The 56784-nt window shown below is 73.0% G+C and carries 51 protein-coding genes; 15 read left to right on the top strand and 36 right to left on the bottom strand.

What is annotated here, in order from left to right; translation table 11 throughout:
• Nucleotides 1-61: 61 nt before the first annotated feature.
• From ACFVFR_RS12635 to ACFVFR_RS12645, 3 genes are all read right to left on the bottom strand, one after another.
• Nucleotides 62-1123 (bottom strand): aminotransferase class V-fold PLP-dependent enzyme, encoded by a 1062-nt coding sequence (locus ACFVFR_RS12635; RefSeq protein ID WP_383700390.1) that lies wholly within the window; start codon nucleotides 1121-1123, stop codon nucleotides 62-64.
• 120 nt (nucleotides 1124-1243) lie between these two features.
• Nucleotides 1244-2872: an aldehyde dehydrogenase (NADP(+)) gene (locus ACFVFR_RS12640; RefSeq protein ID WP_383700692.1), complete on the bottom strand. Its 1629-nt coding sequence runs from the start codon at nucleotides 2870-2872 to the stop codon at nucleotides 1244-1246.
• Between the two features lie 209 nt (nucleotides 2873-3081).
• Entirely contained in the window at nucleotides 3082-3708 is a 627-nt protein-coding gene (locus ACFVFR_RS12645; RefSeq protein WP_383700393.1) for a TetR/AcrR family transcriptional regulator, read from the bottom strand.
• A 198-nt stretch (nucleotides 3709-3906) separates the two neighbouring features.
• Between ACFVFR_RS12645 and ACFVFR_RS12650 the strand changes: the two genes are divergently transcribed.
• Entirely contained in the window at nucleotides 3907-4941 is a 1035-nt protein-coding gene (locus ACFVFR_RS12650; RefSeq protein ID WP_383700396.1) for a DMT family transporter, read from the top strand.
• Here ACFVFR_RS12650 and ACFVFR_RS12655 read toward each other — a convergent pair.
• Nucleotides 4889-5308 (bottom strand): pyridoxamine 5'-phosphate oxidase family protein, encoded by a 420-nt coding sequence (locus ACFVFR_RS12655; RefSeq protein WP_383700399.1) that lies wholly within the window; start codon nucleotides 5306-5308, stop codon nucleotides 4889-4891. The two genes, ACFVFR_RS12650 and ACFVFR_RS12655, sit on opposite strands and share 53 nt — an antisense overlap.
• 464 nt (nucleotides 5309-5772) lie before the next feature.
• Here ACFVFR_RS12655 and ACFVFR_RS12660 point away from each other — a divergent pair, with 464 nt between their 5' ends.
• Together ACFVFR_RS12660 and ACFVFR_RS12665 are read left to right on the top strand one after the other, a co-directional pair.
• The gene (locus ACFVFR_RS12660; protein ID WP_383700694.1) at nucleotides 5773-7011 is read left to right on the top strand and encodes a TerD family protein; all 1239 of its coding nucleotides are present in this window, start codon (nucleotides 5773-5775) and stop codon (nucleotides 7009-7011) included.
• 179 nt (nucleotides 7012-7190) lie between these two features.
• A complete protein-coding gene (locus ACFVFR_RS12665; RefSeq protein ID WP_383700402.1) occupies nucleotides 7191-7370 on the top strand; it encodes a hypothetical protein in 180 nt (59 codons plus the stop codon).
• A gap of 119 nt (nucleotides 7371-7489) precedes the next feature.
• Here the strand turns inward: ACFVFR_RS12665 and ACFVFR_RS12670 are convergent, their stop codons facing one another.
• The 3 genes from ACFVFR_RS12670 to ACFVFR_RS12680 form a co-directional block, all read right to left on the bottom strand.
• Nucleotides 7490-8554, bottom strand: a complete 1065-nt coding sequence (locus tag ACFVFR_RS12670) for an MsnO8 family LLM class oxidoreductase (protein WP_383700405.1) — start codon at nucleotides 8552-8554, stop codon at nucleotides 7490-7492.
• A 474-nt stretch (nucleotides 8555-9028) separates the two neighbouring features.
• Nucleotides 9029-10534, bottom strand: coding sequence for an alkaline phosphatase PhoX (locus ACFVFR_RS12675; protein ID WP_383700408.1), 1506 nt, complete (start codon nucleotides 10532-10534; stop codon nucleotides 9029-9031).
• Nucleotides 10535-10830: 296 nt separating this feature from the next.
• A complete protein-coding gene (locus tag ACFVFR_RS12680; RefSeq protein ID WP_383700696.1) occupies nucleotides 10831-12345 on the bottom strand; it encodes a hypothetical protein in 1515 nt (504 codons plus the stop codon).
• 411 nt (nucleotides 12346-12756) lie between these two features.
• Between ACFVFR_RS12680 and ACFVFR_RS12685 the strand changes: the two genes are divergently transcribed.
• Entirely contained in the window at nucleotides 12757-14622 is a 1866-nt protein-coding gene (locus ACFVFR_RS12685) for an endonuclease/exonuclease/phosphatase family protein (protein ID WP_383700411.1), read from the top strand.
• Nucleotides 14623-14720: 98 nt separating this feature from the next.
• On the opposite strand, the gene dapD is transcribed toward ACFVFR_RS12685, so the two are convergent.
• From dapD to ACFVFR_RS12700, 3 genes are all read right to left on the bottom strand, one after another.
• On the bottom strand, nucleotides 14721-15713 hold the full coding sequence (gene dapD, locus ACFVFR_RS12690; protein WP_383700414.1) for a 2,3,4,5-tetrahydropyridine-2,6-dicarboxylate N-succinyltransferase: 993 nt from the start codon (nucleotides 15711-15713) through the stop codon (nucleotides 14721-14723).
• A gap of 67 nt (nucleotides 15714-15780) precedes the next feature.
• On the bottom strand, nucleotides 15781-16320 hold the full coding sequence (locus tag ACFVFR_RS12695; protein ID WP_383700417.1) for a TetR/AcrR family transcriptional regulator: 540 nt from the start codon (nucleotides 16318-16320) through the stop codon (nucleotides 15781-15783).
• A complete protein-coding gene (locus ACFVFR_RS12700; protein ID WP_383700419.1) occupies nucleotides 16320-16640 on the bottom strand; it encodes a DMT family transporter in 321 nt (106 codons plus the stop codon). Before ACFVFR_RS12700 ends, ACFVFR_RS12695 begins: the two co-directional genes overlap by 1 nt.
• 180 nt (nucleotides 16641-16820) lie before the next feature.
• On the opposite strand from ACFVFR_RS12700, the gene ACFVFR_RS12705 reads away from it, so the two are divergent.
• Nucleotides 16821-17504: an ArsR/SmtB family transcription factor gene (locus tag ACFVFR_RS12705; protein ID WP_383700421.1), complete on the top strand. Its 684-nt coding sequence runs from the start codon at nucleotides 16821-16823 to the stop codon at nucleotides 17502-17504.
• Nucleotides 17501-18862, top strand: coding sequence for an MFS transporter (locus ACFVFR_RS12710; RefSeq protein WP_383700423.1), 1362 nt, complete (start codon nucleotides 17501-17503; stop codon nucleotides 18860-18862). The genes ACFVFR_RS12705 and ACFVFR_RS12710 overlap by 4 nt, the downstream gene beginning before the upstream one ends.
• A gap of 169 nt (nucleotides 18863-19031) precedes the next feature.
• Here the strand turns inward: ACFVFR_RS12710 and ACFVFR_RS12715 are convergent, their stop codons facing one another.
• The 11 genes from ACFVFR_RS12715 to ACFVFR_RS12765 all read right to left on the bottom strand — a co-directional run bounded on the left by ACFVFR_RS12715 (nucleotide 19032) and on the right by ACFVFR_RS12765 (nucleotide 28551).
• Entirely contained in the window at nucleotides 19032-19952 is a 921-nt protein-coding gene (locus ACFVFR_RS12715) for an RNA polymerase sigma-70 factor (protein WP_383700425.1), read from the bottom strand.
• Entirely contained in the window at nucleotides 19949-21157 is a 1209-nt protein-coding gene (locus ACFVFR_RS12720; RefSeq protein ID WP_383700427.1) for an NAD(P)/FAD-dependent oxidoreductase, read from the bottom strand. The genes ACFVFR_RS12715 and ACFVFR_RS12720 overlap by 4 nt, the downstream gene beginning before the upstream one ends.
• Before the next feature lie 198 nt (nucleotides 21158-21355).
• Complete coding sequence (locus ACFVFR_RS12725) at nucleotides 21356-21724, bottom strand: VOC family protein (RefSeq protein WP_383700429.1); 369 nt, start codon at nucleotides 21722-21724, stop codon at nucleotides 21356-21358.
• A 148-nt stretch (nucleotides 21725-21872) separates the two neighbouring features.
• Nucleotides 21873-22208 carry a metal-sulfur cluster assembly factor gene (locus ACFVFR_RS12730; RefSeq protein ID WP_383700431.1) on the bottom strand — a complete coding sequence of 112 codons (336 nt, stop codon included), beginning with the start codon at nucleotides 22206-22208 and terminating at the stop codon, nucleotides 21873-21875.
• Entirely contained in the window at nucleotides 22205-22669 is a 465-nt protein-coding gene (gene sufU, locus ACFVFR_RS12735; protein WP_383700433.1) for a Fe-S cluster assembly sulfur transfer protein SufU, read from the bottom strand. Before sufU ends, ACFVFR_RS12730 begins: the two co-directional genes overlap by 4 nt.
• Nucleotides 22670-22682: 13 nt before the next feature.
• Nucleotides 22683-23939: a cysteine desulfurase gene (locus tag ACFVFR_RS12740; protein WP_383700435.1), complete on the bottom strand. Its 1257-nt coding sequence runs from the start codon at nucleotides 23937-23939 to the stop codon at nucleotides 22683-22685.
• 115 nt (nucleotides 23940-24054) lie between these two features.
• Nucleotides 24055-24819, bottom strand: a complete 765-nt coding sequence (gene sufC, locus ACFVFR_RS12745; RefSeq protein ID WP_383700436.1) for a Fe-S cluster assembly ATPase SufC — start codon at nucleotides 24817-24819, stop codon at nucleotides 24055-24057.
• A 7-nt stretch (nucleotides 24820-24826) separates the two neighbouring features.
• A complete protein-coding gene (locus ACFVFR_RS12750) occupies nucleotides 24827-25162 on the bottom strand; it encodes a non-heme iron oxygenase ferredoxin subunit (protein WP_383700437.1) in 336 nt (111 codons plus the stop codon).
• Entirely contained in the window at nucleotides 25159-26337 is a 1179-nt protein-coding gene (sufD, locus tag ACFVFR_RS12755) for a Fe-S cluster assembly protein SufD (protein ID WP_383700439.1), read from the bottom strand. Before sufD ends, ACFVFR_RS12750 begins: the two co-directional genes overlap by 4 nt.
• Nucleotides 26338-26404: 67 nt before the next feature.
• Nucleotides 26405-27826: a Fe-S cluster assembly protein SufB gene (sufB, locus tag ACFVFR_RS12760; protein WP_383700441.1), complete on the bottom strand. Its 1422-nt coding sequence runs from the start codon at nucleotides 27824-27826 to the stop codon at nucleotides 26405-26407.
• The gene (locus ACFVFR_RS12765) at nucleotides 27823-28551 is read right to left on the bottom strand and encodes a helix-turn-helix transcriptional regulator (protein ID WP_383700699.1); all 729 of its coding nucleotides are present in this window, start codon (nucleotides 28549-28551) and stop codon (nucleotides 27823-27825) included. The genes sufB and ACFVFR_RS12765 overlap by 4 nt, the downstream gene beginning before the upstream one ends.
• A 747-nt stretch (nucleotides 28552-29298) precedes the next feature.
• On the opposite strand from ACFVFR_RS12765, the gene ACFVFR_RS12770 reads away from it, so the two are divergent.
• The 3 genes from ACFVFR_RS12770 to ACFVFR_RS12780 all read left to right on the top strand — a co-directional run bounded on the left by ACFVFR_RS12770 (nucleotide 29299) and on the right by ACFVFR_RS12780 (nucleotide 32196).
• Nucleotides 29299-30276: an ABC transporter ATP-binding protein gene (locus tag ACFVFR_RS12770; protein ID WP_383700443.1), complete on the top strand. Its 978-nt coding sequence runs from the start codon at nucleotides 29299-29301 to the stop codon at nucleotides 30274-30276.
• Between the two features lie 80 nt (nucleotides 30277-30356).
• Nucleotides 30357-31073: an ABC transporter permease gene (locus tag ACFVFR_RS12775; RefSeq protein ID WP_383700701.1), complete on the top strand. Its 717-nt coding sequence runs from the start codon at nucleotides 30357-30359 to the stop codon at nucleotides 31071-31073.
• A 127-nt stretch (nucleotides 31074-31200) separates the two neighbouring features.
• Nucleotides 31201-32196 carry a heme A synthase gene (locus ACFVFR_RS12780; protein ID WP_383700444.1) on the top strand — a complete coding sequence of 332 codons (996 nt, stop codon included), beginning with the start codon at nucleotides 31201-31203 and terminating at the stop codon, nucleotides 32194-32196.
• On the opposite strand, the gene ACFVFR_RS12785 is transcribed toward ACFVFR_RS12780, so the two are convergent.
• The 3 genes from ACFVFR_RS12785 to ACFVFR_RS12795 form a co-directional block, all read right to left on the bottom strand.
• On the bottom strand, nucleotides 32160-33344 hold the full coding sequence (locus ACFVFR_RS12785; RefSeq protein WP_383700446.1) for an amidohydrolase: 1185 nt from the start codon (nucleotides 33342-33344) through the stop codon (nucleotides 32160-32162). The two genes, ACFVFR_RS12780 and ACFVFR_RS12785, sit on opposite strands and share 37 nt — an antisense overlap.
• A 75-nt stretch (nucleotides 33345-33419) precedes the next feature.
• Nucleotides 33420-33803 (bottom strand): hypothetical protein, encoded by a 384-nt coding sequence (locus ACFVFR_RS12790; protein WP_383700447.1) that lies wholly within the window; start codon nucleotides 33801-33803, stop codon nucleotides 33420-33422.
• Between the two features lie 127 nt (nucleotides 33804-33930).
• Entirely contained in the window at nucleotides 33931-34875 is a 945-nt protein-coding gene (locus ACFVFR_RS12795; RefSeq protein WP_383700449.1) for a heme o synthase, read from the bottom strand.
• Between the two features lie 430 nt (nucleotides 34876-35305).
• On the opposite strand from ACFVFR_RS12795, the gene tkt reads away from it, so the two are divergent.
• The 5 genes from tkt to pgl are packed head-to-tail and all read left to right on the top strand — an operon-like array spanning nucleotide 35306 to nucleotide 41996.
• Nucleotides 35306-37384 carry a transketolase gene (gene tkt, locus ACFVFR_RS12800; protein ID WP_383700451.1) on the top strand — a complete coding sequence of 693 codons (2079 nt, stop codon included), beginning with the start codon at nucleotides 35306-35308 and terminating at the stop codon, nucleotides 37382-37384.
• 34 nt (nucleotides 37385-37418) lie between these two features.
• Nucleotides 37419-38561 (top strand): transaldolase, encoded by a 1143-nt coding sequence (gene tal / locus ACFVFR_RS12805; RefSeq protein WP_383700453.1) that lies wholly within the window; start codon nucleotides 37419-37421, stop codon nucleotides 38559-38561.
• Nucleotides 38562-38563: 2 nt separating this feature from the next.
• Entirely contained in the window at nucleotides 38564-40099 is a 1536-nt protein-coding gene (gene zwf / locus ACFVFR_RS12810; protein ID WP_383700455.1) for a glucose-6-phosphate dehydrogenase, read from the top strand.
• A complete protein-coding gene (gene opcA / locus ACFVFR_RS12815; RefSeq protein WP_383700457.1) occupies nucleotides 40096-41193 on the top strand; it encodes a glucose-6-phosphate dehydrogenase assembly protein OpcA in 1098 nt (365 codons plus the stop codon). Before zwf ends, opcA begins: the two co-directional genes overlap by 4 nt.
• Nucleotides 41190-41996 (top strand): 6-phosphogluconolactonase, encoded by an 807-nt coding sequence (gene pgl, locus ACFVFR_RS12820; RefSeq protein ID WP_383700459.1) that lies wholly within the window; start codon nucleotides 41190-41192, stop codon nucleotides 41994-41996. The genes opcA and pgl overlap by 4 nt, the downstream gene beginning before the upstream one ends.
• A gap of 130 nt (nucleotides 41997-42126) precedes the next feature.
• Here the strand turns inward: pgl and pgi are convergent, their stop codons facing one another.
• The 12 genes from pgi to ACFVFR_RS12880 form a co-directional block, all read right to left on the bottom strand.
• On the bottom strand, nucleotides 42127-43779 hold the full coding sequence (pgi, locus tag ACFVFR_RS12825) for a glucose-6-phosphate isomerase (protein WP_383700703.1): 1653 nt from the start codon (nucleotides 43777-43779) through the stop codon (nucleotides 42127-42129).
• Between the two features lie 244 nt (nucleotides 43780-44023).
• Nucleotides 44024-44359: an RNA polymerase-binding protein RbpA gene (locus ACFVFR_RS12830; RefSeq protein WP_162465822.1), complete on the bottom strand. Its 336-nt coding sequence runs from the start codon at nucleotides 44357-44359 to the stop codon at nucleotides 44024-44026.
• 164 nt (nucleotides 44360-44523) lie between these two features.
• Nucleotides 44524-44757 carry a preprotein translocase subunit SecG gene (secG, locus tag ACFVFR_RS12835; RefSeq protein WP_383700462.1) on the bottom strand — a complete coding sequence of 78 codons (234 nt, stop codon included), beginning with the start codon at nucleotides 44755-44757 and terminating at the stop codon, nucleotides 44524-44526.
• Nucleotides 44758-44905: 148 nt separating this feature from the next.
• On the bottom strand, nucleotides 44906-45682 hold the full coding sequence (tpiA, locus tag ACFVFR_RS12840) for a triose-phosphate isomerase (RefSeq protein ID WP_383700464.1): 777 nt from the start codon (nucleotides 45680-45682) through the stop codon (nucleotides 44906-44908).
• 5 nt (nucleotides 45683-45687) lie between these two features.
• Nucleotides 45688-46899, bottom strand: coding sequence for a phosphoglycerate kinase (locus tag ACFVFR_RS12845; protein WP_383700466.1), 1212 nt, complete (start codon nucleotides 46897-46899; stop codon nucleotides 45688-45690).
• Nucleotides 46900-47099: 200 nt separating this feature from the next.
• The gene (gene gap / locus ACFVFR_RS12850) at nucleotides 47100-48104 is read right to left on the bottom strand and encodes a type I glyceraldehyde-3-phosphate dehydrogenase (protein WP_383700468.1); all 1005 of its coding nucleotides are present in this window, start codon (nucleotides 48102-48104) and stop codon (nucleotides 47100-47102) included.
• A gap of 327 nt (nucleotides 48105-48431) precedes the next feature.
• The gene (whiA, locus tag ACFVFR_RS12855) at nucleotides 48432-49430 is read right to left on the bottom strand and encodes a DNA-binding protein WhiA (protein WP_383700470.1); all 999 of its coding nucleotides are present in this window, start codon (nucleotides 49428-49430) and stop codon (nucleotides 48432-48434) included.
• Nucleotides 49421-50467, bottom strand: coding sequence for a uridine diphosphate-N-acetylglucosamine-binding protein YvcK (gene yvcK / locus ACFVFR_RS12860; protein WP_383700472.1), 1047 nt, complete (start codon nucleotides 50465-50467; stop codon nucleotides 49421-49423). Before yvcK ends, whiA begins: the two co-directional genes overlap by 10 nt.
• Nucleotides 50464-51393, bottom strand: a complete 930-nt coding sequence (gene rapZ, locus ACFVFR_RS12865) for an RNase adapter RapZ (protein WP_383700474.1) — start codon at nucleotides 51391-51393, stop codon at nucleotides 50464-50466. The genes yvcK and rapZ overlap by 4 nt, the downstream gene beginning before the upstream one ends.
• A complete protein-coding gene (gene uvrC / locus ACFVFR_RS12870) occupies nucleotides 51390-53525 on the bottom strand; it encodes an excinuclease ABC subunit UvrC (protein WP_383700476.1) in 2136 nt (711 codons plus the stop codon). Before uvrC ends, rapZ begins: the two co-directional genes overlap by 4 nt.
• A gap of 245 nt (nucleotides 53526-53770) precedes the next feature.
• Nucleotides 53771-54697 carry a hypothetical protein gene (locus tag ACFVFR_RS12875; RefSeq protein WP_383700478.1) on the bottom strand — a complete coding sequence of 309 codons (927 nt, stop codon included), beginning with the start codon at nucleotides 54695-54697 and terminating at the stop codon, nucleotides 53771-53773.
• 4 nt (nucleotides 54698-54701) lie between these two features.
• Nucleotides 54702-55322: a papain-like cysteine protease family protein gene (locus ACFVFR_RS12880; RefSeq protein ID WP_383700480.1), complete on the bottom strand. Its 621-nt coding sequence runs from the start codon at nucleotides 55320-55322 to the stop codon at nucleotides 54702-54704.
• A gap of 271 nt (nucleotides 55323-55593) precedes the next feature.
• On the opposite strand from ACFVFR_RS12880, the gene ACFVFR_RS12885 reads away from it, so the two are divergent.
• The gene (locus ACFVFR_RS12885) at nucleotides 55594-56538 is read left to right on the top strand and encodes a hypothetical protein (protein ID WP_383700482.1); all 945 of its coding nucleotides are present in this window, start codon (nucleotides 55594-55596) and stop codon (nucleotides 56536-56538) included.
• Nucleotides 56539-56784: the final 246 nt, after the last annotated feature.

Below are 56784 nucleotides of genomic sequence, written 5' to 3' on the forward strand. Positions count from 1 at the left end.
GCGGTGGCCTGGGCCACCGCCGCCCCGCGGCGCGTCTCGCGCCCTTCCCGGCCGGGCGCGCTCAGCCGGCCAGCACCGCCAGCGCCCGGTCCACGTCCGCCTCGGTGTTGTACAGGTGGAACGCGGCCCGCAGATAGCCGGCCCGGCTGGAGACCAGCACGTCCGCCGAGGCCAGCCGCTCCGCCGCGTGCCCCAGCCCCGCCACGGCCACGATCGCCGAACCCGGGGCCGCGACCGGCTCGTGCCCGAGGGCCGCGAGCCCGGTGCGGAAGCGGTCGGCCAGGGCCGCGTTGTGCACACCGATCCGCTCCGGCCCGATCCGCTCGATCAGCGCCAACGAGTGCCGGGCCGCGCTGTACGCCAGGAGGCCGGGGCTCTCGTCGAAGCGCCGCGCCGAGTCGGCGAGTTGGCCGATGGGCCCGTAGCACGAGTCGTACGGCACCTCGCCCGCGACCCAGCCGGCGAAGATCGGCGTCAGGTGCGTCCGGTCGCGCGGGGTGACCAGGAACGTCGCGCCGCGCGGGGTGAGCAGCCACTTGTAGCTCACCGTGGCCAGGTAGTCGAAGTCGTCCGCGCGCAGCGGCAGCCAGCCCACGGCCTGACTGGCGTCGACGAAGGTGCGGGCGCCGTGCGCGCGGGCCGCGTCCCGGATCGCGGCCAGGTCGGCGATCCGCCCGTCGGCCGACTGCACGGCGCTGACGGCCACCAGATCGGTACCGGGCCGCACCGCGTCGGCCAGCTCGGTCAGCGCGACGACGCGCAGCTTCAGATCGGCCCGCACGGCGAACGGGTTGACCAGCGAGCTGAAGTCGCCGTCCGCGACGAGCACTTCCGCGCCCGCCGGCAGCGAGGTGGCAACCAGTCCCGCGTACACCGCGACCGAGGCGCCGGCCGCCACCCGGTCGACGCCGACACCGACCAGCCGGGCGAAGAGTTCGCGGGCCTCCTGGACGGCCTCGAAACCCTCCCGCACGTACGGTCGCCCGACGCTGTACTCGTCGATGGCGGTGCGTACGGCGTCGGCGGCGTCCCGGGGCAGGACGCCGAGGGAGGCGGTGTTGAGATAGGTGGTCTCCGCCGCGAACTGCTCGCGGACCGTGGGCTGCGTCGCCAGGCTCTCCATGACCTCACTATGCGGGGCGCACGCCCGGCGCGTCCATGCCGCATCCGCCCTCCCGTACGCCGCGTGACCTGGCGTGACCGGCCATCGCGCGTCCCGCGCGGCGGTGCGGGCGGGCGGTGGTCAGCCGCGCGGGGCGACGTGTCCGTCCACGCGCCGGGGCAGGCCGAGCGGGTTGTGCGGGCGCAGTTCGGGCGGGAGCAGGGCGGGCGGGGTGTCCTGGTAGACGACCGGGCGCAGCCAGCGGTCGATGGCCGCGCTGCCCACCGAGGTGGTGGTGGAGGTCGTCGCCGGGTAGGGGCCGCCGTGGTGCTGGGCCGGGGCGACGGCCACGCCGGTGGGCCAGCCGTTGACCAGCAGCCGCCCGGCCAACGGAGTGAGCTGTTCCAGGAGTCGGGCGGCGCGGCGCTGGGCGGCGGACACCGCACGGTCAGTCCCGGCGTCCGGCGTCCCGGCCTCGGGGGCCACCGCCTCGGCCGGCGGCGGGAGCGTTCCGCACTCGGCGGCGCTGAGCTGCGCGGTGGCGGTGAGGTAGCCGGGCAGGCGGGCCAGCACCGCGCTGATCTCGTCCTCCTCCGCGTACCGGGCCACCACGGTGAGGGGGCCGAAGCACTCCTCGAGGAGCAGGTCGTGCGGGCCCTCGGCGGCCAGTCGGGCGGCGGGCACGGTGAGCACCCCGGCCCGCACCGTGCCGTCGGCCGAGCTCGGCCCGGCCCCGGCGGCGGGCGCCGGCGCACCCTCGTCGGCCGCGCCCCGCACCTCGGCCAGCGCGGCGCGCTCACGCACCCCCGCCAGGAAGGCGTCCCGCATCCGGGCGTCGAGCAGGACGCCGGGCGGGGTGGCCCCGACCGCCTCGGCCAGGCTGGCCAACACCCGGTCGCCGGCCTCGCTCGCGGGTGCGAGCACCAGGCCGGGTTTGACGCAGAACTGGCCGACGCCGAGCGTCATCGAGCCCGCGAGCCCCTTGCCGATGTCCTCCGCCCGCTCCACCGCCGCCGCCTCGGTGATCACGACGGGGTTGAGGCTGCCGAGCTCACCGTAGAAGGGGATCGGGTGCGGGCGGGCGGCGGCGGCGTCGTACAGCGCTCGGCCGCCCCGCACGGAGCCGGTGAACCCGGCGGCCCGCACCAGCGGGTGGTTGATCAGGGCGACCCCGGCGTCGAAGCCGTGCACCAGACCGACCACCTCGGCGGGCAGCCCGGTGCGCTCGGCGGCGCGGCGCAGCAGCGCGGCGCACAGCTCGGAGGTGGCGGGGTGGTCCGGATGGGCCTTGACGACGACGGGGCAGCCGGCGGCCAGCGCGCTGGCGGTGTCGCCGCCCGGCACGGAGAAGGCCAGCGGGAAGTTGCTGGCGCTGTAGACGGCGACGACGCCGAGCGGCAGCTTGTAGCGGCGCAGGTCGGGGCGGGGCGGGGTGAGCGCGGCGTCGGCGTGGTCGATGGTCACGTCGAGGTAGCCGCCCTCGTCCACGACGTCGGCGAAGGCACGCAACTGGTAGGCGGTACGAGCCAGCTCGCCGGTCAGTCGCGCGGTGCCGAGCGCGGTCTCCGCGTCGGCGACGGCCACCACGGCCGTGCCCTGCGCGGTCAGCAGGTCGGCGGCGGCGCGCAGGAACGCGGCCCTGGTCTTTCGGTCGGCGAGCGCTGCGCGGGCCGCGTGCGCGGCGGCGACCGCCCGGTCCACGGCGGCGGCGTCCGCCTCGTCGGCCACCCGCTCCCGCCGCTGCCCGGTGCGCGGGTCGACGCTCCACACTGCTGGCACGGCAGGCCCTCCCTCGCGCGTACACGCCTGGTCCCGGGTGTCCCGCCCGGCCGAACGCGCACCGTGACAGTGCGTCTGCGGGGACTCTAGGACCGCCGATTCGAGGGGGTCAAGGGTGCGGGAGGCGGGGCCCTCGCGGGCCGGGCGGCGGCTGCCGGCGGGCCGGGACGCCGCCCGGGGCGAGCCCGCGCCGGTGCGGCCTAGGTCGCCGTCAGACCGCGCTGCGCCAGGGCACGGACAGCCAGCTCGCGCGCCAGCCGTACCGGCTCGTCCACCACGGCCAGCCCGCCGAGCACCATGGCCCCCTCGTACAACAACACCAGTTCGTCGGCCAGCCGCTCCGGGTCCGCCGCCGGCGTCGCGCGACACAGTGCGCGCAGGTAGTCGCGGAGCCAGCGCTTCTGCTCGATGACGGCCAGGTGTCCCGGGTGGGTGGGGTCGGGCAGTTCGGCCGCCGCGTTGACGAAGGCGCAGCCGCGCGGGTTCTCACGGCGCGTCCACACCTCCAGCGCGTCGAAGGTGGCCACCACCCGCGCGGTGCCCGCGGCCTCCCCGGCGGAGCGCCCCGCCTCCTCGACGCGGGCCGTCAGCCAGCCGCGCCAGCGCTCGTCTCGTTCCCGCAGGTACGCCGCGACCAGGGCGTCCTTCGAGCCGAACCGGTCGTAGAGCGTCTTCTTGGTGACCCCCGCGCGCTGGGCGATGAGATCGACGCCGACCGCGTTGATGCCCTGCCCGTAGAACAGTTCGGCCGCCGCGTCGAGCACCCGCCGCGCACCGGGCGTCAGCGCCCGCCGCGCCGGTGCCCCCGTCGCCTCGCCGTCTCCCATGCCACTCGCCTCCCGCTCACGCACCACAGCTGGTCGCCGGCCCGGCCCCGCTCCGGATCGTGGGTCGCGATCACGCCCCACGACTTGACGGTAAACCGATCTGTTTAGTGTAGTGGGGGCGGCAGGTAAACAGATCGGTTTACTTCCGGGTGCCGGGCGTCCTCCCGCGCGCCCACGACCCGAAGGAGCGGACACCCCATGCCCATGCCCAGCGCGATCGGCTCGGCGGCACTGGCCAGTGGCCTGGTGGTGATGTGGAGCTCGGGCTTCGTCGGCGCCGAGCTCGGCACCCGCCACGCCCCCGCGGACACCCTGCTGATGTGGCGGTTCGTCGCCGCCGCCGCGCTCCTCGGCGTGGCCTGGCTGGTCGTACGCCGCCGTCGGCTGCCCGCCCGCGCGCTGGCCGAGCAGGCGCTGATCGGACTGCTCTCCCAGGGCTGCTACGTCGGCCCCGTCGTGTGGGCCGTCGGACTCGGCGTGCCGACGGGCACCTGCGCGCTCATCGCGGCCCTCCAGCCGCTCGCCGCCGGGGCGCTGGCCGGCCGGCTGCTCGGCGAGCGGGTGCGCGGGCGACAGTGGGCGGGGCTCGGCGTGGGGCTGGTCGGCGTCGCGCTGGTCGTGCGCGGCGACCTCGCCGGCGCGACGGCCCCCGGCTGGGCGTACGCCCTGCCGTTCGCGGGCATGGCGGCGCTGCTGGCCGCCAGCTTCCTCGAACGCCGGGCCCACGCGCCGCTCTCGCCCACCGACGCGCTGCCCGTGCACTGCCTGACCAGCGCGCTGCTCTTCTCCGCCGTCGCCGGGACCACCGGGCACGCCGACGCGCCCGCCACGGGCGCCTTCTGGCTGGCCGTCGGCTGGGTCGTGCTGCTGTCCACCGTCGGCGGCTACGGCTTCTACTGGCTGAGCCTGCGCCGTGACGGCGTCACCCGTACCAGCGCGCTCATCTACCTCACCCCGCCGACGACGGCGGTGTGGGCGTACGTGATGTGGGGCACCCGGGTCGGCACGCTGGGCCTGCTGGGCATGGCGGTCTGCGTGGCCGGGGTGGCGGCGGCCACGATCGGCCGCCGGCCCCGGCCCATCGCCGCCCGGCCCCTGGACGCGGGGGCCGACGCCCACGCGGCGGACCCGGACGCGGGCCCCGGGCCAGGTGTCGGCCCCGGTGGCGCGGCGGACCCGGTCAGGTTCCCGGGTCGGCCGAGCGCCACCGCTCGGTGCGGAGCCGGAAGGTGACGAGATCCGACGCGTGGGCCAGCATCCGCGCCACGTACTCCGCGACCCGCTCCGGCGGCAGGTACCGGGCCGTGATCGCGGACAGTTCCTCTTCCGTGGCCGGCTCCACGGCGACCACCGGCCCCTCGACGGTGACGTACCGGTACGTCGGCTCGGTGCGCTGCACCAGCAGCGAGAAGCGGCCCGCCGTCGTGATCAGTCGGGCCTTGCGCGAGCCGCGCTCGGTCATCACCCGTACGTCGCCTCCGGGTTCGTACGCGTACCAGACCGGCACGTTCAACGGCGCGCGGTCGACCTCGGCGACGGCCAGGGCCGCCACGTGCGGTTCGGCGAGAAAGCTCTGGCGCTCTGCCACGGACAGGGGCATCCGCGTCCTCCTTACCTGGGTGTGGGGGCGCGCCCCCACGTCACCGCGCTCGCGTGGGGGCGCGCTCTCACACGGGTGCGTGATCGCGTGGGCGGGGCCCGCGCCGCCGACCGGTCGGTGGGCCGTGCGGGACGGGGCGTGCCGGCGGGTCGGCTGACGGTGTGTTCGCCCCGGTGCGCGGCGGGCCGAGGCGAACACCGAGGCCAGCGCGCTACCCGGGGCGACTATTTCCACCGCCGACCACCGAGGGCGAGATCGAGCCACCACCGGACCCGCCGGGGCGGGCGGGAGCCGGACCGCGCGCGGCGGGTCCCGCCCGCGCGCCGGGCGGGGTCTGGCGGCGACCGTGCGGCGGGGCGGACCACGTCCGGGCGGTGCGGGCGGACCACGCCCGTGGGGTGGGCCGGACGCGCTGGTCAAGGAACCGTAAAGCGCGCCCGGTCGTTACCCGGGACATGACCGCTATGACACCCGGCTCGAACCTCCCTCTCCCCGTCCCCCGCGTGACGGTGGACGTCACCGCCCCGGTGCGGCTCGACGTCTCGGGCCTGCTGCTCACCGCCAACGGCAAGGTGCGCTCCGACGACGACTTCGTCTTCTACAACCAGCCCACCGGGCCCGGAGTGAGCCACCGCGCGGCGGCCGGCGGCGCCGGCGACTCGATCACCGTGGACACCGCGGCCGTGCCCGCCGACATCGAGAAGATCGTGGTGACGGCGAGCCTGGACGCGCCGGGTGCCACCTTCGCCGGCACCGAGCCGACCGCCACCGTGCGCGGCGCCGACGGCGGTGCGGTCATCGCGACCTTCACCCCGCCCCAGCTCGGCGCGGAGACGGCGCTGGTCGTCGTCGAGGTCTACCGACGGGCGGGCGCGTGGAAGGTCCGCGCGGTCGGCCAGGGGTACGCGAACGGCCTGGCCGGCATCGCCACCGACTTCGGCGTCAGCGTCGAGGAGCCCACGGCCCCCGCGCCCCAGCCCGTCGCGCCCCCGGCCCCCGCCGCGCCCGCGCCGGTCGCCGGGTTCCCGGCGGCCCCGCCCGTACCGCCGGCCCCGCCGACCCACGCGCCGCCGCCCGCGCCGCACACCGCCCCGACCGCTCCCCCGCCGCCCCCGGCCGGCGGCGGGAAGATCAACCTCGACAAGGGCCGCGTCAGCCTCCAGAAGAACCAGACGGTCTCCCTGGTCAAGGGCGGTCGCCCGCTACTGACCTCGGTGAAGATGGGGCTTGGCTGGGAGCCCGCGTTCCGCGGCAAGGACATCGACCTGGACGCGTCCGTCATCGCGTACGGTGCCAACCGCAAGAAGATCGACGCCTGCTTCTTCGGCAAGCTCTCCATTCTGAGCGGCGTGATCCAGCACTCGGGCGACAACCTCACCGGCGAGGGAGGCGGCGACGACGAGGTCATCACGGTGCACCTGGGCGGGCTGCCGCCCGAGGTGACCGGCCTGATGTTCACGGTCAACTCCTTCTCCGGCCAGAAGTTCACCGACGTCGCCAAGGCGTACTGCCGGCTGGTGGACGCCGGTACCGGGGAGGAGCTGGTCCGCTTCGACCTCACACACGCCGAGCCGCGCACGGGCGTGCTGATGGCGAAGATGATCCGCCAGTTCAGCGGCGAGTGGGAGATGACGGCGCTCGGCGACTACGTGGACGCGCGCACCGTTCGCGGCATGGTCAAGCCCGGCGGCGCCGCGCTCTGACGCCCCGCGCCGTCGCCCCCCGCCGTCGCCCCCGCCGCCGGACGGAGCGGCGGGGGCGGCCTGGAGTCAGACCGTCCCCGGGGCGGGCGCGGCGCGCGGGGCGATCAGCTCACCGGGCCGTCGCCCGCGCGACATCCGCCGTGACCCCGATGTCAGTCCCCGGCTCTAAGGTGTTGAGCATGGTTCCCACCCATCCCCCGACCCCTGGCCCCCGTTCACCCGCCGCGCTCGCCAACGAGGCGATCCGGACGTACGTCGCCGAGCGGCGCTCCTGGTCGCCCGCGGAGCTCCAGGAGCTGGACCGGCTGCGCGCGGCGTGGTGGAAGGCGATACGCGACGAGGTCGTCGCGGCGGCCTGAGCCGTCGTTTTCCCGGCCCCCGCTCCCGACCGTCGCCCCTCCGGCCCGGTCTTTTGCCCCGCCCCCGGACAAGCCCGCGCCGTCGGCCGACCGGTGCCGGCTCACCCGGCGTAGGTCGCTCAGCGCGCGGCGGCCAGCGGGAGGGGGCCGTGTGGCCCGGGCGTGGCGCTCGTCGGCCGCTCGCGCGCGTCGGGCAGGTGGGCGAGACGGGCCAGGCGGCGGTAGGAGTCGAGCATGCCCTCGCGGTCGTAGCTGCTGGTGGTCACGAGGACCTCGTCCGCGTCGGTCCGGGTGATGAGGCCCTCCAGCGCCGTGGCCACCTCGTCCTCGGTGCCGTGGACGTGGCCGAGCATCGCCTCCTCGAACCGCTCGCGCTCGCGCTCCGTCATCGACCGGGCCTCCGTCTCCTCGGCCGGCTCCAGCGGCGGGAACACCCCGTGGGTACGCGAGTAGGCGAGCGACCACGCCTCGGGCACCAGCAGCCGCCGAGCCCGCTCGGTGGTCTCCGCGACCGCGACGGTGCCGGCCACCACCACATGGGGGCGCTCGGCCTGGGCGGAGGGACGGAAGGCGGCCCGATAGCGCTCGACGGCCGCCAGCATCCGCTCCTCACCGACCACGGCCGCGATCACCAGCGGCAGCCCCGCCTCGGCGGCCACGTCCGCGCCGGCCCCGGTGGCCAGCACGAACGCGGGCACCCGCAGCCCCTCGGCCGGTCGCGCGTGCACCTGGGGGTGCGCCCGCTGCCGCCCGGTGAAGTACCCGAGCAGCTCCGTGAGCTGGGCGCCGAAGGCGGCGGCGGCGTCCTTGTCCCGGCCCAGCGCGCGCCGGACACCGTTGGTGAAGCCCACGGACCGGCCGAGACCCATGTCGATCCGGTCCGGATACAGCGCGGCGAGCACTCCGAACTGCTCCGCGACGACCAGCGGCTGGTGGTTGGGCAGCATCACCCCGCCGGTGCCCACCCGGATGCGCTCGGTGGCCGCCGCCACCGCCGCGGCCAGCACGGTCGGGGCCGAGCCGGCGACGCCGGGCACGCTGTGGTGCTCGGAGACCCAGAACCGGTGGTAGCCCAGCTCCTCGGCCAGCTGGGCGAAGGCGACGGTGTCGCGCAGCGCCTCGCCCTCCGCGTGCCCCCGCCGGGTACGGGAGCGGTCGAGGACGGAGAACGGGGTGCTTGTCACGCGTGAGGTCACACGGGATTCAACGTCCTGCGCCGGCCAGGATTCCCGGTCCGCCCTCCGGCCCGTCACGCGGGCCGCCCCTCTCCCCCCGGGGCCTGCCGTGACCCGCGCACGGGCCGGCCCCCGCTCGTACGGCCGACCCCCGCTCGTACGGCCGACCCCCGCTCGTACGGGGAGCGCCCCGGAGCCGGCCACCCGGCACCCTCGCGAACGCGGCCCCGCACGGACCGGCGCCCACCCGGTTGAGGCCCCGTACGGACCGGTGCCGACCCGGACGAGGCCCCGTACGGCCGGGGCCTTCCGCGGGCGAGAGGGCTCGGGAACGGGGTCGCTCGGGGACCAGATAGCTCACGGGCCAGCCCCTGCGCACCGGAGAACCGCCGCGCGGAGACGGCGCCCGTCCCGCCCGGCACGCCGGGGCGACGCCGGGCGGGCGGGGGACGAAGCGAGCCGGACGGGCCGAGGCCCGGGGGGTCAGTCGCGGTCGTGGCCGTGCCCGTGGCCGCGCGGTCGGTGGGGCTGGCGGCGCCACGGGCCGGTGATCGCGAGCATGATGCCCGGCACCTGGATGTTCGCGTACAGGGTGTCGCCGTCGGGCGAGAAGACGACCCCGGTGAACTCGCTGAACGAGGGCTTCTCGGCGGTGCCGATGTTCAGCTCGTTACGGGCGATCGGGTAGGTCTCGCCCTTGTCCGTCGCCCCGAACAGGTGCTGGATGCCGTCGCCGTCCTCGGCGATGACCAGACCGCCGTACGGGGAGACGGTGATGTTGTCCGGGCCGTCGAAGGCGCCGTCCTTGTCCGGGTCCTGGTTGACGCCGAGCAGCACCTTGAGGGTGAGCGTGCGCCGGCGCGGGTTGTAGAACCACACCTGGCCGTCGTGGGCGACGGGGCTCTCACCACGGGCGAAGGAGGCCACGATGTACGCGCCGCCGTCGGCCCACCACATGCCCTCCAGCTTCCGCGCCCGGGTGACCTGGTCGTCCCGGAACTGCTTGCGCACCGAGACCTTCCTCGCGTCCCGGTCGGGCACGTCGATCCAGTCCACGCCGTAGACCGTGCCGACCTTGCGCGCCCGCGAGAGGTCGTCCACGAACCGGCCGCCCGAGTCGTAGCACTGCGGCGCCTGCAGGACGCCCGCGTCGTCGGCGAGCCGGCGCAGGGCGCGGCGGCCGGCCGAGAAGCCGTGCGGCGGGACCCAGCGGTAGAACAGGCCGTTGGGCTTGTCCGCGTCCTCGGTCAGGTAGAAGTGACCGCGCCGCGGGTCGACCACCACGGCCTCGTGGGCGTACCGACCCAGGGCCTTGATCGGCTTGGGGTCCCGGTTGGCGCGGACGCTGGCCGGCTCCGTGGCGGCGTGGTGGCCGCGCGGGTGGTCGAGCGGGTCGACCTCGAAGACGTAGCCGTGGTCCTTGGTCATGCCGTTCTGGCCGGCCTTGTCCTCGGTCTCCTCACAGGTGAGCCAGGTGCCCCAAGGGGTCCGGCCACCCGCGCAGTTGGTCGCGGTGCCCGCGATGCCCACCCACTCGCTGACGTGGTCGCCGTGGCGCGAGACCTCCACGACGGTGCAGCCGCCGGAGGCCGCCGGGTCGTAGACCAGGCCCTCGACCAGCGGCACCGGGTGCGGCCACTTGGACCGGGGGCCACTGAGCTCGTGGTTGTTGACCAGCAACGTCGCCCCGCGCGGGCCGGCGAAGGTGGCGGTGCCGTCGTGGTTGGACGGGGTGGACTCGCCCGTCTCCAGCGTGGTCTCGCCGGTGCGGGTGATGACGCGGTACGAGAAGCCGGCGGGCAGCGCGAGCAGGCCCTTGGGGTCGGGAACGAGCGGCCCGTAGCCGAGTTGGGGCCGGTGCCCGCGCTCGCCGCCGTCCGCAGCGATCGCGCCGGGGGCGGTGGCGAGCACGTCAACCGTGCCGACGAGGGCGACACCGGCACCGGTGTACGCGGTCTGCTTCGCGAAGTCCCTGCGGGTAAGCGGCATCTTCATCTCCTGGTGGCCGGATCTGTCCGCCTGACATGCCGCGGCCAGGTTTCCGCCCGCGACCGAACACCAGTTGAACGGGGCGCGACATCGGCGGGGCCGGTTGGCCGTACCGTTCCCCCGGAGGGCTCCGACCACCGCCCGGACCCGCCACTCCCCCGCGCCGTGACGGGGCGGAGGACCACCGAGCGGGCCGCGATCCCCACCGTCGGGACGACATCCGGCCACCCGTCGGCCGGGGCCCGGGCACCCGGCCCGGGGCCCGAACGGTCAGCCGGCCCGCCGGGCGGCCGGACTCAGTGCCGCGAACGGGCCTTGAAGGCGGCCTTGCGCGCGTCCTTGGCGGCCTTCTTGTCCGGGTGCAGCCGCCCCATCGCCTCCAGCACCTCCACCGTCGCCGGGTGCTCGACGCGCCAGACGGAGTCGAAGAAGCCACTGCTGCGGTCCACCAGGCCGCGCACCAGGTCGCGCAGCTCCGCCGAGTCGCCGCCCGCCGCGAGCTGGGCCGCGATGGTGTCCACGGTCAGCCAGAAGACCATCTCCTCCGACGGCTCGGGCACCTCGGACGCCCCGTGCTCGGCCAGCCACACCCGGGCCAGCCCGCCCAGGTGCGGGTCCGCGAGCACCGCGCGCAGCGCCGGTTCCGCCTCCGGGCCGACCAGGGTGAGGGTCTGCTGGCAGGTGAGGCGGCGCAGCGGGGCCTCGGGGTCGTTGCCTCGGGCCGCCGCGAGGAGCTCGCTGGCGGCGGGCTGCGCGGCCCGACCGGTCAGCCACCGCTCGGCCTCGGCGCGGGCCGCCGCGTCCGGGAAGTAGGGGAGGGCGGCGAGCAGCGCCTCGGCGTCGGCCTCGGCCAGTTCGCCGACGAGCGGGGCGTGTACGCCGGCCTCCAGCATGCGCGAGCGCACGGCGTACACGCCGAGCGGGGTGAGTCTGACCATGCCGTAGCGGGCGACGTCCTCGTCGTCCACCTCGGCCTCGCCGATGCCGCGCCGTGGCTCGGCGACCTGGCCTTCGCCGTCCACCTCCTCGATGAGCTCCTCGTCGAGGGGGCGGTAGTCGACCAGGCCGGTGGGGGCGAGCATGCGGAACTGCTCGTCCAGCCGCATCATCGCGTCGGAGACCTCTTCGAGGACGGCGTCGGTCGGCTCGTCCATGTCGTCGGGGACGATCATGGAGGCGGCGAGTGCGGGCAGCGGTACCGCGCGGTCGGCGGCCCCCTCCTCCAGCGCGGTCAGCAGGTAGAGGTTGCCGAGCACGCCGTCGAGGAAGTCGGCCTCCTCCTCGGGGCTCCAGTCGAGCGCGTCCAGGTCGAGTTCGCCGCCGCCGTCGAGCTGGTCGACGAGGTCGGCCAGGTCGGGAGCCGCCGCGTCCGCCAGGACGGTCTCCAGGCCGTCCAGCCACAGCTCCAGCACCTCGCGCGGGGCGCCGCCGACGAAGCGGGACAACTCCTCGCCGGGGCGCGCGGTGCCGGCCGGCTCCGACGCCTCGGCATCCGGGGTGGCGCCGTCCGCGTCCGGCGAGGCGTCCTCCTCGGCGCCGTCCACCTCGACCAGCCCGATGTCCAGGGCGAGCTGCCAGGCCTCGGCGGCGTAGCCGGGGCCGTCCTCGTCGTCGTCCAGGCCCAGCTCCTTGACCGCCGCCCGCAACTCGTCGACCAGGAGCTCACCGCCCGCTCCCACGGGCCGGTGCGGGGCGGCCCAGCGAGCGAGCCGCACCGCCTTGACGAACAGCGGCGCGCTCAGCGCGTCCCGCGCGAGCTCTGCCTCGGTGTGCAGCATGACCGGCGGCATGGTGGGGCGGTCTTCGGGCATCTGCTGGGTCATCTCCTTGGGGGGTCCCTGCCGTACGGGTCGCGTCACGGCACGGTGTCCCAGCGTAGACGGATTCCCCCGGAGCCATCCGGTTCACCTGTCCGACGGCCACCGGCCACCCGGCGAGCCTTGACAACACCCTGACGCGCGCACGAGATTGACGCGCGTAGACCTACGGGTTCACGACCCGCCCACGCCCCGGAGGCCGTCCCCCTGGCCGGGCGCCTCGCCGACCGCTCCGGCGGGGCGCCCCCGTACGCCCGTCCCACCGTCCCCGCCCGCCCGCTCCGCCGCCTTCACACCGTGCGCACACCTCGCGCACCGCGTACACCTCGTTCGCCGGCACGCCACCGTGCCACGCGGCGCACAGCGACCGCTGTCGCCGCCCCCTCCCCGGAAAGGCTCCCCGCCATGTCGCCGCTGCCCCTCGCCGCACCCCGCCCGGGCTCGCCCCGCGCCTCCCGCACCCGCCGCTCCGTCACGGTCACGGCCGTCGTCGCGGCGGCCCTGGCCGCCGGGCTCCTGGCGGTGCCGCAGTCCGCGTCGGCCGCCGGGATACGCGTGCACGACATCCAGGGCGACACCCGCCTGTCGCCGCTGGCCGGCAAGGACGTCAGCGACGTGCCCGGCATCGTCACGGCCGTCCGCGCCTTCGGCTCGGCGCGCGGCTTCTGGCTCCAGGACCCCAGGCCCGACCGCGACCCGGCCACCAGCGAGGCCGTCTTCGTCTTCACCGGCTCCAGCACGCCGAAGGTGGCCGTCGGCGACGCCGTCGAGGTCTCCGGCACGGTCAGCGAGTACTATCCCGGCGGCGCCGACGCCGGTCTCCAGTCGGTCACCCAGCTCGGCCGGGCGACGTGGACCGTGCGCGCCTCGGGCCAGCCACTGCCCGCCGCGTTCGTCCTCAACGCCGCCGCCCTCCCCCAGCGATACGCGCCCTCCGCCGGCGGCGGCAGCATCGAGGGGCTGCGGCTGCGGCCCACCCGCTACGCCCTGGACCGGTACGAGTCGCTGGAGGGCATGCGGGTCTCCGTGCGCGACGCCCCCGTGGTCGGCGCCACCAGCACGCACCAGGAGCTGTGGGTGACCGCCGAGCCGCACCAGGGCCGCACCGCCCGGGGCGGCGTGCTCTACGACTCCTACCGTGACCCGCGCGGGGGCCGGGTCAAGGTCGCCTCGCTCATCCCGTACGCCGAGCGGGCGTTCCCGGTGGCGAACGTGAACGACCGACTCGCCGGCGTCACGGCCGGGCCGCTGGACTACGACCAGTTCGGCGGCTACGAGATCCAGGCCACCGAGCTCGGCGAGCTGGCGGACGGCGGGCTGCGGCGCGAGCGGACCCGCCCGCAGCACGAGCGCGAGCTGGCCATCGCGACGTACAACGTGGAGAACCTCTCCCCGAAGACCCCGGCGGCCAAGTTCGACCAGCTGGCCCAGGGGCTGGTCCGGGACCTGGCCTCACCCGACATCGTCGCACTGGAGGAGGTGCAGGACGACAACGGCCCCACCAACGACTCCGTCGTCTCGGCCGAGGCGACGCTGCGTCAGCTCACCGAGGCCATCCGGGCGGCCGGCGGTCCGGCGTACTCCTGGCGGCAGATCGACCCCGCCGACGACCAGGACGGCGGCCAGCCCGGCGGCAACATTCGCAACGCCTTCCTCTTCAACCCCGAGCGGGTCTCCTTCACGGACACCGCAGGCGGCGACGCGACCACCCCGGTACGGGTGCTCGACCATGACGGCGCGCCCGTCCTGTCGGCCTCGCCCGGCCGGATCGACCCGGCGAACGAGGCGTGGAAGGCCAGTCGCAAGCCGCTGGTCGGGCAGTTCTCCTTCCGGGGCAAGCCGATCTTCGTGGTGGCCAACCACTTCAACTCCAAGGGCGGTGACCAGGGCCTGGACAGCCGGTTCCAGCCGCCGGCGCGAAGCTCGGAGACGCAGCGGCTCGCACAGGCCAAGGCGGTCAACGCGTTCGTCAAGGAGGTGCTGGCCGTCGAGCCCCGGGCGGGTGTGGTGGTCGCCGGCGATCTCAACGACTTCGCGTTCTCCCCCGCGCTCAGGGCCCTCACCGACGGCGGCGTCCTGACCGACCTGGTCAACCAGCTGCCGCGACGGGAGCGGTACGGCTACGTCTACAACGGCAACTCGCAGGTCCTGGACCACATCCTGACCAGCAAGGGACTGCGTCGGGCCGAGTACGACGTGGTGCACGTCAACGCGGAGTTCGCCGAGCAGGCCAGCGACCACGACCCGCAGGTCGTCCGCGTCCGGCACTAGGTCGCCCGGCCCGCGCGCCCGGCGCGCGGGCCACGCGCGAACGCCGGCCGCCCCCGCCGTGACCAGCGGGGGCGGCCGGCGTTTCGGCGCACGGACGGCTAGTTGTGGCTGTGCAGCGCCTCGTTCAGGCCGCCCCAGGAGCCCGAGCGCTGGTGGGCCTCGACGCGGCCGGTCGTGGAGTCGCGCCGGAAGAGCAGGTTGCTCACGCCGGAGAGCTCCAGGGCCTTGACGACCTCGCCGTCGGGCAGCGTGACGCGGGTGCCGGCGGTGATGTACAGGCCCGCCTCCACCACGACGTCGTCACCGAGCGCGATACCGATGCCGGCCTCGGCGCCCAGCAGGCAGCGCTCGCCGATGGAGACGACCTGCTTGCCGCCACCGGAGAGGGTGCCCATGATGGACGCGCCGCCGCCGATGTCGGAGCCGTCGCCGACGACGACGCCCGCGCTGATGCGGCCCTCGACCATCGAGGTGCCGAGCGTGCCGGCGTTGAAGTTGACGAAGCCCTCGTGCATGACGGTGGTGCCGGCGGCCAGGTGGGCGCCCAGTCGTACCCGGTCGGCGTCGCCGATGCGGACGCCGGCGGGCGCCACGTAGTCGGTCATGCGCGGGAACTTGTCCACGCTGGTCACCTGGAGGTGCAGGCCCTCGGCGCGGGCCGCGAGCCGCGCCCGCTCCAGCCCGTCCACCGGAACCGGGCCGAGCGAGGTCCAGGCGACGTTGGCCAGCAGTCCGAAGACGCCGTCCAGGTTCAGGCCGTGCGGGCGCACCAGCCGGTGGCTGAGCAGGTGCAGCCGCAGGTAGGCGTCGTGCGCGTCCAGGGGCTTGTCGTCGAGCGAGGCGATGACCGTGCGCACGGCCACGACCTCGACGCCACGGCGCAGGTCGGCGCCCAGCGCGGCGGGCGCGCCCGGGCCGAGGAGCTCGGCGACCCGCTCGTCGCCGGTCAGGCGCTCGGTGCCGGCCGGGCCGGGCTCGGCGGACAGGACGGGGGCCGGGAACCAGGTGTCGAGGACGGTGCCGTCCTCGCTGAGGGTGGCGAGCCCGGCGGCGACGGCGCCGGTGGTGCGGTCAGTTGCTGCGTCGGTCATGCTCGAACGCTAACCGGAGGCCCCCCGCCGAGGCGAACCGGTCCCACCCTCCGGGCGTGCCCGCCCCTCAGTCCGTCATCCGGGCCAGGGCCGCGCGGACCTCGGCCCGTTCCAGGTGGCGCCCGGTGAGCAGGGCCTGCATCAGGAGCCCGTCCGCCAGGGCGAGCAGGGCCCGCGCGCTGGCCGCGTCCCCGGTGCGGCGGGCCAGGATCTCGACCACGGCGTCCATCCACTCGGCCGCGACCGGCCGCAGCGCCTCGCGCCGCAGCGCCGCCAGGTAGAGCTCGTACGCGAGCCGGACCTGGCCCAGGTCCTCCCGCGGCGCGCCGAGCAGGAGATCGGCGAGCGCGTCGGCGAGCGGCACCGGCGCCGCCACGGCGCGTCGCCACGTCTCGACGGCCGTCCCCGGTTCGGCGCACACCTGCCGCAACGCGGCGACCAGCAGTTCGTCCAGGGTCGCGAAGTGATAGGTGGTGGAGCCCAGCGGCACGTCCGCCGCCGCGGCGGCGGTGCGGTGGCTCAGCGCCTCGATGCCGCGCTCGGCCACCACCCGGATCGCCGCGTCGATGATGCGCTGCCGACGGTCGGGGTCGTACCGGCGGGCCATCAGTGCGCGCCGCCCAGGTTGAGCACCACGACCCCGGCGATGACCAGCAGCACGCCGCCGATCCGGGCCGCCGTCGCCGCCTCCCCCAGGAAGACCATGCCGATCAGCGCGACGACGGCGGTCCCGGCGCCGGACCAGATCGCGTAGGCCGTGCCCACGGGGAGGGTCTTGAGCGTGTAGGCGAGCAGGACGAAGGCGACGAGGTAACCGGCCACCGTGCCCAGCGAGGGCCACAGCTTCGTGAAGCCGTCGCTGTACTTCATGGCCACGGTGGCCGTGATCTCCGCCGAGATGGCTCCGGCAAGCGTCAGATACACCATGTGGACGATCGTACACATCGCTGCGTACGCCCGTACACAGTGGCGGGCGACGCGCGGATCGCCGTGGACACGCCCCGAGTTCGCCGCCGACCGCCGGCCCGCGACCGCTCCCGAAAACTGCGGAGATTTCTTTGCGAAGAACTCTTCGCAAAGACATCTCCGCAGTCTAGGGTGAGCCGCATGACAGACACGTGGAAGGGGCCGGACGGCCCGACCGCCGGCCAGGACTCGATCGTTCTGGACGCCAAGGGGCTGCGCGCGCTGGCCCACCCGGTGCGCGTGCGGGTGGTCGAGCTGCTGCGCGCGTACGGGCCGTCGACGGCCACCCGGCTCGCGGAGCGACTGGGCGTGAACTCCGGTACCGCCAGCTACCACCTGCGCCAGCTCGGCGCGGCCGGCTTCGTCGAGGAGGACACCGAGCGCGGCAACGCGCGGGAGCGCTGGTGGCGCTCGGTGCACCGGACGACGGAGCTCTCCGACCGCGCGGTGACCGACCAGGAGCCCGAGGCCACGCTGACGTACCTCCAGTCCGTCGCCGCCACGTACACCCTGCGCACCCAGCAGGCGCTGAGCGAGCTGGGCACACTGCCCGCAGCCTGGCGGGGCACCTTCGACCTGAGCGACTGGGCCCTGCGCCTCACGCCCGCCGAGACCGTCGCCCTGCGTCACGAGTTGCGGGAGGTCGTCAGCCGCTACCGACAGGACACGCCGGAGGCGGCGGCGAGCGCGCCCGAGGGAGCCGAACGGGTCGGCGTCATCACACACGTCCTGCCCGAACCGGCCACCCCCGCCCCGCCGGAGGACCCCGCTCCGCCCAAGGCGCCCACCACCCCGGGTACGGCGCCGGGAACGGAGCCGGCGTGAGGGCCCGGGCTCAGGGCCGGGCTCCCGGTGCGGGCATATCCGGCGGGCGGTCCGTACGGCCGCTGGTCGGGGTGTTGGCGGCCATGGCCGTGTCGCTGACCGGGACCCGGGTCTCGGTCGTGGCGCTGCCCTGGTTCGTGCTGGTCACCACCGGCAGCGCCACCCAGACCGGGCTGGTCGTCTTCTGCGAGATGACGCCCTACGTGGTGGTCAAGGCGTTCGCCGGGCCGCTCGTGGACCGGATCGGCCCCCGGGCCGTCTCCTGGACCACCGACCTGGCCAGTGCCACCGCCGCCGCCGTGGTTCCCGTGCTCCACGTCCTGGGCCTGCTCTCCTTTCCGTCGCTGCTGGCCCTGGTCGCGGTGATCGGGGCCGCCCGAGGCCCGGGTGACCTGGCCAAGGAGGTCATGGTCCCGGAGGCGGCCGAGCGTGCCGGGATTCCGTTGGAGCGGGCCACCGGCGTGTCCGGGGTGATCGAGCGGCTCGCCGGCACGGTGGGCCCGGCGGTCGGCGGGGCGCTGGTCGCGCTGCTCGGGCCGGTGCCGGGGCTCGCCGTCAACGCGGGCTGCTTCGCCCTCGGGTCGATGATCATCGCGTGGGCGCTGCCGCGCGACATGGGCGGCGCGCCCAGCGCCGCCCCGCCCGCCACCTGCGCGGCGGCGAGCGAGGCGGAACCGGGCTACTGGCGCCGCTTCGGCGAGGGCCTCGCCTTTCTGCGTGGCGAGCCGCTGCTCCTGGCCCTCATCGTCACGGTGGGTATCACCAACCTGCTCGACGCGGCGATGTCCACGGTGCTCGTCCCCGTGTGGGCCAGGGAGTCCGGCAACGGGCCGGCCGTGATCGGCCTGCTGGGCAGCGTGATGGGGGCCTCGGCGGTCGGCGGGAGCCTGATCGCCGCGACGGTCGCCCACCGACTGCGGCGCCGGTGGGTGGTGCTCGCCGGATTCCTGCTGGCCGGGGCCCCGAGATACCTGGCCCTGGCCCTCGACCCCCCGCTGGCGGCGGTGCTGGTCGTCTTCGCCGTCAGCGGCTTCGGCGCCGGCTTCATCAACCCCGTCCTGGGAGCCGTCACCTTCGAGCGGGTGCCACGCCACCTGCGGGGCCGGGTGGGCGCGCTCGGCGACTCGCTGGCCTGGTCCGGAATCCCGCTCGGCGGCCTGCTCGCCGGCGCGGCGGTGGTCACCATCGGCCTCGTGCCGACGCTGCTCACCTGCGCGGTCGCGTACTTCCTCACCACCAACCTGGCGGGCCTGCGGCCGGAGTGGCGCGAGATGGACCGTACGAAGGGCGGGGGTGCCCGACATCCGGACCCCGGGGAGACGGTCACCGCACCGGACCGTACGGGCGCGCCGGCCTGAGCCCCCGCGACCGCCCGCGACCGCCCGCCCCAAGCAAGCACCATGCGCGGGCCGGGACGGGGCGGGCCCGGGGCCGGGCCCAGAGCCGGGTCACGCCGGCGCGGGCCGGCGTGACCCCGCGCCGCCCAAGGCCCCGGGTGTCACGGCTGACCCCGGGCCGAGCGGCCCGCTACCGCGCGCCCACGTCGTGCACGGTGCCCGTGGCGACGGCCCGGAGCTTGTCCGGGTTGGCCACATTGTGGATGGTGACGATGCGGCCGGTGGCGTCGACGTCGAAGGTGACCGTGGCGATCACCCGGCCGACGCCGCTGAACACCACGCCCGGACCGCCGTTGATCTCGACGAGCTCGGCCCGCATGTCGGCCGGCTCGACGCCCTCGTACGCGGTGGCGCTGACCGCCGCGAACCAGGTCGCCACCGCCATCGCGCCCACCACCGGACGCCTGGCCTGCCGCACCTTGCCGCCGCCGTCGGTCCACAGCGTGACGTCCGGGGACAGCAGCTCCAGCAGCGCGTTGACATCACCCCCGGTCGCGGCGGCGAAGAACCGCTCGGTGACCGCGCGCTGCCGCCCCGGCTCGGCGGAGAAGCGGGGCCGGCGCGCCCGCACGTGCTCACGGGCCCGGTGGGCGGCCTGGCGCACCGCGACCTCGGAGCGCTCGACCACCTCGGCGATCTCCCCGTGGCTGAAGTCGAAGACCTCCCGCAGCACGAACACCGCACGCTCCAACGGACTCAGCGTCTCCAGCACCACCAGCATCGCCATCGAGACCGAGTCCGCGTCCGCGACCACGTCGGCGGTGTCGGCGCTGGTCAGGATGGGCTCCGGCAGCCAGGGCCCGACATAGGTCTCGCGCCGGTAGCGGGAGGAACGCAGCCGCTCCAGGGCCACGTTGGTCACGATCCGCGCCAGGTACGCCTTGGGTTCGGCCACCCCCGAGCGGTCCGCGGCCGACCACTTGAGCCACGCGTCCTGGACGGCGTCCTCGGCGTCGGCCGCGCTGCCCAGGACGCGATAGGCCACCGAGAACAACAGGCTCCGGTACTGGTGGAAGACCTGCTGGTCGGGGTCTGGGGTCGGCGCGCTCACCGCTGCCCCCGCACGCGGGTGAAGCGACCGCCGCGCGGCCAGAACGCGCCGGCCGCGGGCAGCCTCGCCGTACGACCGAAGACCGACCAGGGCGCCGACGTCACCGCCTCCTTGTAGCGCACGGCCGCGCGCCCGGTCAGACAGACGCGGCGCGGGCTGGCGTCCGGGCGGGTGAACTGCACGACCGCGTCACCCCGGCCCAGACTCACCGGGGCGTGGTAGTGGCCGAAGCGGAACGGCTTAGGCCGCTTGCCCCGCAGCGTGCGGACGATCGACACCGCCGCGTGTACCCCGGTGGGCATGCCGCTCTGACAGGTGCCGTGCAGCACGCCGTAGCCCTGCCGGACCGAGGCCGCGTCCCCCACGGCGTACACGCACGGGTGGGAGACCGACCGCAGCGTGGCGTCGGTGACCACGCGACCGCGCTCGTCGACCGTCAGCCCGGCCGCCGACGCCAGCGGGGACCCGCGCGTCCCGCTCGCCCACACCACCGCGTCCGCGGCGACCCGCTCCCCGCCGGCCAGCTCGACGGCGTCGGACCCCACCTCGACCACCTCCACTCCGCTCCGTACCCGTACGCCCAACCGCTCCAGCGCCGCCCGCAGATGGGCTCGGGCCCGGGGGCCCAGCGCGGCGCCCGGCGCGCTCCGCCCCAGCAGCACGACCTCCAGCTCCGGATACCGCTCGGCGATCTCCGCGGCCACCTCGACACCGGTCAGGCCGCTGCCGCCCACCACCACCGTGCTGTTCGGGGCGAGCCGCGCCAGCCGCTCCCCCAGCGCCTGGGCGTCCCGCGCGCCGTCGAGGGCGTACGCGTGCCCACCCGCGCCCGGCACCGCCGCCGTGTCGGCCACACTGCCCAGCGCGTACACCAGGGTGTCGTAGCGCAGGACGCGCCCGTCGTCGACGTGTACGGTCCGCTCGTCCGCGTCCATCGCGACCACCCAGCCGCGGACGAACCCCGCGCCGGCGCCCTCCAGCAGTCGGGGCACGCTCAGCTCGGCGGTGCGCTGCCCGGTGGCCGTCATGTGCAGTCGCAGCCGCTCGGTGAAACGGTCCCCCTCGTTCACCACGGTCACCGACACGCCCCCGTGCCGCCTCACCCGGGCCGCGAGCTGGACCGCGGCGGACAGGCCCGCGTAGCCCGCCCCCAGGATCACCACCCGGTGGATGGTCGCCGGGTGGCTCTCGTGCCGTGCGTTCATGGGTTCCGCCCTTCCCGCGTCTGCTGTTGACGACCACGGGATGGGGCGGGCCGGCCCGTTCGTGACACGAGGCGGGTGTGACCCGCAGCACAGCGCGGGTGGATGGCGGTCGGTCCTGGTCGTATGGGTGGCGCGGCCGGGAAGACGGCTCGGGCCGGCCCCGGTGGCGGGGGCCGGCCCGATCGGGAGAGGCGGTGCTCAGTCCACCAGTGTCCGCTTGGGCCGCAGGACGCAGAACTCGTTGCCCTCGGGGTCGGCCAGCACGTGCCAGGTGACATCCGGCCCCTGGCCGACGTCGGCCGGCCGGGCGCCGAGGGCGATCACGCGGTCCACCTCGGCCTGCTGGTCACCGTCCGGGGTGAGGTCGAGATGCAGCCGGTTCTTGCCGGCCTTCTCCTCCGGTACGCGGAGGAAGACGATGCCGGGCAGCGCGGTGGCGTCCGCGCCGATGAGGATCTCCTCGGGGTCCTCGTAGAGGATCTGCCAGTCCAGAACCCGCGTCCAGAAGGTGGCGAGAGCCTTGATGTCGTGGGCGTCGACGGCGATTGAGTACACAGACACAGCCATGCCCGCCAGTCTGCCTGGCGGGCATGGCTGTGTCAGCGCATTACTCCCGGGACATGACGGCCAGCGGTGGCCTCTGCGCCCGGTGTTCCCGACGACCGGCCCGGCGACCGCCCGAAGGCGTCGCCGGACTCGCGGACGGCGAGGTGGCTCAGACGTTGAACCCCAGCGCGCGGAGCTGCTCGCGACCGTCGTCGGTGATCTTGTCCGGGCCCCACGGCGGCATCCAGACCCAGTTGATGCGCAGCTCGTTGACGATGCCGTCGGTGGCCGACTTCGCCTGGTCCTCGATGACATCGGTCAGCGGACAGGCCGCCGACGTCAGGGTCATGTCGAGGGTGGCGATGTTGGCGTCGTCGATGTGGATGCCGTAGATCAGGCCCAGGTTGACGACGTCGATGCCCAGCTCGGGGTCGACCACGTCGTACAGCGCCTCGCGGACCTCCTCCTCGCTGGCGGGCTTGGTGATCGTTGCGTTCTCGCTCATGCGGTCTTCCTCCCGGTGCCCTCGCCCAGTGCCTGGGCCGTGGCGTCCTTCCAGGCCATCCAGCTCAACAGCGCGCACTTCACGCGTGCCGGGTACTTCGAGACGCCCGCGAACGCCACGGCGTCCTCCAGGATCTCTTCCATCGCGTCATCCGGCTCGATCTTGCCCTTGGACTGCATCAGCTCAAGGAAGGTCTCCTGAACCTTGCCGGCCTCCGTGAGCTCCTTACCCACCAGCAGCTCGTTGAGCACCGAGGCGCTCGCCTGGCTGATGGAGCAGCCCTGCCCCTCGTACGACACGTCGGCGATGGTCTCGCCGTCCAGCCGCACACGGAGCGTGATCTCATCGCCGCAGGTCGGGTTGACGTGGTGCACTTCGGCGTCGCCATCCCGCAGCCCCCGGCCGTGCGGGTGCTTGTAGTGGTCCAGGATGACGTCCTGGTACATCGAATCAAGCTTCACGAGTCAGCAGCCCCTACCCGAAGAAGTTCCGTACGTGCTCCAGCCCCTCGACCAGGGCATCGACCTCGGCCGGCGTGGAGTACAGATAGAACGACGCTCGCGTGGTCGCCGGAATTCCGTACCGCAGACAGACCGGGCGGGCGCAGTGGTGACCCACCCGCACCGCGATGCCCTGCTCGTCGAGTACCTGCCCCACGTCGTGCGGGTGAATGTCGCCCAGCGTGAAGGAGATCGCCGCGCCCCGGTCCTCGGCCGTGGTCGGGCCGATGATGCGCAGGTCGGGCACTTCCTGGAAGCGACGCACCGCGTACTCGGTGATCGCGTGCTCGTGCGCCTCTATGCGCTCCATGCCGATCGCGGACAGGTAGTCCACCGCCGCGCCCAGACCCACGGCCTGGGCGATCGGCGGCGTGCCCGCCTCGAACTTGTGCGGCGCCGGGGCGTACGTCGAGGAGTGCATCGAGACGGTTTCGATCATCTCGCCACCGCCCAGGAACGGCGGCAGGTCCTCCAGCAGCTCCTGGCGGCCCCACAGCACGCCGATGCCGGTCGGGGCGCACATCTTGTGGCCGGTGAAGGCCACGAAGTCGGCCTGCAGCGCCTGCACGTCGAGCACCATGTGCGGGGCGGCCTGCGAGGCGTCGATGAGCACCAGGGCGCCGACTTCCTGGGCGCGGCGCACGATGGCCTCGACCGGGTTGACCGTGCCCAGGATGTTGGAGACCAGCACGAACGAGACGATCTTCGTCTTGGGTGTGATGATCTCGTCGAGGTTCGACAGGTCGAGCCGGCCCTCGTCGGTGAGCCCGAACCACTTCAGCTTCGCGCCCGTGCGCTGCGAGAGCAGCTGCCACGGCACGATGTTGGAGTGGTGCTCCATCTCCGTGATGACGATCTCGGTCTCGTGGTCCACCCGGTAGGGCTCGTCGGCCCAGCCGAGCATGTTCGCCACCAGGTTCAGCGACTCCGAGGCGTTCTTGGTGAAGATCACCTCGTCGCGGCTGGGCGCGTTGATGAACGCCGCGACCTTGTCGCGGGCGCCCTCGTACAGCGCCGTGGCCTCCTCGGCGAGCACGTGCACACCGCGGTGGACGTTGGAGTTGTGTCGCTCGTAGTACGCGTTGAGGGCGTCGAGCACCTGGCGCGGCTTCTGCGAAGTCGCCGCGTTGTCCAGGTAGACGAGCCTCTTGCCGTCGTGGACCACGCGGTCCAGGACGGGAAAGTCCTTACGGATCGCCTCGGTGTCGAGGAGGCCCGGCAGCGGTGTCACGCTCCTCCCCTTTCGGTCGTCGCTTGGCCCGCGGGGCCCCTCTCCGCGGGTGAGCGGAAAGGCACGGCCCGCGGGTCGTGGATCTGCCGCGGGCCGGTGGCCTCGCGTGCGGGGGTCACGAGGTCGCGCCGCCCTTCACGTACGCCTCGTAGCCCTCGTTCTCCAGCTTGTCGGCGAGCTCCGCGCCGCCGGACTCGGCGATGCGGCCCTGCGCGAAGACGTGCACGAAGTCGGGCTTGATGTAGCGCAGGATGCGGGTGTAGTGCGTGATCAGCAGGGTGCCGACCTCGCCACCCTCGCGCACGCGGTTCACGCCTTCGGACACCACGCGCAGCGCGTCCACGTCCAGACCGGAGTCGGTCTCGTCGAGGATGGCGACCTTGGGCTTGAGCAGTTCGAGCTGGAGGATCTCGTGGCGCTTCTTCTCGCCACCGGAGAAACCCTCGTTGACGTTGCGCTCGGCGAACGCGGGGTCGATGGAGAGCCGCTCCATGGCCTCCTTGACCTCCTTGACCCACAGCCGCAGCTTGGGGGCCTCGCCACGGACGGCGGTGGCGGAGGTGCGCAGGAAGTTGGAGACGGAGACGCCGGGCACCTCGACCGGGTACTGCATGGCGAGGAAGACGCCGGCGCGCGCCCGCTCGTCCACCGACATCTCCAGGACGTTCTCCCCGTCGAGGGTGACGGTGCCGCCGGTGATGGTGTACTTCGGGTGCCCCGCGAGGGAGTACGCGAGGGTGGACTTGCCGGAGCCGTTCGGGCCCATGATCGCGTGCGTCTCGCCCTGCTTCACGGTCAGGTCGACGCCGCGCAGGATCTCCCGGGAGCCGTTGTCGGCCTCGACGGAGACGTGCAGGTCGTGAATCTCAAGCGTTGCCATGGGTGCCTCAGGACTCCTGGGTGACGGAGACGAGCACAGAAGCCTCTGGGCCGTCCCCTTCGATCTTGACGGGGTATACGGGTACGGGGCGCGTCGCGGGCAGCCCGGACGGCTTGCCGGTGCGCAGGTCGAAGCTCGACCCGTGCAGCCAGCACTCGATGGCGCAGTCGTCCACCTCGCCCTCGGACAGCGAGACGTTCGCGTGCGAGCAGATGTCGTTGATCGCGAACACCTCACCCTCGGTGCGGACGAGCGAGACGGGCACGCCGTCCAGCTCCACGCGCTTGGGGGTGTCCTCTTCGAGCTCGCTCAGCGCGCAGGCTCGTACGAACGGGGTACTCATCCGACGGACGCCTCCAGCTCCGCCTCGATCTTGGCGAGCAGGCGGTCCTCGATGTCCGGAATGCCGATCTGCTGGACCAGCTCGGCGAAGAAGCCACGGACCACCAGGCGGCGGGCCTCCTCGGCGGTGATGCCGCGCGCCATCAGGTAGAAGAGCTGCTCGTCGTCGAACCGGCCGGTGGCCGAGGCGTGCCCGGCGCCGACGATCTCGCCGGTCTCGATCTCCAGGTTCGGCACCGAGTCGACGCGCGCACCGTCGGTGAGCACCAGGTTCCGGTTGAGCTCGTAGGTGTCGGTGCCCTCGGCCGCGGCCCGGATGAGCACGTCGCCGATCCACACCGCGTGTGCGTCCTGGCCCTGCAGCGCGCCCTTGTAGACCACGTTGCTCCGGCAGTGCGGGGTGTCGTGGTCCACGAACAGCCGGTGCTCCTGGTGTTGGCCGTCGTCGGTGAAGTACAGGCCGTACAGCTCGGCCTCGCCGCCGGGGCCGCCGTAGATCACCCGGGGGTGCAGCCGGACCAGGTCGCCGCCGAAGGTGACGATGACGGACTTGAACGTGGCGTCCCGGCCCACCAGTGCGGTGTGCTGGGCGACGTGCACCGCGCTGTCGTCCCAGTCCTGCACGGAGACGACGGTCAGCTTGGCGCCGTCGCCGATCACGTACTCGACGTTGGCGGCGAGCGTCGCGTCGCCGGTGTGGTCGATGACCACCAGCGCCTCGGCGAAGCTGCCCAGCTCGATCACCTGGTGGCCGTAGGCCACGCCGCCCTCGCCGTGTGCGGCGATCCGCACCGGCTCGGTGAGCACCGTGTCCTTGGGTACGGAGATCACCGTGGCCTTCTCGAACGCGCTGTACGCCTGCGCGGCGACGCGGTCCACCGGCTTGCCGGCCCGGCCGAGGCGCGGGTCCTCGCGGTCCACGGTCTCGACGGTGACGCCCTCGGGCGCCGCGATCTCGACCCGCAGCGCGCCCCGCGCCTCGGCGGTGCCGTCGTGCAGGCCCCGCAGGCGCTCCAGCGGCGTGAACCGCCACTCCTCCTCGCGACCGTGCGGCACCGGGAAGTCCGCGACGTCGTACGAGGCGGGGGCGCTGACCCGGGCATCGATGGGCTGCTGCGGCCCCCCGACCTGAATGGCGCCGTCGGTGGTGCTGCCGGCGGGAGTGTTCTCAGCCATGGCTGTCGTGGTGCTCTCTCTCTACGTCAGAAAACAGGTGCTGCTCCGGAGGCGTGCGGGTCGGGCGTCAGCCGACCGAGCCCTCCATCTGCAGCTCGATCAGCCGGTTGAGCTCCAGCGCGTACTCCATGGGCAGCTCCCGGGCGATCGGCTCGACGAAGCCACGGACGATCATGGCCATCGCCTCGTCCTCGGACAGGCCGCGGCTCATCAGGTAGAAGAGCTGGTCGTCGCTGACCTTGGAGACCGTCGCCTCGTGCCCCATGGACACGTCGTCCTCGCGGACGTCCACGTAGGGGTAGGTGTCCGAGCGCGAGATGGTGTCCACCAGCAGCGCGTCACAGAGCACGTTCGACTTGGAGCCGTGGGCGCCCTCGCCGATCTCGATCAGGCCACGGTAGGAGGTGCGGCCACCGCCTCGGGCCACCGACTTGGAGACGATGTTCGAGGAGGTGTTGGGGGCCATGTGGACCATCTTGGCGCCCGCGTCCTGGTGCTGGCCCGAGCCCGAGAAGGCGATGGACAGCGTCTCGCCCTTGGCGTGCTCGCCCATCAGGTAGACGGCCGGGTACTTCATGGTGACCTTGGAGCCGATGTTGCCGTCGACCCACTCCATGGTCGCGCCCTCGTAGGCCACGGCGCGCTTGGTGACCAGGTTGTAGACGTTGTTCGACCAGTTCTGGATCGTCGTGTAGCGGCAACGGCCGCCCTTCTTGACGATGATCTCCACGACGGCGCTGTGCAGCGAGTCCGAGGAGTAGATCGGGGCGGTGCAGCCCTCGACGTAGTGCACGTAGGCGTTCTCGTCGACGATGATCAGCGTCCGCTCGAACTGGCCCATGTTCTCCGTGTTGATCCGGAAGTAGGCCTGGAGCGGGATGTCGACGTGGACGCCCGGCGGGACGTAGATGAACGATCCGCCAGACCAGACGGCCGTGTTCAGCGCGGCAAACTTGTTGTCGCCGGCCGGGATCACGGTGCCGAAGTACTCCTGGAAGATCTCCGGGTGCTCCTTGAGCGCCGTGTCGGTGTCCAGGAACAGCACGCCCTGCTCCTCCAGGTCCTCACGGATCTGGTGGTAGACGACCTCCGACTCGTACTGCGCGGCGACACCGGCGACCAGACGCTGCTTCTCGGCCTCCGGGATGCCGAGCCGGTCGTAGGTGTTCTTGATGTCCTCCGGCAGGTCCTCCCAGCTCGCGGCCTGCTTCTCGGTGGAGCGCACGAAGTACTTGATGTTGTTGAAGTCGATGCCCGACAGGTCCGAGCCCCACGTCGGCATCGGCTTCTTGCCGAACAGCTTCAGGCCCTTGAGCCGGAGCTTCAGCATCCACTCGGGCTCCGACTTCTTGTCGGAGATGTCGCGGACCACCTCTTCGGAGAGGCCGCGCTTGGCACCGGCACCGGCGACGTCGGAGTCGGCCCAGCCGTATTCGTACGTGCCCAGGCCCTCGAGCTCGGGGTGAGCAGTCTCCGTGGGGAGAGTCATGCGGGTTTCCTCCCGGACGTGCTTGCGGATGCTGTGGTGTTCTTCTTGGGAATGAACGTCGTGCACACCCCGTCGCCGTGGGCGATGGTGGCCAGACGTTGCACATGGGTCCCGAGCAGGTGGGAGAAGACCTCGGTCTCCGCCTCACAGAGCTGCGGGAACTGCTCGGCGACATGCGCAACCGGACAGTGGTGCTGGCAGAGCTGTTCACCCAGGTGAGGGTTTGGCGCGCTGCGCGCCGTAGCAGCGTACCCGTCAGCGGTCAATGCCTTGGCCAGGGCCTCCGTGCGGGACTCCGGGGCGGCGGCTTCGATCGCCGCCCGGTATCCCGCCGCCTGCGCGGCCAGCCGGGCGCGGGCGAACGCCGCCACGGCGGCCTCCCCCATCACACCGCCGCCGGCCGACTGCGCGATCCAGCGCAGCGCGTCGGCGGCGAGCTGGTCATAGGCCTGGTCGAAGGCGTCCCGGCCACCGTCGGTGAGCGCGAAGACCTTCGCCGGACGACCCCGCCCCCGGGCGCCGTACACCCGTCGGTCGCGGGGTTCGACGACTCCCTCGGCGACCATGGTGTCCAGATGGCGGCGGACGGCGGCCTGGGTGAGTCCCAGTCGCTCGGCGACTTCGGCGGCGGTGGAGGGGCCGTGGTCGAGGATGGAGCGCGCCACCCGGTTACGGGTGCTGCGCTGGTCGTCGTGGGTGGATACGGGCGGCGCGACAGCTTCCACGGCCGGCTGGACCGTGGTTCCGTGGTCGTCGCTCGCGTATTTCACAACGCCATTGTTGCGTAATTCCCGAGGCCGATACAACCCGCTCCGGAAGCCGCCTCGGTGGGCTGCGTCACTTAGGGAAACCTAAGTTGACCTGCGCAAATGATCACGCCGTCGAGGGTCTTCCGAGCTCGCGTCGCAGGTCGCGGGGTGGACGTGACGCCTACTCGCACCTCCCGTTCGGCACAGAACCTGACCTGCGGGGACGGGGACGCGGCACGCGGTAGCACGCGCCCGGTCGAGGCGCGTCGCGCGAGGGGGCGCGCGGAGTGGATCGCCGCGCGACGCGCAGAACCGGCGCGCGGCCCAGGCGAGGCGGGAGCGCGAACGCGCCCCGGGGGAAGCTCGCGAACCAGCCATCCGGCACACGGGCGTCCCTGAGGCCGGTGCCGCCCGAGAGCGCGGGCCGCCGAGCCGGGACGTCCGCCTCCGGCCGATGCCCGCCGCGCCGGGCCCGGGGTTCGGGCGCGGGGTTCGGGCGCGGTGCCCGAAACGCGCGCCGCACCTCCCTCCCGCGCGGGGTTCGGGCCGCGCCGGGCGGCTCGCGGCGGGGCGGGCCCGTGCCGTCTGGCAGCCGGCGCGCCCCGGCGGGCGAGCGCGCCGCGCCGCGCGCCCCACGAGCGCCCGCGCCGTCACCCTCGGGCCCCTTGGCCCCGTGCGGACCTGCCGCCCGCGAGGCGGCGAAGGCTTCGTAGACTGCCGCCCATGCGAGACGAGCCCGCCCCCGGTCCCCGCGCCAGGCCCGCGCCATCGGACGCCGGGGAGGCGCCGGCGGTCGAGGTGATCGACCTGGTCAAGCGGTACGGGGCCAAGACGGCGGTGGACGGGCTCACGCTGTCCGTCGCCCGTGGCAGCGTCACCGCCGTGCTCGGCCCGAACGGCGCCGGCAAGACCACCACCATCGAGACCTGCGAGGGCTACCGCCGACCGGACGCGGGCACCGTGCGCGTGCTCGGACTCGACCCGTGGGCCGACGCCGCCCGGCTGCGCCCGCGCGTCGGCGTCATGCTCCAGTCCGGCGGCGTCTACCCCGGCGCCCGCGCCGCCGAGATGCTGCGCCACACCGCCTCCCTGCACGCCCACCCGGTGGACGTGGACACGCTCATCGGGCGACTGGGGCTGGAGAGCTGCGGACGGACCGTCTACCGCCGGCTCTCCGGCGGTCAGCAGCAGCGGCTGGCGCTGGCCATGGCCGTCGTCGGCCGCCCCGAGCTGGTCTTCCTGGACGAGCCGACCGCCGGCCTCGACCCGCAGGCCCGACACGCCACCTGGGACCTAGTGCGCGAGCTGCGCGCGGACGGCGTCAGCGTCGTCCTGACCACGCACCACATGGACGAGGCCGAGCAGCTCGCCGACCAGGTCCACATCATCGACGCGGGCACCGTGATCGCCTCCGGGAGCCCGGAGGAGCTGTGCCGGGGCGGCGCGGAGAACTCGCTGCGCTTCACGGGCCGCCCGGGGCTCGACCTGGTCTCGCTGCTTAAGGCGCTGCCGGCGGAGTGCACGGCGGTCGAGCTCGCCCCGGGCTCGTACCGCATCACCGGGAAGGTCACGCCACAGCTGCTGGCCACCGTGACCACCTGGTGCGCCCAACACGGGGTGCTGCCCGACCGGCTCTCGGTCGAGCGGCACACCCTGGAGGACGTCTTCCTGGAGCTGACCGGCAAGGAGCTGCGCGCGTGAGGGCCGAGACCGCTGACACCACCGGGGCCGGCGCCTCCGGCACCTTCACGCCACGGCCCAAAGCCGCGCCGCTGGGGCGGATGATCCGCGCCCAGGCGGCGCTGGAGACCCGGCTGCTGCTGCGCAACGGCGAGCAGCTGCTGCTCGTCGTCATCATCCCGACGCTGCTGTTGACCCTGTTCAGCACGGTCGACGTGGTGGACACCGGCGACGGCGAGGCCGTGGACTTCCTGGCGCCCGGGGTGCTGGCGCTGGCGGTGCTCTCGACCGCGTTCACCGGGCAGGCCATCGCGACCGGCTTCGAGCGGCGCTACGGCGTGCTCAAGCGGCTCGGCGCCTCGCCGCTGCCGCGCTGGGGGCTGATGACGGCCAAGACGTGCGCGGTGCTGGTCACCGAGGTGCTCCAGGTCGCGCTGCTGACGGCGGTCGCCCTCGCGCTGGGCTGGTCGCCGCACGGCGACCCGGCCACCGTGGCCCTGCTGCTCGTGCTGGGCACCGCTGCCTTCTCGGGGCTCGGGCTGCTCATGGCCGGCACGCTCAAGGCCGAGGTCACGCTGGCGGCGGCCAACCTGGTCTTCCTGCTGCTGCTCTTCGGCGGCGGCGTCATCGTGCCGCTGTCGAACTTCCCCGACGGCCTGGAGTCCGTGCTGCGTCTGCTGCCCGTCGCCGCGCTCTCCGAGGGCCTGCGCGACGTGCTGCGGGACGGCGCCGGCGTGCCCTGGTCCCAGCTCGGTGTCCTGGCCGCCTGGGCCGTGGTGGGGCTGGGCGCGGCGGGGCGCTTCTTCCGCTGGGAGTAGCCGGCGCGCAAGCCCGGGTGCGCGTACCGGCGCCTCGGGCCGGGCCACGGGGCGGGGCGAAGGGGTCGACGCGCGCCACGCGACCCCCTCGTGAATCGGTGCACAAGGTGCGGCCTACGATGAGCCCGTGCCGAATACGTGGAACCCTCTTGAGCTGATCGCCCGCCGCTGGACGCCCTCCGCGCGCGTCGTACGGGTGGCGGCCATGATCACCGTGGTGATGGCCGTGGTCATCGTCGTGACCGGGGGCGCCGTGCGGCTCACCCAGTCCGGACTCGGCTGCGAGACGTGGCCCAAGTGCACCGACGACAGCCTGACGCCCACCGCCGACATGGGCATCTACGGCGTCATCGAGTTCAGCAACCGCCTGTTGACGTACGTGCTGTGCGCGGTCGTCGGGTTCTTCATCATCGTCGCCCGCGCCGCCAAGCCGACGCGGCGCCCGCTGACCCGACTGGGCTGGACGCAGTTCTGGATCGTGATGGGCAACGCCGTGGTCGGCGGCATCACGGTGCTGACCGGGCTGAACCCGTACATCGTCAGCGCGCACTTCCTCATCTCCACCGCGCTGCTCACGGTCGCGATGGTCTCCTGGCAGCGCACCCGGGAGGGCGACTCCGCGCCCCGGCTGCTCGTCGCCCCCGCGGTGCGGCAGTTGTCCTGGCTGCTGGTCGCCGCGACCGCCGCGCTGATCGTCATCGGCACCGTGGTCACCGGCTCGGGACCGCACGCGGGTGACGCGCGGCGGGTGCACCGCATCCCGCTGGACTGGCAGGAGATCACCCAGCTCCATGTGGACTTCGTCTACATCGTCTTCGGCCTGACCGTCGCCCTGTGGTTCACGCTGCGGGCCGTACGCGCCCCCGCGGCCGCCTCGCGCCGGGTGGTCGAGCTGTTCGCCGTACTGCTCTCCCAGGGCCTGATCGGCTACGTCCAGTACTTCACGCACCTGCCGGAGTTCGTCGTCGGGATGCACATGCTCGGCTCCTGCCTGGTGTGGATCGCGGTGCTGCGGGTCTTCCTCGCGCTGCGCGAGCGGGGGCCCGTCGCGGCCGTCCCCGCGCCCTCGGGCGAGCACGAGGCGCTTCAGCCCGCCGGGGAGCCGGCCGCCGCCAGCCGGTAGACGCGCCGGGCGTTGCCCGCCGCCACCAGCGAGGCGATGCGCCGCGCCTGCGCCGGCGCGCACACCCCCTCGGCAGTCCAGTCCTCGACCAGTGCGGCCATCGCTTCGGCGAACTGACGCGCGGCGACCACGTACAGCTCCGGCAGGGCCCGCGCGCCCGTCGAGAACAGCAGCTTCCCGAACGGCGCCAGGCGCAGCGTCTCCTGCGGCGCGGGCCCCACGTCCGCGTACACGTGGGGGAAGACCGCCGCGAGCCGCGCCGCCCGCCGGTGCGCGCCGGGGCCGGGCAGCAGCACCACGTCCGTACCGACGCCGGCCGTGGCGGCCAGGAAGTCGGCGACCCGGTCGGGCTCCGGGCAGTGCAGCTGGACCGGCGTGCCGGTGGCGACGGCGCACCAGAGCAGATGGTGCAACAGCACCGGGTCCCGTGGCGCCGTCCCGCGCGCGCGGGCGCGCAACCAGTGGTCGGCGGCGCGGCGTACCAGCGCGGCGTCCGGCGGCGTGGCGGGCACCGGCCCCGGCGCGATGGCGAAGGCCGCCGCCCGCCGCGCGGCGTGTTCCAGGGCGTCGGCGGCCGAGGAGAGGAAGCCGCGCGCGGTGTGCGCCGTGTCGGCGGCCCGCGCGGCCAGTGCCGGGATGGCGGCGATCTCGTGGACCGGCGCGTCGGCGGCCGAGGCGAGCTCGGCGGCCGACATGGGCGCGTCCACGGCCCCCGTCACCAGCAGGTACGCGCCCACGCCGGAGCCGCGTAGCAGCAGCCGCGTCGCCCGGTAGGCACCGAGCTCGCGACGCGCGGCCAGGTAGTGCGCGGGCGTGCGGTGCGGCGCGACACCCAGCAGCGGCGGGCACCAGCGGCGGACGGCGAGGCCGGTCCAGGTGTCGAAGAAGGTGGTGCCGGGTGGGGCGGGGCCGAGCGAGCCCGTGGCGGTGGCCAGATGTGACTCAAATGAGCCGAGCCCGGTTTCACCATGCGAGACGCCCAGCCCGTGCTGGTCCACCAGGGGCGGCAGCGCGAAGCCCGGCTCCTCGTCGTCGGCGGAGCCGGGCTCGGTCGCGGGTGTCGGTCGGGGTCGGCCCTGCCGGGTCGGGTCCGGGTGGCGGAAGGACGGCGGGGCGGTGGGTCGCCGCTCGGGGCCGTCCAGCAGCATCCGCGTCTCCTGCCCGTACCGGTCCCCGGGCGGTCGAGCGCGCGCGGACCGCGTGAGGTGTCGGTGCTGGGAAGGCTACGGGTTGCGGGGCCCGCCGAGCTGGATACCGGCCATCCGTGTCCACTCGTACGGCCCTGTGCGGACCTTCGCGGCCAGCTCGCCGCCGAAGTCGTCGCGCACGGTCAGACCGGACAGCTCGACAGCCCGGTCGGCGACGTCGCGCGAGGGGGCGACCAGGTTGCCCCATTCGCCGTTGGCGCCGACCAGGGCGATGCGTACGGAGCCACGGACGATGTGCGCGAGCTGGCCCTCGGCGGAGCCGCCGTGGGTGCGCGCGAACGCGTCGATCTCCTTGGCCAGCCGGGCCGCACGGCGCTCCACCCTGGCGTCGGCGGCGGGCTCGGCGGCCGGCGACGGGCTCTCTTCGGTCGGGTCTACGGCCTGCTCGGTGTCTGCCATGCCCAGGATGCTACCGATCGGTAGATCATCTTGGCGACGGATGCGCCGCGTGGCCTGCGCCACGCGTTCGGGGCGGCGCCCCCGGGGTGGGGGCGCCGCCCCGGGGGCGACGGTGCGGGCGCGCGGCTCAGCGCAGGAAGGGGTCCACCGCCACGGCGACGAACAGCAGCGAGACGTAGGTGATGGACCAGTGGAAGAGCCGCATCTCCTTGAGCTTGGCTCCCGTGACGCCGGCCTTGGCCCGGCTCTGGAGGGCGTGGGCCTCCTTGAGCCAGAAGGCGCCGAGGACGGCCGCGACCGCGGGGTAGAACCAGCCGGTGTAGCCGAGCGGCCACAGCGCCAGCGAGACCGCGACCATGACCCAGCTGTAGAGGACGATCTGGCGGGCGACGACCTTGTTGCCCGCGACGACCGGCAGCATCGGCACGCCGACGCGCGCGTAGTCCTCCTTGACCTTCATCGACAGCGGCCAGTAGTGCGGCGGCGTCCAGAAGAAGATGACGAGGAAGAGGACCACGCCGGCCCAGGAGACCGAGTTGGTCACCGCCGACCAGCCCACGAAGACCGGCATGCAGCCGGCGATGCCGCCCCAGACGATGTTCTGGGCCGTGCGCCGCTTGAGCCACATCGTGTACACGATGACGTAGAAGAGGAGGGCGCTCAGCGCGAGCATCGAGGACAGCGGGTTGACCAGGACCCACAGCCAGACCGTGGAGACCACGGCCAGGGCGTAGGCGAAGACCAGGCACTCGCGTGGCGAGACCATGCCGGTCACCAGGGGGCGCTGGGAGGTGCGGTCCATCAGCGCGTCGATGTCCCGGTCGATGTACATGTTGAAGGCGCCGGCGCCGCCGGCCGACATGAAGCCGCCCACGCAGGTGGCGAGCACCAACCACAGGTCGGGGACGCCCTCGGCGGCCAGGAACATCACCGGAACGGTCGTCATCAGCAAGAGCTCGATGACACGCGGCTTCGTCAGCGCCAGGAACGCCTTGGCACGGGCCCCGAACGGCCGGTGACTGGAGCTCTGGGTAGAGAGCGACCCCGCAGGACGGGATTCGACGGCCGTCACGCACACCCCTGGTTTAGTGACATCAGCGGCAGTGAGCCGCGGGCAGACCAGCAAGCACCGGACATGAAGACCCGGTAAAGACTTGCGCGTACCACGCCACTCTAGACGTTGCCGCTGTCCCGCCCGTCGCCGGGGTCGGGTCGTGTTGGCGACTGGCGGAGGGCCGCGCGAGGGCGGGCGGGAGGTCGCGCCGCGCGGTTTCCGACGGGCGTTCGGCGGCGGGTGCGGGCAGGGTGGAGGGGTGGCGCGGCGCCGTCGACGTCCGCCGGGCGACGGCCCGGCGCACCCGCGTGGCCAGCGGCTCGGCGCGGTGTCCACAGGGTGCAGCGGTCGAAAGGATGAGCGCTGTCTCAGGGGTAGGCTCGGCCCTGCCCGGCGTGAAGAACCCTCACCGGCATTCGACCTTTGTGGAGAGGAGCCCTGACTCAGGGTGAGCACCAAGCCGACCACCACAGATCTTGAGTGGACCGAACTGGACCAGCGGGCCGTGGACACCGCCCGCGTCCTGGCCATGGACGCCGTGCAGAAGGTCGGTAACGGCCACCCTGGCACGGCCATGAGCCTGGCTCCCGCCGCGTACCTGCTCTTTCAGAAGTTGATGCGGCACGACCCCTCGGACGCGAACTGGACCGGCCGCGACCGGTTCGTCCTCTCGCCGGGCCACACCAGCCTCACGCTCTACATCCAGCTCTTCCTCTCCGGGTACGGCCTGGGGCTGGAGGACCTGAAGGCGTTCCGCACCTGGGGCAGCAAGACGCCGGGGCACCCCGAGGTCGGGCACACGACGGGCGTGGAGACCACCACCGGGCCGCTCGGTCAGGGCATCGCCAACGCGGTGGGCATGGCCATGGCCGCGCGGTACGAGCGCGGGCTGTTCGACCCCGAGGCCCCGCGCGGCGCCTCCCCGTTCGACCACACCATCTGGGCGATCGTCTCCGACGGCGACCTGGAGGAGGGCATCTCGGCCGAGGCGTCCTCGCTGGCCGGGCACCAGAAGCTGGGCAACCTGGTCGCGCTCTACGACGACAACCACATCTCCATCGAGGGCGACACGGCGACGGCGCTGTCGGAGGACGTGCTCGCCCGGTACGCGGCGTACGGCTGGCACGTGCAGCGTGTCGAGCAGGCTCCCAGCGGTGACTTCGACGTCCAGGCGTTGTACGCGGCGCTGAAGGCGGCCCAGGCCGAGACGGAGCGGCCCTCGATCATCGCGGCCCGCACGATCATCGCCTGGCCGGCGCCGAACGCGCAGAACACCGAGGCCTCGCACGGTTCGGCGCTGGGCGCCGAGGAGGTCGCGGCGACCAAGGAGGTGCTCGGCTTCGACCCGGAGCGGCACTTCGAGGTCGAGGAGACCGTGCTCGCGCACGCCCGCGCGGTCGTCGAGCGGGGCCGCGCGGCCCGCACCGACTGGGACAAGCGGGTACTGACCTGGCGCGAGGCCAACCCGGAGCGGGCCGCGGAGTTCGACCGGATCAGCGCGGGCGAGCTGCCGGCGGGCTGGGAGAAGTCGCTGCCGACGTTCCCGGCCGGCAAGGACGTGGCGACCCGCAAGGCCTCCGGCGAGACGCTCAAGGCGCTGGGTGCGGTCATCCCCGAGCTGTGGGGCGGTTCGGCCGACCTCGCGGGGTCGAACAACACGACCATCGACGCCTCGTCCTCGTTCCTGCCGGCGGACAACCCGCTGCCGGAGGCGAACCCGTACGGCCGCACGGTGCACTTCGGCATCCGCGAGCACGCCATGGGCTCGACCATGAACGGCATCGCGCTGCACGGCAACACCCGCGTCTACGGCGGCACCTTCCTGGTCTTCTCCGACTACATGCGCCCGGCGGTGCGGCTGGCCGCGCTCATGCGGCTGCCGGTCACCTACGTGTGGACGCACGACTCCATCGGGCTGGGCGAGGACGGCCCGACCCACCAGCCCGTCGAGCACATGGCCGCCCTGCGCGCCATCCCGGGGCTGAACATGGTCCGCCCGGCCGACGCCAACGAGACGGCGATCGCCTGGCGCGAGATCCTGCGCCGCCACCACGACAAGCCGGCGCCGCACGGCCTGGCCCTGACCCGGCAGAACGTGCCCACCTACGAGGCCGACGAGAACACGGCCAGGGGCGGGTACGTGCTGCGCGAGGCCGAGGGCGGCCAGGCGAAGGTGATCCTCATCGGCACCGGGTCCGAGGTGCACCTGGCCGTCGAGGCGCGCGAGCGGCTCCAGGCGGACGGCGTGCCCACCCGCGTGGTGTCGATGCCGTCGGTCGAGTGGTTCGAGGAGCAGGACCAGGCCTACCGGGACAGCGTGCTGACCCCGACCGTCAAGGCGCGGGTCGCGGTCGAGGCCGGCATCGGCCTGACCTGGTACCGCTTCGTCGGCGACCACGGGCGCGTCGTCTCCCTGGAGCACTTCGGCGCCTCCGCCGACTACAAGGTGCTGTTCCAGGAGTTCGGCATCACCGCGGACACGGTGGTCCAGGCCGCGCGGGAATCCCTCGACGCCGCCGCGCGCTGACGCTCGTATACGACTAGTAGGAGTTGCAATTCCCATGACAGACGCACTCAAGCGCCTCTCGGACGCCGGCGTCGCGATCTGGCTGGACGACCTGTCCCGCAAGCGGATCACCTCGGGCAACCTCGCCGAGCTGATCGACCAGCAGCACGTCGTCGGGGTCACCACCAACCCGTCGATCTTCCAGAAGGCCATCTCCGGCGGGGACGGGTACGAGCAGCAGCTCGCCGACCTCGCGGTGCGCGGGGTGACCGTCGAAGAGGCCGTCCGCATGATCACCACGGCGGACGTGCGGGACGCGGCCGACATCCTGCGCCCCGTCTTCGACGCGACCGACGGACAGGACGGCCGGGTCTCCATCGAGGTGGACCCGCGCCTGGCGCACCACACGGAGCCCACCGTCGCCGAGGCCAAGCAGCTCGCCTGGCTGGTCGACCGGCCGAACACGCTGATCAAGATCCCGGCCACCAGGGCGGGGCTGCCCGCGATCACCGAGACCATCGGCCGCGGCATCAGCGTCAACGTCACGCTGATCTTCTCCCTTGAGCGCTACCGGGAGGTCATGGACGCCTACCTGGCGGGCCTGGAGAAAGCCAAGGCCGCCGGCCTCGACCTCGCCAAGATCCACTCGGTGGCGTCGTTCTTCGTCTCCCGCGTCGACACCGAGATCGACAAGCGCCTCGACGGCCTGGGCGGCGAGGAGGCCAGGAAGCTCAAGGGCAAGGCCGCGCTGGCCAACGCCCGCCTCGCCTACCAGGCGTACGAGGAGGTCTTCGGCTCCGTCGACGGCGCGCAGGCCCCCTCGGAGCGGTTCGCCGCCCTGGAGCGCGCGCACGCCAACCGGCAGCGTCCGCTGTGGGCCTCGACCGGCGTGAAGGACCCGGCGTACAAGGACACGCTGTACGTGGACGACCTGGTCGCCCCGGGCACGGTCAACACGATGCCGGAGGCCACCCTGGAGGCCACCGCCGCGCGTGGCGAGATCACCGGTGACACCGTGCGCGCCAGCTACGCCCAGGCGAAGGCCGACCTGGATGCCCTCGCCGAGCTCGGCATCAGCTACGCCGATGTCGTGCGGGTACTGGAAGAGGAGGGCGTCGAGAAGTTCGAGGCGTCCTGGACCGACCTGCTGAAGTCCACCGAGGCCGAGCTCAAGCGCCTCACTCCGGCAAAGGACTGACCTTGTCTCAACCCGCACGTGGCGACAACCCGCTGCGTGACGCTCAGGACCGACGGCTCCCGCGCATCGCGGGGCCGTCGGGCCTGGTGATCTTCGGCGTCACGGGCGACCTGTCGCGTAAGAAGCTGATGCCAGCCGTTTACGATCTGGCCAATCGCGGACTGCTGCCCCCGGGGTTCTCCCTCGTCGGCTTCGCCCGGCGCGACTGGGAGGACGAGGACTTCGCCCAGGTCGTCCACGACGCGGTGAAGGAACACGCCAGGACGCCGTTCCGCGAGGAGGTCTGGCAGCAGCTCGCCGAGGGCTTCCGCTTCGTCCCCGGCGAGTTCTCCGACGACGAGGCGTTCAAGCAGCTCAGGGCCACCATCGAGGAGCTGGACGCGGCGCGCGGCACCGGCGGCAACTTCGCCTTCTACCTGTCCGTTCCACCGAAGTTCTTCCCCACCGTCGTCGAGCAGCTCAAGAAGCACGGGCTGTCCGAGGGCCAGGGCGACTCCTGGCGGCGCGCGGTCATCGAGAAGCCCTTCGGGCACGACCTGGCCAGCGCGCAGGAGCTCAACCAGGTCGTCCACCAGGTCTTCCGGCCCAGCGACGTCTTCCGCATCGACCACTACCTGGGCAAGGAGACGGTCCAGAACATCCTGGCACTGCGCTTCGCCAACACGATGTTCGAGCCGCTGTGGAACCGCTCCTACGTGGACCACGTGCAGATCACCATGGCCGAGGACATCGGCATCGGTGGGCGCGCCGGCTACTACGACGGCATCGGCTCCGCGCGCGACGTCATCCAGAACCACCTGCTCCAGCTCCTGGCGCTGACCGCGATGGAGGAGCCGGCCTCCTTCGACGCCAAGGCGCTGGTCACCGAGAAGCTCAAGGTGCTCACGGCCGTCAAGCTGCCGCAGGACCTGGGCCGACACACCGTGCGCGGCCAGTACACGCACGGCTGGCAGGGTGGCATCGAGGTCGGCGGCTACCTGGAGGAAGAGGGCATCGACCCGCAGTCGAAGACCGACACCTACGCCGCCATCAAGCTGGGCATCGACAACCGCCGCTGGGCGGGCGTCCCCTTCTACCTGCGCACCGGAAAGCGCCTCGGCCGCCGGGTCACCGAGATCGCGGTGGTCTTCCAGCGCGCCCCGCACTCCCCCTTCGACACCACCGACACCCAGGAACTCGGGCAGAACGCCCTGGTCATCCGGGTGCAGCCGGACGAGGGCGTGACGATCCGGTTCGGTTCCAAGGTGCCGGGCACCTCCATGGAGATCCGGGACGTGACCATGGACTTCGCGTACGGCGAGTCCTTCACGGAGTCCAGCCCGGAGGCGTACGAGCGGCTGCTGCTCGACGTGCTGCTCGGCGACGCCAACCTCTTCCCCCGCCACCAGGAGGTCGAGGAGTCCTGGCGCATCCTCGACCCGATCGAGACGTACTGGGACCAGCACGGCAGGCCCGAGGAGTACACCGCCGGGACCTGGGGCCCCAGGGCGGCGGACGAGATGCTCGCACGAGACGGACGGAGCTGGCGGCGGCCATGAACATCGACCTCACGGACACCACGTCCAGCCAGATCAACTCCGCGCTGGTCCGGGCCCGCCGGGCCAGCGGCACGCCCGCCGTCGGCATGGTGCTCACCCTGGTGATCGTCACCGACGAGGGCAACCACTACGACGCGCTCAAGGCCGCCAGCGAGGCGTCCAAGGAACACCCCTCGCGCAACCTGGTCGTCATCCGTCGCCCCGGGCGTTCCCCGCGCGATCGCAAGATCGCCCGGCTGGACGCGGAGGTCCGGGTGGGCGGCGAGAACAACACCGGAGAAACGGTGCTGCTCCGCCTGCACGGCGAGCTGGCCAACCACGCCCACTCGGTGGTGCTGCCCCTGCTGCTGCCCGACGCTCCGGTCGTGGTGTGGTGGCCGGAGGACGCGCCGGAGCACCCCAGCGACGACCTGCTGGGCCAGCTCGCCGCGCGGCGCATCACCGACGCCCAGGCCACCGAGGACCCGGTCGCCACCCTCGCCCTGCGCGCGGGCACCTACACCCCGGGCGACACGGACCTGGCCTGGACCCGGATCACCCCCTGGCGCAGCGTGCTGGCGGCGGCCCTGGACCAGAAGCACGCCCCGATCACCTCGGCCTCCGTCGAGGGCGAGGCGTACAACCCCAGCAGCGAGCTGCTGGCGCTCTGGCTCGCCGAGCGGCTGGGCGTGCCGGTCGAGCGCAACGTCTCGGACGGCCCCGGCTTGACCGCGGTGCGCCTGGAGACGGCCGACGGCACGATCTGCCTGGACCGTGCGGACGGCTCGCTGGCCGAGTTGGCGATGCCCGGTCAGCCCGACCGGCATGTGGCGCTGCACCGGCGCGAGACCGCCGAGCTGATCGCCGAGGAGCTGCGCCGTCTGGACCCGGACGAGACGTACGCCTCGGCCGTCCGGTACGGCGTGCAGCGGCTGGGCGCGGGGGCCCCGGCCGCCAGGGGCGCGGTCCGGGCAGGCAGCACGGACGGCGCGGCGGCCGAGCCCGCCGCGCGACCCGAGCCCGCCGCGCCGGCCGAGGGCGGCGAGGCCACCGCCGCCAAGCCCGGCAAGAAGAAGGCGGCCTCGTCGGGAACCAGGAAGGCGGCGTCCACGTGAGTGCGCCGCAGATCGTGGTCCACCGCGACAAGGAGCTGATGGCCCGGGCCGCCGCCGCCCGGCTGATCACCCGGGTGGTGGACGCGCAGGCCGCGCGCGGCTCGGCCTCGGTCGTGCTCACCGGCGGGCGCAACGGCAACGGGCTGCTGGCCGCGCTCGCCGAGTCGCCGGCCCGGGACGCGGTCGACTGGTCGCGGCTGGACCTGTGGTGGGGCGACGAGCGGTTCCTGCCGGAAGGCGACCCGGAGCGCAACGTGACCCAGGCCCGACAGGCGCTGCTGGACGCGGTGCCGCTGGACCCGGCCCGGGTGCACCCGATGCCGGCCTCCGACGGCACCTACACCGGCGACGCCGACGCGGCAGCCGCCGCGTACGCCACCGAACTGGCCACCGCCGCAGCGCACGAGGCCGCGTCCCCGCCGGCCGGTGCCGGAGGCGGCGGCGTGCCGGCCTTCGACGTGCTCCTGCTGGGCGTCGGCCCGGACACACACGTCGCCTCGCTCTTCCCGGAGCTGCCCGCCGTGCGGGAGACGGAGCGCTCGGTGGTCGGCGTGCACGGCGCGCCCAAGCCGCCGGCCACCCGCGTCTCGCTGACGCTGCCCGCCATCCGCGCGGCCCGCGAGGTGTGGCTGCTCGCCGCCGGGGCCGACAAGGCGGGGGCGGTGGCCATCGCCCTGTCGGGCGCGGGTGAGGTGCAGGCCCCGGCCGCGGGCGCGCGCGGGCAGAGCCGCACGCTGTGGCTGCTGGACCAGAGCGCGGCGGCCGAGTTGCCGCGCGACCTGTATCCGCCCTCCTCGCCCTGACGGCGCGCCGCCGGTGGCTCGTGGTCGGTGACCGGCCCGGCGGTCTCGCTCGAACGCCCGGCCGCCGCCCCGCTGTGCGGGTGCGGCGGCCGGGCGCTTGTCCTTGCTGGTCGGGCCGGCCCCGACGGGGTCAACGCCCGCGCAGCGCCCGGTACCTGTGCACCAGGGTCGCCGTCGAACTGTCCAGCCCCGGCACCTCCTCGGCGGCGCGCAGCGCGGGCTCGACGCGCTTGGCGAGCACCTTGCCGAGCTCGACGCCCCACTGGTCGAAGGAGTCCACGTTCCAGATGGCGCCCTGGACGAACACCTTGTGCTCGTAGAGCGCGATCAGCTGGCCGAGCACCGAGGGCGTCAGCTCGCTGGCGAGGAGGGTGCTGGTCGGCCGGTCGCCACGGAAGGTCCGGTGCGGCACGAGCTCCTCGGCCACGCCCTCGGCCCGGACCTCCTCGGCCGTCTTGCCGAACGCCAGCGCCTGGCCCTGCGCGAACAGGTTGGCCATCAGCAGGTCGTGCTGCTCCGCCAGGCCGGGCAGCAGGTCGTCCACCGGCTGGGCGAAGCCGATCAGGTCCGCCGGGATGAGCTTGGTGCCCTGGTGGAGCAGCTGGTAGTAGGCGTGCTGGCCGTTGGTGCCGGGCGTGCCCCACACCACGGGCCCGGTCTGCCAGGTCACCGGCCGGCCCGCGCGGTCCACCGACTTGCCGTTGGACTCCATGTCGAGCTGCTGGAGGTAGGCGGTGAACCTGGACAGGTAGTGGCTGTACGGCAGGACCGCGTGGGCCTGCGCGTCGTGGAATCCGCCGTACCAGACGCCGAGCAGGCCGAGCAGCAGGGGCACGTTCTCCTCGGGCGGCGCGTTCAGGAAATGCTCGTCGACCAGGTGGAAGCCCGCGAGCATCTCCCGGAACCGGTCGTGGCCGATGGCGATCATCAGCGAGAGCCCGATGGCGGAGTCGTACGAGTAGCGCCCGCCGACCCAGTCCCAGAACTCGAACATGTTGGCCGGATCGATGCCGAATTCGGCGACCTTCTCCGCGTTGGTGGACAGCGCGACGAAGTGCTTGGCCACCGCCTCCTGGCCGGCTCCCAGCTCGGTCAGGAGCCAGTCGCGGGCCGAGGTCGCATTGGTGATCGTCTCGATGGTGGTAAAGGTCTTGGAAGCGACGACGAACAGCGTCTCGGCCGCGTCGAGATCACGGATCGCCTCATGCAGATCGGCGCCGTCCACATTGGATACGAAACGGAAATCCAGGTGGCGCGCGCTGTAGGCGCGCAACGCCTCATAGGCCATGGCCGGGCCCAGATCGGAGCCGCCGATGCCGATATTGACGACCGTCCTGATCGGCTTGCCGGTGTGCCCGGTCCAGTCGCCCGACCTGACGCGGTCGGAGAAGGTGGCCATCTTGGTGAGCACGGCGTGCACGGCGGGCACCACGTTCTCGCCGTCGGACTCGATGACCTTCGAGAGCGGGGCCCGTAGCGCCGTGTGGAGCACCGAGCGCCCCTCGGTGACGTTGATCTTCTCGCCGCGGAACATCGCGTCCCGCAGTTCGGCGACGCCGCTCGCGGCGGCCAGCGCCCGCAGCAGGCGCAGCGTCTCGTCGTTCACCAGGTGCTTGGAGTAGTCCAGATACAGATCGCCGACCTGGAGGGCGTAGCGCTCGCCGCGCGTCGGGTCGGCCGCGAACACCTCGCGCAGGCGCACCTCCCCGAGCTGCTCCCGGTGCTTTCCCAGCGCGATCCACTCCGGCATCTGATCGAGCCGGGTTCGGCCTTCAGCATTCATCTCGGACATCCGCCCTATTCTTCTCGTCATTGCGCGCCAGCGCCGCCCAACCTAGTTGATCAGGGCGGTACGTACGTCGCAATCGCGACTCGGCCCACGGAAAGGGCCCGGCAGCGTCTTCCGTGGGGAAGTGCTGCCGGGCCCGATGCGCCGCCGATGGGGCGTGGGTGCCGACGGGGCGCGCGCCACCAGGCGTCACGGCCCGGCCTCGGACGGGGTCCGCGCGCGGCGGTCCCGCGATCCGTCAGATCTCGCCGCGGAGCTTGGCCAGCGCCTCCGCCAGGATCGCCTCGCCGTCCGCGTCGCTGCGCCGCTCCCGCACGTAGGCGAGGTGCGTCTTGTACGGCTCGGTGCGCGGCGGGTCCGGCGGATTGTCCCGGTCCTTTCCGGCGGGGAAGCCGCAGCGCGGACAGTCCCAGGTTTCGGGAATCTGCGCGTCGCTGGCGAAGCTCGGCTGTGTCTCGTGCCCGTTCGAGCACCAGAAGGAAATGCGGAGGCGCGGCGCTGACTCGCCTCGCTCCGCCTCCCCCATCGGCCCCGCTCCGACCCGACTTCCTCGGATCGCGTTGCCACTTGCCACGGTTGTAACTCCCTGCGTGATGGTGCCGCGAAGCATCCGATAGGCGGCTCCGCTGCCGGGCGCCCCAGTCTATGTAAGGCCCAACGCGCGTCCAGCGACAGGAGTTACACCCGCCCCCGAGGACGCAAGCCCAATAATAGGCCGCGCTGACGACGGTCCGTCAGTTAATCCAGCTTCATCAGCACGCCAAGGGCGACGATGCACGCGAACCACAGCAGGCCGACCACAACGGTGATCCGGTCAAGGTTACGCTCGGCGACAGAAGAGCCGCCGACAGAGGACTGCATTCCGCCACCGAACATGTCGGACAGGCCGCCACCCTTTCCCTTGTGCATGAGCACGAGCATCATCAACAGCGCGCTGAAGATGATGAGGGCGATTGAGAACCCAGTTTCCACGGCTGGACCAACTCTCTCGGAAGCAAGAATTCTGAAAACGATCTGATGAAACGGATGGAACCGCTGAACGCCGTCGGGGCCGGACAGCGTGTTAACGCCGGTACCGGCCCCGACAGGGTACGACGGGGTAGCCCCGTCGTCATAGCTGCTACTGGTCGCGGAAGCGGACGATCTTGACGAACTCGTCCGCGTCCAGGGCGGCGCCGCCGATCAGCGCGCCGTCCACGTCCGGCTTGGCCATGATCGCCGCGATGTTGCCGGCCTTGACGGAGCCGCCGTACTGGATGCGCACCTTGTCCGCCAGGTCCCTGCTGTACAGGTCGGCCAGCCGCTTGCGGATGGCCGAGCAGACCTCCTGCGCGTCCTCGGGCGTGGCGACCTCGCCGGTGCCGATCGCCCAGACCGGCTCGTAGGCGATGACGATCGACTCGGCCTGCTCGGCGGGCAGGTCCTTCAGCGCCCCCTCCACCTGCGCGAGGGTGTGCGGCACGTGCTGGCCGGCCTTGCGGACGTCCAGCCCCTCGCCGACGCACAGGATGGGCGTGATGCCGTGCTTGAAGGCGGCCTTGACCTTGGCGTTGCAGACCTCGTCGCTCTCGCCGTGGTACTGACGGCGCTCGGAGTGCCCGACCGTCGCGTAGCTGCACTTGAGCTTGGAGAGCATGGGGCCGGAGATCTCGCCGGTGTACGCGCCGGAGTCGTGCGCCGAGATGTCCTGGGCGCCGTACTTGATCTTGAGCTTGTCGCCGTCGACCAGCGTCTGCACTGACCGCAGGTCGGTGAAGGGCGGCAGGACGGCGACCTCGACGGTGTCGTAGTCCTTGTCGGCGAGCGCGAAGGCGAGCTTCTGGACGTGTGCGATGGCCTCAAGGTGGTTGAGGTTCATCTTCCAGTTGCCCGCCATCAGCGGGGTGCGGTCACTCACGGTGTTCAGTCCTCCAGTGCGGCGAGGCCGGGGAGCGTCTTGCCCTCGAGGTATTCGAGGCTGGCGCCACCGCCGGTCGAAATGTGGCCGAAAGCGTTCTCGTCGAAGCCCAGGATGCGCACGGCCGCGGCCGAGTCCCCGCCGCCGACCACCGAGAAGGCCGGGCTGTCGAGGAGTGCCTGGGCGACGGCCCGGGTGCCGTCGGCGTAGTCGGGGTGCTCGAAGACGCCCATCGGCCCGTTCCAGAAGACGGTGGCCGCGTCGGCGAGCTTCGAGGCGTAGAGCTTGCGGGTCTCGGGGCCGATGTCCAGACCCATCTGACCGGCGGGCATGGCGTTCGCGGCGACCGTCTCCGGGTGGGTCGGCGCCTTGGCCGCCAGGTCCGGGAAGGCGGGCGCGACCACGACGTCCACCGGCAGCACGAACTCCACGCCGCGCTCGCTCGCCCGCGCCAGGTAGTCGCGGACGGTGGCGAGCTGGTCCTCCTGGACGAGCGAGGTGCCGATCTCGTGGCCCTGCGCCTTGAGGAAGGTGAAGACCATGCCACCGCCGATGAGAATGCGGTCGGCCTTCTCCAGCAGGTGGTCGATGACCCCGAGCTTGTCGGAGACCTTGGCGCCACCGAGCACGACGGCGTAGGGCCGCCGCACGTCGTCGGTGAGCTTGCGCAACACCCCGACCTCGGTGGCGATCAGGTCACCCGCCGCGTGCGGCAGCCGGGCCGGCAGGTCGTAGACGGAGGCGTGCTTGCGGTGCACGGCACCGAAGCCGTCGCCGACGTAAAGGTCGGCCAGCGCGGCGAGCTGGTCGGCGAAGGCGGCCCGCTCGGCGTCGTCCTTGCTCGTCTCGCCGGGGTTGAACCGGAGGTTCTGCAGCAGCGTGACCTCGCCGTCGCCCAGTGCGGCGACGGTGGCCTTCGCGCTCTCCCCCACGGTGTCGGTGGCGAACGTGACGTTCGTGCCGAGCAGTTCGCCGAGCCGGCCCGCGACGGGGGCCAGCGAGTACCGCTCCTCCGGCGCGCCCTTGGGGCGGCCGAGGTGCGAGGCGACGATCACCTTGGCGCCGGCCTCGGCGAGCTTGGCGATCGTGGGTGCGACGGCCCGGATGCGGCCGTCGTCGGTGATGGTGGCGCCCTCGAGCGGCACGTTGAGGTCAGCGCGGACGAACACCCGCTTGCCCGCCAGGCCGTCCTTGCTGAGGTCGTCGATCGTCTTCATGCTTCCTGGACTCCTTGAGTCTCCACGGTGGGCCTGCTGCATGGGTCAGGGCCCGGACGACGCGCCGTCGCGTCACCCGAGCCCTGTCCGCAACACATCTCGGTGACCCGGTGGCCGGGGCACCGTCCCGCGCCCCCGTGCCCACGGTCCGCCCCCACCGGGTTCACGGGGGCGCACCGGGCAGTACGGCTGCGGAAGGTTTAGAGCTGGCCGCCGACGAACGTGGTCAGGTCGACCAGGCGGTTGGAGTAGCCCCACTCGTTGTCGTACCAGCCGACGACCTTGACCTGCGCGCCCTGCGCCATGGTCAGGGAGGAGTCGAAGGTGCAGGAGGCCGGCCAGTTGACGATGTCCGAGGAGACGATGGGGTCCTCGGTGTACTCCAGGATGCCCTGGAGCTCGCCGTCGGCGGCCTTCTGGAAGGCGGCGTTGATCTCTTCCTTGGAGACCTCGCGGCTGAGTTCGAGCACGAGGTCGGTGACCGAGCCGGTGGGCACGGGCACGCGCATGGCGATGCCGTCCAGCTTGCCCTTGAGCTGCGGGAGGACCAAGGCGGTGGCCTTGGCGGCACCCGTCGAGGTCGGGATGATGTTCTCCGCGGCGGCCCGGGCGCGGCGCAGGTCCTTGTGCGGGAAGTCCAGGATGCGCTGGTCGTTGGTGTAGGCGTGCACCGTGGTCATCATGCCCTTGACGATGCCGAAGCTCTCGTCGAGGACCTTGGCCATCGGCGCCACACAGTTGGTGGTGCAGGAGGCGTTGGAGATGACGTGGTGCTGCGCGGCGTCGTACGTGTCCTGGTTGACGCCCATCACGATCGTGATGTCCTCGTCCTTGGCGGGCGCGGAGATCAGGACCTTCTTGGCGCCGGCCGCGATGTGCTTGGCGGCGTCGTCGCGCTTGGTGAAGATGCCGGTGGACTCGATGACGATGTCGGCGCCGAGCTCGCCCCAGGGCAGGGCGGCCGGGTCGCGCTCGGCCATCGTCTTGAAGGTCTGGTTGCCCACCGTGATGGTGTCGTCCGTGTGGCTGACGTTCTGCTTCAGCCGACCCAGGATCGAGTCGTACTTCAGCAGGTGGACCAGGGTGGCGTTGTCGGTCAGGTCGTTGACACCGACGATCTCGATGTCCGCACCCTGCTCCAGGAGCGCGCGGAAGTAATTGCGACCGATACGGCCAAAGCCGTTGATGCCTACGCGGATCGTCACGAACCGATCTCCTCGTTGGTGTGCCGGTCTGGACGCCGGCGAGCTGTATGGGATGTCCCCGACCGCCTTCGACCCTACCTCGTACGCGACCCGTGCGTGACATGTGACCGGCGCCCGACAGGCACCCGATCGGGGCCGTCCGAGGCGGCTCCAGGCCCGGAATAGCAGGGCCGAAGCGGCTCTCGTACGACACCCGCGGTAGGCGGTGCGTCCCCCGCGCGGCACCCCGTCGGGCACGGCGTCAGAGCTCGGGGAAGCCGCCCGGTCGGACCGTCGTGAGCGGCCGACACGGGAGCGGCGCGCGCGCCGCCCGACGCGCCCTGGGCGTCAGCCGACGACGCCCTCGACCATCTCCTCGCCCAGGTCGGCCAGGTTGGACTCGGTGCCCGGAATGCCCAGGTCCTGGGCTCGCTTGTCCGCCATGGCCAGCAGGCGCCGGATGCGGCCGGCCACCGCGTCCTTGGTCAGCGGCGGGTCGGCGAGCGCGCCCAGCTCCTCCAGCGACGCCTGCTTGTGCTCCATCCGCAGCCGACCGGCCGCGGCCAGGTGCTCGGGCACCTCCTCGCCGAGGATCTCCAGGGCGCGCTGGACGCGGGCGCCGGCCGCGACGGCCGCGCGGGCCGAGCGGCGCAGGTTGGCGTCGTCGAAGTTGGCGAGCCGGTTGGCGGTGGCCCGCACCTCGCGCCGCATCCGGCGCTCCTCCCAGGCCAACACCGACTCGTGGGCGCCCAGTCGCGTCAACAGCGCGCCGATCGCGTCCCCGTCCCGGACGACGACCCGGTCAACACCGCGCACCTCCCGCGCCTTGCTGGCGATCTGCAACCTCCGCGCCGCGCCGACCAGCGCGAGGGCGGCCTCCGGCCCCGGGCAGGTCACCTCCAGTGACGAGGAGCGGCCGGGCTCGGTCAGCGAGCCGTGGGCCAGGAACGCGCCGCGCCAGGCCGCCTCCGCGTCGCACGTCGCGCCGGAGACCACCTGCGGGGGCAGGCCGCGGATCGGGCGGCCGCGGCCGTCGACCAGCCCGGTCTGCCGGGCGAGCTGATCGCCGCCCGCCACCACCCGCACCACGTACCTGCTGCCTCTGCGCAGCCCGCCGGGCGCCATGACCACCAGGTCGGAGGCGTGCCCGAAGATTTCGAGGATGTCCTTGCGCAGCCGCCTGGCCGCGATGCCGGTATCGAGCTCGGCTTCGATCACGATGCGCCCGCTGACCAGGTGCAGCCCGCCCGCGAACCGCAGGATCGAGGAGACCTCCGCCTTGCGGCAGCAGGTCCGGGTGACGGGAAGCCGGGAAATCTCATCCTTCACCGCAGCCGTCATCGCCATGGGCCGATCCTTCCATGCATCCGAAAAATACGGTCATACGCGGCGGCCAACAGCTCGGGGTCGTGCCTGGCTGAGCCGTCCCCGGCGTCCTGCGGGGAGCAGCTTCCAGGCGCGGCCACCGGCGCCAGCTCGACCGTGCCGCCGAGCCGCGCCGCGGCCTGTCGGAGGGTGTCTCGGTCGGGCACGGCGGCCTCGTCGGCCAGCACCACGTCCAGGGCGAGTTTAGGGGCGTGTCGGGCCAAAACCTCCAAATGACGCTGCGGAGAGAAGCCGTCTGTTTCACCGGGTTGGGGCGCGAGGTTGAGCGAGAGGACCCGGCGGGCCTTCGTCTCGATCAGCGCCTCCAGCAGTTCGGGCACCAGCAGGTGCGGTATCACCGAGGAGAACCAGGAGCCCGGACCGAGGACGACCCAGTCGGCGTCGAGCACCGCGGAGACCGCCTCCGGCACGGCGGGCGGGTCGTTGGGCACCAGGTGCACCGACTGCACCTCGCCCGGTGTGAGGGCGACGGTGGCCTGCCCCCGGACGGTGCTGATCTCCTCCGGCCGCAGCGGATCGTGCCCGCGCACCAGCGCCTGGAGCTCCAGCGGCACGGCCGACATGGGCAGCACCCTGCCGTGCGCGCCGAGCAGCCGGCCGACCCACTCCAGGGCCTTCACATGGTCGCCCAGCTGCTCCCACAGGGCGACGATGAGCAGGTTGCCCACGGCGTGGCCGTGCAGCTCGCCCTCGCTGGCGAACCGGTGCTGGATCACCCGGGCCCAGGTCTGGCCCCAGTCGTCGTCGCCGCACAGGGCGGCCAGCGCCTTGCGCAGGTCGCCGGGGGGCAGAACACCCAGCTCGTCGCGGAGTCGACCGCTGGACCCGCCGTCGTCGGCGACCGTGACGACCGCGGTGAGGTCGCCGGTGATGCGGCGCAGCGCGGCGAGCGAGGCGGACAGCCCCCGGCCGCCGCCGAGCGCGACGACCTTGGGCTGGGCTCCTCGGCTGGTGCGGGCTCCGACCAGGCGCCGGAACCGTCGGGAACGGACGGTCACTCGCGCCCCATGTCCCGGTGCACGATCACCGTCTCCACTCCCTCGGCGGCCAGCCGGGTGGCCAGTTTCTCCGACATGGCCACACTGCGGTGCTTGCCGCCCGTGCAGCCGACGGCGATGGTGACGTACCGCTTGCCCTCGCGGCGGTAGCCGGCGGCGATGAGCTGGAGGAGTTCGGCGTACCGGTCCAGGAACTCCTTGGCCCCGGGCTGGTTGAAGACGTAACCGGAGACCTCCTCGTTGAGCCCGGTGAAGGGGCGCAGCTCGGGGACCCAGTGCGGGTTGGGCAGGAAGCGGCAGTCCACGACGAGATCGGCGTCGACCGGCAGCCCGTACTTGTAGCCGAAGGACATGACGGTGGCCCGCAGCTCGGGTTCCTCGTCGCCGGCGAACTGGGCGTCCATCTTGGCGCGCAGCTCGTGGACGTTGAGGCTGGAGGTGTCGATCACCAGGTCGGCGTCGCCGCGCAGCTCGCGCAGCAGGTCGCGCTCGGCGGCGATGCCGTCCACGATGCGACCGTCGCCCTGGAGCGGGTGCGGGCGGCGCACCGACTCGAAGCGCCGCACCAGCGCGTCGTCGGATGCCTCCAGGAAGAGCACGCGGCGCTTGACGTGCTTGGCCTCCAGGTCGGCCAGCGACTCGCGGAGGTTGTCGAAGAAGCGACGGCCCCGTACGTCGACGACCACGGCGATCCGGGCGACGTTGCCCTGCGAGCGCGCCCCGAGGTCCACCATGGTGGGGATCAGGGCGGGTGGCAGGTTGTCCACCACGAACCAGCCGAGGTCCTCCAGACACTTGGCGGCCGTGCTGCGACCGGCCCCCGACATGCCGGAGATGATCACCAGCTCGGGGATGGCCACCGGTTCGGCGACCTCGCCCGTGTTGCCCGTACTCACCTGTGCTTCATCTCCATCGATCTCGTTCACGGTGTGTCCCCCCGTTCCGATGATGCCGCCGTGGTCGGGGCGTCATCTTCAATGATCTCTCCTGTGGCGGTGTTCACCGCCGGAGCGGCCGGAGCCGCCTGGGCCAGGGCCGCGGCGACGGTCTCGGCCGTCTTGCGGCCGACGCCGGGCACCTCGCAGAGCTGGTCGACCGTGGCGGCGCGCAGCCGCTTGAGCGAGCCGAAGTGCTTGAGCAGGGCGCGCTTGCGGGTCTCCCCCAAGCCTGCCACCGCGTCCAGCGGACCGGCCTTGAAGCTCGCCGCGCGCTTGGTGCGCTGGTAGCTGATCGCGAACCGGTGCGCCTCGTCGCGCACCCGCTGGAGCAGGTACAGGCCCTCGCTGCTGCGGGGCAGGACGACCGGGTCGTCGTCGTGCGGCAGCCAGACCTCCTCCAGCCGCTTGGCCAGGCCGCAGACGGCCACGTCGTCGATGCCCAGCTCGTCCAGGGCCCGCTGGGCGGCGGCGACCTGCGGCTGTCCGCCGTCGACGACCACGAGCTGCGGCGGGTAGGCGAACCGGCGCGGCCGGCCCTCCTCGTCGCGGCCCGAGTCGGCCACCGAGCCGGACCTGGGCCTCCCGTCCGGGCCCAGCTCCTCGACGGTGACGCGGCCCGGGACCTGGCCGGCGGCGGCGCCCGCGTCGGCCGGGGCGTCGGTGGGCCGCTCCGGCGACGCGTCGACCCCCTCGGCGGCCGGCTCCCACTCGCCGGTCTTCTGCTTCTCCTGGAGATAGCGCCGGAAGCGGCGGCTGACCACCTCGTGCATCGAGCGGACGTCGTCCTGGCCGGCGAAGGACTTGATCTGGAAGCGCCGGTACTCGCTCTTGCGCGGCAGGCCGTCCTCGAAGACCACCATCGAGGCGACCACGTCGTCACCCTGGAGGTGCGAGATGTCGAAGCACTCGACCCGCAGCGGCGCGCTCTCCAGGTCGAGGGCCTCGGCGATCTCCTCCAGCGCCCGCGAGCGGGTGGTCAGGTCGGAGGCCCGTTTGGTCTTGTGCAGCACCAGGGCCTGCTGCGCGTTCCTGGCGACGGTGGCCATCAGGTCCTTCTTGTCGCCGCGCTGGGGTATGCGCAGGGACACGTGGGAGCCGCGGCGGTCGGTGAGCCACTGGTTGATCGCCGAGGTGTCCTCGGGCAGGACGGGGACCAGCACCTCCTTGGGCACGGCGTCGCCGCTCTCCTCGCCGTACAGCTGCTGGAGCGCGTGGGCGACCAGGCCCGCCGTGTCCACGGCCTCGACCTTGTCGGTGACCCAGCCGCGCTGGCCGCGCACGCGCCCGCCGCGCACGTGGAAGATCTGGACGGCGGCCTCCAGTTCGTCCTCGGCCACCGCGATCAGGTCAGCGTCGGTGGCGTCGGTGAGGACGACGGCGTTCTTCTCCATCGCGCGCTTGAGCGCCTCGACGTCGTCCCGCAGCCGGGCCGCCTTCTCGTACTCCATCTCCTCGGACGCCTCGCGCATGCGGGCCTCCAGACGCCGGATGTAGGCGCCCGTGCGACCGGCCATGAAGTCGCAGAACTCCTCGGCCAGCGCCCGGTGTTCGGCGGCGTCCACCCGGCCCACGCAGGGGGCGGAGCACTTGCCGATGTATCCCAGCAGGCACGGCCGGCCGATCTGGGCGGAGCGCTTGAAGACCCCGGCGGAGCAGGTGCGTACGGGGAAGACGCGCAGCATCAGGTCCACGGTCTCGCGGATCGCCCACGCGTGTCCGTAGGGGCCGAAGTAGCGCACGCCCTTGCGCTTGGGGCCGCGCATCACCTGGACCCGGGGGAACTCCTCGTTGAGCGTCACGGCCAGGGACGGATAGCTCTTGTCGTCGCGGTACTTGACGTTGAACCGGGGGTCGAACTCCTTGATCCACGCGTACTCCAGCTGGAGCGCCTCGACCTCGGTGGAGACGACGGTCCACTCCACGGAGGCGGCCGTGGTGACCATGGTGCGGGTACGCGGGTGCAGGTTCGCCAGGTCCTGGAAGTACGAGGACAGTCGCGGGCGCAGGCTCTTCGCCTTGCCGACGTAGATCACGCGCGCGTGCTGGTCCCGGAACTTGTAGACCCCGGGCGAGTCGGGGATCTGTCCCGGCTTGGGTCGGTAGCTGCTGGGGTCGGCCATGGTCACCACCCTACTGGCGGGCTGTGACAGTCCGGCCGCGATGCGACACCGCGAACCGGCCCGCGTCATGGGTCGCGGGGCGCCGCCGGCCCTGGTCGCGGGGCGCCGGCGGCGCGGCCCCGACCGCCGACGCGGCCGTGCCGCACCGGCCCGGTTCGGTCGGTGCGGCACGGCCCGTGAGCCGGGGGTAGCGCCGTGGCGTGGTGCGCCCTGGCGTACGCCCCGCGCGGGGGGGCGCCGGCGGGTCAGCGACGCCGCAGGCGCAGGGCGACGGCCCCGGACAGCCCGAGTGCGACGAGCGCCGCCAGCGCGGTGAGCGCGGACGTCGCGGTCAGCAGGCCCTCGTCACCCGTGGCGGCCGTGGCCCCCTGCCGCACGGCGTCCGGCGCGCTCTTGGCGGCCGGCGCCTGGTGGGGGGTGGTCGAGCTGGCGTCGGACCCCTGACCGAAGCCGCCGGCCTCGCCGCGCTTGTCGTACCGGGAGCCGGGCAGCTTGTCCGCGTACGCCCGGTGGACGCGTTCGCGGTAGGCGGCCACGGTGGTCCCGCGAGCGCCGACGGCCCGTTCGGCGTCGGTGTCCAGGGGCAGGATCCGCTCGCCGCGCTGCACGTACCAGGCGTCGATCTGCGGCTCGCGGAAGACGGTGCCGCCCGCGAGCTTCCGCTCACCCTTGGCCACGTAGTACGTCTCGTCACCGCCGGTGGCGATGTTGACCACCTTCCAGGAGCCGCCGGTGCGCGCGGTCCACACGGAGGCGACCTGTCCGTCGGCGGACAGCGCCTTGCTGGCCAGGAAGTCCAGCGTGGCGATCGGCTCGCGGCCGGTGCCCTTGGCGTCGGCGACGAAACCGGGCGCCAGGGTGTAGACGGGCACCGTCGCCCCCTCGATACGCGGTCGCGCCTTCCCCCTGGCGGCGGCGCCGTCCGCCGTGGCGGCGGCGTCCCGGGCGAAGAAGCGCGCGAGGCTGTCGAGGGTGGCGGGGGCGGTGGTCGCGTCGCGCGCCGCGTCGACGGCGGTGGCGGCCGGGGCCTTGGGCGAGGCCGGCGACGGTGAGTCGGCCGCGGCGGGCGGGGCACCGCCGACCAGGACGGCGAGGGCGGCCAGGGTCGCCGCGCCCGCCGCGTACCGGGCGCGCGGCGACGTGTTCGGCTGGGGCGTGTGTTCGGCGCTCATGTCCTCACGCTCCGATCTGGTAGAGCGAGTGAGTCCACGTGTGCTGGTTGTTGCTCACGTACCAGTTGTGCGCGGCCCAGTTGTAGCGGTTGTTGGAGGGCCAGGGGTCGCCCCAGTAGACGAAGCCGTTGGCGTTGTCGTAACCGTAGATGACATGCATGTGGCCTCCGCCCGAGGACCACTGGATGCGGGTCTCAATGGGGCGATTCGCGTTGATCTCGTTCTGGACCGCGCCGTACTGCAACCAGTCGTTGATGTACGAGCCCGGCCTGATGCCCGCCCAACGCAGCGCAGTTTGCACGTTACCGAGGGTAGCCTGATTGTTGGGGCAGTCGGGGCCCTGCTGCCTGTTGAACGCGGCGTTGCAGAACTGGTTCTGGCTGAGGTTCTTGCCCATCCAGGTGGCGATGGTGTTGCCGGCGGCCGACCAGCACCAGTTGGTCTTCTGCTGCGCCTGCATGGTGATGTTCAGCCGGTTCGCGGCGCGGGCCTCCCGCGAGTCGTCGGGGGCGGCGGTGGCCGTGGCCGCGGGGGCGGCCAGCAGGGCGACCGCGGCGAGCGCGGTCACGGACAGTCGTCTACGTCGGGAGCCGCGCGCACGGCGCGGTCGCAGGGTGAGGGGCATGGGCGTTCCTCCCGGGATGCGAGGGGAGTGGGGTGGAGGAGCGCGTCCGGACGCTGCGAGGAGCATCAGGTGTTGTCCGAGCACAGTCAACGCGCTTCAATGCGTGGTGATAATCGACGTGAACGGTCGGCACCAGATGTGAACGCCCCCGCACCCGGCCAGCTGGATCACGGCGCGCGAGGCACCACACCGGAGCGATCCGATCGTGAATGTTCACGTAGGGCACCGGGGTGTGAACATCCGTCCTGACACGGCTCAGGGGAGGCATGCGATGCGACAGACCGCCACGCGTTCGGACGCGGTCGAGGCCGAGTTGGCACGGGCGCTGCGCACCGGCCCCTTCCCCCTCGCCCTGCGGACCGCGCTCGCCGCGCGCGGCCTGGCGCTCCACCGCGTGCAGCACCGACTGGCGCAGCGCGGCGTCAAGGTCGGCGTCACCAGCCTCAGCTACTGGCAGCAGGGCGCCCGCACTCCGCGCCGGGCGGAGTCCCTACGCGCCGTGCGCGCGCTCGAGGACGTGCTCGACCTGCCCGCCCACGCCCTGACCCGGCTTCTGGAACCGGCGCTACGCCCCGACGTCGAGCGCCCCGCCGCCCGCTCCTACCGCACGCTGCACGAGCAGTCCGAGTCCGTCGCCCTGCTGATCTCCGACCTCGGCTCACCCCTCGACGGCGGCCTGCACACCGTCTGCCACCTGGAGCGCATCCACATCGGCGCCCACCGGGAACTGTCGGCCCGCGAGTCCCAGCACGTGGTCCGGGCGCACCGGGACGGCGTGGACCGCTACCTCGCCATCCACCAGGGCGACCACGGCTGCGAGCCCGGCCAGGTCCGGGTGCGCGCGACGGACAACTGCCGGGTGGGCCGACTGCGCTGGCACTCGACCACCGGCGTCCTGGTCACCGAACTCCTCTTCGACACCCGGCTGCGCGCCGGCGACACCCACGTGTTCAGCTACGTCGTCGAGGACGGCACGGGCGGCCAGAGCACCGAGTACTTCCGGGGCTTTCCCTTCGCGGGCGGCCAGTACGTCCTCCAGGTGCGGTTCGACCCGACCGCCCTGCCCGTACGCTGCCACCGCTTCGCGCAGGGCTCCGCCGGCGCCACCCGCAGCGGCCAACACGAGCTCACCCTGAGCGGCCAGCACCGCTCCGTCCACCTCACGGAGCAGGGCGTGCGTCCCGGCATTCTGGGCATCGCGTGGGACTGGGCGTAACCCCCGGAGGCCGGTGACCGGGGGCGGGGCGGACGCGCGGCTCGCGGGCCGCCGCGCTGTCGCCGCTGGCCACGGCCGGCCCCGGGGCGGGCGAGCGCGACGGGGCGCACACAGAGGCGGCCCGGCCACGGTGGGGGCGCTCCCTCGCGTACGCCCCGGTCGGACGGCCTTGTCCCGCGCGCGCCGGCGGGCGGCCGGCGCCCGAGCCGCATGCGCACACCGGGGGCGAGCCGCCACGCGGCACCC

This window comes from Streptomyces sp. NPDC057702 (assembly GCF_042799315.1).
In the GTDB taxonomy this organism is placed as follows: Bacteria; Actinomycetota; Actinomycetes; order Streptomycetales; family Streptomycetaceae; genus Streptomyces.

Coding starts and splice junctions, on each gene's coding strand:
- ACFVFR_RS12775 (WP_383700701.1), top strand. CDS start 30,357: ATGATCCGCGCCCAGGCGGCGCTGGAGACCCGGCTGCTGCTGCGCAAC.
- ACFVFR_RS12725 (WP_383700429.1), bottom strand. CDS start 21,724: ATGGCTGTGTCTGTGTACTCAATCGCCGTCGACGCCCACGACATCAAG.
- ACFVFR_RS12730 (WP_383700431.1), bottom strand. CDS start 22,208: ATGAGCGAGAACGCAACGATCACCAAGCCCGCCAGCGAGGAGGAGGTC.
- opcA (WP_383700457.1), top strand. CDS start 40,096: ATGAACATCGACCTCACGGACACCACGTCCAGCCAGATCAACTCCGCG.
- ACFVFR_RS12680 (WP_383700696.1), bottom strand. CDS start 12,345: ATGCCCGAAGACCGCCCCACCATGCCGCCGGTCATGCTGCACACCGAG.
- ACFVFR_RS12845 (WP_383700466.1), bottom strand. CDS start 46,899: ATGAAGACGATCGACGACCTCAGCAAGGACGGCCTGGCGGGCAAGCGG.
- ACFVFR_RS12695 (WP_383700417.1), bottom strand. CDS start 16,320: ATGGCCCGCCGGTACGACCCCGACCGTCGGCAGCGCATCATCGACGCG.
- dapD (WP_383700414.1), bottom strand. CDS start 15,713: ATGACCGACGCAGCAACTGACCGCACCACCGGCGCCGTCGCCGCCGGG.
- ACFVFR_RS12685 (WP_383700411.1), top strand. CDS start 12,757: ATGTCGCCGCTGCCCCTCGCCGCACCCCGCCCGGGCTCGCCCCGCGCC.
- tal (WP_383700453.1), top strand. CDS start 37,419: ATGACAGACGCACTCAAGCGCCTCTCGGACGCCGGCGTCGCGATCTGG.
- ACFVFR_RS12705 (WP_383700421.1), top strand. CDS start 16,821: ATGACAGACACGTGGAAGGGGCCGGACGGCCCGACCGCCGGCCAGGAC.
- ACFVFR_RS12635 (WP_383700390.1), bottom strand. CDS start 1,123: ATGGAGAGCCTGGCGACGCAGCCCACGGTCCGCGAGCAGTTCGCGGCG.
- ACFVFR_RS12750 (WP_383700437.1), bottom strand. CDS start 25,162: ATGAGTACCCCGTTCGTACGAGCCTGCGCGCTGAGCGAGCTCGAAGAG.
- ACFVFR_RS12645 (WP_383700393.1), bottom strand. CDS start 3,708: ATGGGAGACGGCGAGGCGACGGGGGCACCGGCGCGGCGGGCGCTGACG.
- ACFVFR_RS12770 (WP_383700443.1), top strand. CDS start 29,299: ATGCGAGACGAGCCCGCCCCCGGTCCCCGCGCCAGGCCCGCGCCATCG.
- sufB (WP_383700441.1), bottom strand. CDS start 27,826: ATGACTCTCCCCACGGAGACTGCTCACCCCGAGCTCGAGGGCCTGGGC.
- sufD (WP_383700439.1), bottom strand. CDS start 26,337: ATGGCTGAGAACACTCCCGCCGGCAGCACCACCGACGGCGCCATTCAG.
- whiA (WP_383700470.1), bottom strand. CDS start 49,430: ATGGCGATGACGGCTGCGGTGAAGGATGAGATTTCCCGGCTTCCCGTC.
- ACFVFR_RS12700 (WP_383700419.1), bottom strand. CDS start 16,640: ATGGTGTATCTGACGCTTGCCGGAGCCATCTCGGCGGAGATCACGGCC.
- ACFVFR_RS12790 (WP_383700447.1), bottom strand. CDS start 33,803: ATGGCAGACACCGAGCAGGCCGTAGACCCGACCGAAGAGAGCCCGTCG.
- sufC (WP_383700436.1), bottom strand. CDS start 24,819: ATGGCAACGCTTGAGATTCACGACCTGCACGTCTCCGTCGAGGCCGAC.
- ACFVFR_RS12655 (WP_383700399.1), bottom strand. CDS start 5,308: ATGCCCCTGTCCGTGGCAGAGCGCCAGAGCTTTCTCGCCGAACCGCAC.
- uvrC (WP_383700476.1), bottom strand. CDS start 53,525: ATGGCCGACCCCAGCAGCTACCGACCCAAGCCGGGACAGATCCCCGAC.
- ACFVFR_RS12875 (WP_383700478.1), bottom strand. CDS start 54,697: ATGAGCGCCGAACACACGCCCCAGCCGAACACGTCGCCGCGCGCCCGG.
- ACFVFR_RS12660 (WP_383700694.1), top strand. CDS start 5,773: ATGACACCCGGCTCGAACCTCCCTCTCCCCGTCCCCCGCGTGACGGTG.
- ACFVFR_RS12880 (WP_383700480.1), bottom strand. CDS start 55,322: ATGCCCCTCACCCTGCGACCGCGCCGTGCGCGCGGCTCCCGACGTAGA.
- ACFVFR_RS12650 (WP_383700396.1), top strand. CDS start 3,907: ATGCCCATGCCCAGCGCGATCGGCTCGGCGGCACTGGCCAGTGGCCTG.
- pgi (WP_383700703.1), bottom strand. CDS start 43,779: ATGAATGCTGAAGGCCGAACCCGGCTCGATCAGATGCCGGAGTGGATC.
- ACFVFR_RS12665 (WP_383700402.1), top strand. CDS start 7,191: ATGGTTCCCACCCATCCCCCGACCCCTGGCCCCCGTTCACCCGCCGCG.
- ACFVFR_RS12885 (WP_383700482.1), top strand. CDS start 55,594: ATGCGACAGACCGCCACGCGTTCGGACGCGGTCGAGGCCGAGTTGGCA.
- ACFVFR_RS12720 (WP_383700427.1), bottom strand. CDS start 21,157: ATGAACGCACGGCACGAGAGCCACCCGGCGACCATCCACCGGGTGGTG.
- ACFVFR_RS12785 (WP_383700446.1), bottom strand. CDS start 33,344: ATGCTGCTGGACGGCCCCGAGCGGCGACCCACCGCCCCGCCGTCCTTC.
- ACFVFR_RS12675 (WP_383700408.1), bottom strand. CDS start 10,534: ATGCCGCTTACCCGCAGGGACTTCGCGAAGCAGACCGCGTACACCGGT.